61 protein-coding genes and 1 tRNA gene (1 of these 62 only partly in view) are annotated in these 55,146 nt (G+C 46.0%); 41 read left to right on the forward strand and 21 right to left on the reverse strand.

What is annotated here, in order from left to right:
* Positions 1-374: 374 nt before the first annotated feature.
* Both ACP7H9_RS12895 and ACP7H9_RS12900 read left to right on the forward strand, forming a co-directional pair.
* Entirely contained in the window at positions 375-524 is a 150-nt protein-coding gene (locus tag ACP7H9_RS12895; protein WP_439222875.1) for a hypothetical protein, read from the forward strand.
* Between the two features lie 79 nt (positions 525-603).
* Positions 604-1,203: a hypothetical protein gene (locus tag ACP7H9_RS12900; RefSeq protein WP_439222876.1), complete on the forward strand. Its 600-nt coding sequence runs from the start codon at positions 604-606 to the stop codon at positions 1,201-1,203.
* A gap of 207 nt (positions 1,204-1,410) precedes the next feature.
* On the opposite strand, the gene ACP7H9_RS12905 is transcribed toward ACP7H9_RS12900, so the two are convergent.
* The 3 genes from ACP7H9_RS12905 to ACP7H9_RS12915 are packed head-to-tail and all read right to left on the reverse strand — an operon-like array spanning position 1,411 to position 4,134.
* Positions 1,411-2,700, reverse strand: a complete 1,290-nt coding sequence (locus ACP7H9_RS12905; RefSeq protein WP_439222877.1) for an ISL3-like element ISPpu12 family transposase — start codon at positions 2,698-2,700, stop codon at positions 1,411-1,413.
* Positions 2,701-2,721: 21 nt separating this feature from the next.
* Entirely contained in the window at positions 2,722-3,234 is a 513-nt protein-coding gene (lspA, locus tag ACP7H9_RS12910) for a signal peptidase II (protein ID WP_004863699.1), read from the reverse strand.
* Between the two features lie 3 nt (positions 3,235-3,237).
* Complete coding sequence (locus ACP7H9_RS12915; RefSeq protein WP_159178004.1) at positions 3,238-4,134, reverse strand: cation transporter; 897 nt, start codon at positions 4,132-4,134, stop codon at positions 3,238-3,240.
* A 95-nt stretch (positions 4,135-4,229) separates the two neighbouring features.
* Between ACP7H9_RS12915 and cadR the strand changes: the two genes are divergently transcribed.
* Together cadR and ACP7H9_RS12925 are read left to right on the forward strand one after the other, a co-directional pair.
* Positions 4,230-4,637 (forward strand): Cd(II)/Pb(II)-responsive transcriptional regulator, encoded by a 408-nt coding sequence (cadR, locus tag ACP7H9_RS12920; protein ID WP_004364961.1) that lies wholly within the window; start codon positions 4,230-4,232, stop codon positions 4,635-4,637.
* 232 nt (positions 4,638-4,869) lie between these two features.
* Positions 4,870-5,457, forward strand: coding sequence for a DUF2971 domain-containing protein (locus ACP7H9_RS12925; RefSeq protein WP_439222892.1), 588 nt, complete (start codon positions 4,870-4,872; stop codon positions 5,455-5,457).
* Between the two features lie 148 nt (positions 5,458-5,605).
* On the opposite strand, the gene ACP7H9_RS12930 is transcribed toward ACP7H9_RS12925, so the two are convergent.
* Together ACP7H9_RS12930 and ACP7H9_RS12935 are read right to left on the reverse strand one after the other, a co-directional pair.
* Positions 5,606-5,953 (reverse strand): hypothetical protein, encoded by a 348-nt coding sequence (locus ACP7H9_RS12930; RefSeq protein WP_439222878.1) that lies wholly within the window; start codon positions 5,951-5,953, stop codon positions 5,606-5,608.
* 545 nt (positions 5,954-6,498) lie between these two features.
* Positions 6,499-8,262, reverse strand: coding sequence for a TniQ family protein (locus ACP7H9_RS12935; protein ID WP_439222879.1), 1,764 nt, complete (start codon positions 8,260-8,262; stop codon positions 6,499-6,501).
* Between the two features lie 169 nt (positions 8,263-8,431).
* Here ACP7H9_RS12935 and ACP7H9_RS12940 point away from each other — a divergent pair, with 169 nt between their 5' ends.
* The 9 genes from ACP7H9_RS12940 (at position 8,432) to rraB (ending at position 18,320) form a co-directional block, all read left to right on the forward strand.
* A complete protein-coding gene (locus tag ACP7H9_RS12940; RefSeq protein ID WP_439222880.1) occupies positions 8,432-9,283 on the forward strand; it encodes a WYL domain-containing protein in 852 nt (283 codons plus the stop codon).
* A gap of 455 nt (positions 9,284-9,738) precedes the next feature.
* Positions 9,739-10,176, forward strand: a complete 438-nt coding sequence (locus ACP7H9_RS12945; RefSeq protein WP_439222881.1) for a hypothetical protein — start codon at positions 9,739-9,741, stop codon at positions 10,174-10,176.
* A gap of 99 nt (positions 10,177-10,275) precedes the next feature.
* Entirely contained in the window at positions 10,276-10,827 is a 552-nt protein-coding gene (locus ACP7H9_RS12950; protein WP_439222882.1) for a hypothetical protein, read from the forward strand.
* Complete coding sequence (locus ACP7H9_RS12955) at positions 10,820-11,230, forward strand: hypothetical protein (RefSeq protein ID WP_439222883.1); 411 nt, start codon at positions 10,820-10,822, stop codon at positions 11,228-11,230. The genes ACP7H9_RS12950 and ACP7H9_RS12955 overlap by 8 nt, the downstream gene beginning before the upstream one ends.
* A 199-nt stretch (positions 11,231-11,429) precedes the next feature.
* Positions 11,430-13,169, forward strand: a complete 1,740-nt coding sequence (locus ACP7H9_RS12960; protein WP_439222884.1) for an ATP-dependent nuclease — start codon at positions 11,430-11,432, stop codon at positions 13,167-13,169.
* Complete coding sequence (locus tag ACP7H9_RS12965; protein ID WP_439222885.1) at positions 13,169-14,584, forward strand: UvrD-helicase domain-containing protein; 1,416 nt, start codon at positions 13,169-13,171, stop codon at positions 14,582-14,584. The genes ACP7H9_RS12960 and ACP7H9_RS12965 overlap by 1 nt, the downstream gene beginning before the upstream one ends.
* Positions 14,585-14,939: 355 nt before the next feature.
* The gene (gene parC, locus ACP7H9_RS12970) at positions 14,940-17,183 is read left to right on the forward strand and encodes a DNA topoisomerase IV subunit A (RefSeq protein WP_011235181.1); all 2,244 of its coding nucleotides are present in this window, start codon (positions 14,940-14,942) and stop codon (positions 17,181-17,183) included.
* A gap of 13 nt (positions 17,184-17,196) precedes the next feature.
* Positions 17,197-17,937 carry a 1-acylglycerol-3-phosphate O-acyltransferase gene (locus tag ACP7H9_RS12975; RefSeq protein WP_011235180.1) on the forward strand — a complete coding sequence of 247 codons (741 nt, stop codon included), beginning with the start codon at positions 17,197-17,199 and terminating at the stop codon, positions 17,935-17,937.
* Positions 17,934-18,320, forward strand: a complete 387-nt coding sequence (gene rraB / locus ACP7H9_RS12980; protein ID WP_011235179.1) for a ribonuclease E inhibitor RraB — start codon at positions 17,934-17,936, stop codon at positions 18,318-18,320. Before ACP7H9_RS12975 ends, rraB begins: the two co-directional genes overlap by 4 nt.
* Before the next feature lie 120 nt (positions 18,321-18,440).
* On the opposite strand, the gene ACP7H9_RS12985 is transcribed toward rraB, so the two are convergent.
* The 3 genes from ACP7H9_RS12985 to pepA are packed head-to-tail and all read right to left on the reverse strand — an operon-like array spanning position 18,441 to position 23,254.
* Positions 18,441-21,290 carry a valine--tRNA ligase gene (locus ACP7H9_RS12985; RefSeq protein ID WP_011235178.1) on the reverse strand — a complete coding sequence of 950 codons (2,850 nt, stop codon included), beginning with the start codon at positions 21,288-21,290 and terminating at the stop codon, positions 18,441-18,443.
* A gap of 7 nt (positions 21,291-21,297) precedes the next feature.
* Entirely contained in the window at positions 21,298-21,747 is a 450-nt protein-coding gene (locus ACP7H9_RS12990; protein WP_011235177.1) for a DNA polymerase III subunit chi, read from the reverse strand.
* A 1-nt stretch (position 21,748) separates the two neighbouring features.
* Positions 21,749-23,254 (reverse strand): leucyl aminopeptidase, encoded by a 1,506-nt coding sequence (pepA, locus tag ACP7H9_RS12995; RefSeq protein WP_011235176.1) that lies wholly within the window; start codon positions 23,252-23,254, stop codon positions 21,749-21,751.
* A gap of 133 nt (positions 23,255-23,387) precedes the next feature.
* On the opposite strand from pepA, the gene lptF reads away from it, so the two are divergent.
* Together lptF and lptG are read left to right on the forward strand one after the other, a co-directional pair.
* Positions 23,388-24,497 carry an LPS export ABC transporter permease LptF gene (gene lptF / locus ACP7H9_RS13000; RefSeq protein WP_439222886.1) on the forward strand — a complete coding sequence of 370 codons (1,110 nt, stop codon included), beginning with the start codon at positions 23,388-23,390 and terminating at the stop codon, positions 24,495-24,497.
* On the forward strand, positions 24,497-25,567 hold the full coding sequence (gene lptG, locus ACP7H9_RS13005) for an LPS export ABC transporter permease LptG (protein ID WP_011235174.1): 1,071 nt from the start codon (positions 24,497-24,499) through the stop codon (positions 25,565-25,567). Before lptF ends, lptG begins: the two co-directional genes overlap by 1 nt.
* Positions 25,568-25,589: 22 nt before the next feature.
* Here the strand turns inward: lptG and ACP7H9_RS13010 are convergent, their stop codons facing one another.
* Positions 25,590-26,099 (reverse strand): RDD family protein, encoded by a 510-nt coding sequence (locus ACP7H9_RS13010; protein WP_110013986.1) that lies wholly within the window; start codon positions 26,097-26,099, stop codon positions 25,590-25,592.
* A gap of 220 nt (positions 26,100-26,319) precedes the next feature.
* On the opposite strand from ACP7H9_RS13010, the gene ACP7H9_RS13015 reads away from it, so the two are divergent.
* Positions 26,320-26,405, forward strand: a tRNA-Leu gene (locus tag ACP7H9_RS13015).
* A gap of 69 nt (positions 26,406-26,474) precedes the next feature.
* Here ACP7H9_RS13015 and ACP7H9_RS13020 read toward each other — a convergent pair.
* Both ACP7H9_RS13020 and ACP7H9_RS13025 read right to left on the reverse strand, forming a co-directional pair.
* Positions 26,475-27,062: a hypothetical protein gene (locus ACP7H9_RS13020; protein WP_011235172.1), complete on the reverse strand. Its 588-nt coding sequence runs from the start codon at positions 27,060-27,062 to the stop codon at positions 26,475-26,477.
* A gap of 37 nt (positions 27,063-27,099) precedes the next feature.
* The gene (locus tag ACP7H9_RS13025; RefSeq protein WP_439222887.1) at positions 27,100-27,456 is read right to left on the reverse strand and encodes a hypothetical protein; all 357 of its coding nucleotides are present in this window, start codon (positions 27,454-27,456) and stop codon (positions 27,100-27,102) included.
* 194 nt (positions 27,457-27,650) lie between these two features.
* On the opposite strand from ACP7H9_RS13025, the gene rnr reads away from it, so the two are divergent.
* The 9 genes from rnr (at position 27,651) to dnaB (ending at position 35,239) form a co-directional block, all read left to right on the forward strand.
* Positions 27,651-29,960, forward strand: a complete 2,310-nt coding sequence (gene rnr / locus ACP7H9_RS13030; RefSeq protein ID WP_439222888.1) for a ribonuclease R — start codon at positions 27,651-27,653, stop codon at positions 29,958-29,960.
* Entirely contained in the window at positions 29,957-30,703 is a 747-nt protein-coding gene (gene rlmB, locus ACP7H9_RS13035) for a 23S rRNA (guanosine(2251)-2'-O)-methyltransferase RlmB (RefSeq protein WP_011235170.1), read from the forward strand. The genes rnr and rlmB overlap by 4 nt, the downstream gene beginning before the upstream one ends.
* Complete coding sequence (locus tag ACP7H9_RS13040) at positions 30,693-31,124, forward strand: hypothetical protein (RefSeq protein WP_011235169.1); 432 nt, start codon at positions 30,693-30,695, stop codon at positions 31,122-31,124. The genes rlmB and ACP7H9_RS13040 overlap by 11 nt, the downstream gene beginning before the upstream one ends.
* Positions 31,125-31,261: 137 nt before the next feature.
* The gene (rpsF, locus tag ACP7H9_RS13045) at positions 31,262-31,612 is read left to right on the forward strand and encodes a 30S ribosomal protein S6 (RefSeq protein WP_011235168.1); all 351 of its coding nucleotides are present in this window, start codon (positions 31,262-31,264) and stop codon (positions 31,610-31,612) included.
* Between the two features lie 24 nt (positions 31,613-31,636).
* Positions 31,637-31,936 carry a primosomal replication protein N gene (gene priB, locus ACP7H9_RS13050; protein WP_011235167.1) on the forward strand — a complete coding sequence of 100 codons (300 nt, stop codon included), beginning with the start codon at positions 31,637-31,639 and terminating at the stop codon, positions 31,934-31,936.
* Positions 31,937-31,946: 10 nt separating this feature from the next.
* Positions 31,947-32,174: a 30S ribosomal protein S18 gene (gene rpsR, locus ACP7H9_RS13055; RefSeq protein ID WP_011235166.1), complete on the forward strand. Its 228-nt coding sequence runs from the start codon at positions 31,947-31,949 to the stop codon at positions 32,172-32,174.
* Between the two features lie 41 nt (positions 32,175-32,215).
* Positions 32,216-32,668: a 50S ribosomal protein L9 gene (gene rplI, locus ACP7H9_RS13060; protein WP_011235165.1), complete on the forward strand. Its 453-nt coding sequence runs from the start codon at positions 32,216-32,218 to the stop codon at positions 32,666-32,668.
* Between the two features lie 121 nt (positions 32,669-32,789).
* Positions 32,790-33,749, forward strand: a complete 960-nt coding sequence (locus tag ACP7H9_RS13065) for a DUF4097 family beta strand repeat-containing protein (protein WP_110013989.1) — start codon at positions 32,790-32,792, stop codon at positions 33,747-33,749.
* A 95-nt stretch (positions 33,750-33,844) separates the two neighbouring features.
* Positions 33,845-35,239: a replicative DNA helicase gene (gene dnaB / locus ACP7H9_RS13070; protein ID WP_011235161.1), complete on the forward strand. Its 1,395-nt coding sequence runs from the start codon at positions 33,845-33,847 to the stop codon at positions 35,237-35,239.
* Between the two features lie 6 nt (positions 35,240-35,245).
* Here dnaB and ACP7H9_RS13075 read toward each other — a convergent pair whose 3' ends face one another.
* Genes ACP7H9_RS13075 through zur form a run of 4 tightly spaced genes read right to left on the reverse strand, consistent with a single transcriptional unit; the run spans position 35,246 to position 39,026 of the window.
* Positions 35,246-35,716, reverse strand: a complete 471-nt coding sequence (locus ACP7H9_RS13075; protein WP_011235160.1) for a chemotaxis protein CheX — start codon at positions 35,714-35,716, stop codon at positions 35,246-35,248.
* 3 nt (positions 35,717-35,719) lie between these two features.
* On the reverse strand, positions 35,720-36,226 hold the full coding sequence (locus ACP7H9_RS13080) for a DUF6702 family protein (RefSeq protein ID WP_011235159.1): 507 nt from the start codon (positions 36,224-36,226) through the stop codon (positions 35,720-35,722).
* Positions 36,219-38,549: a M1 family metallopeptidase gene (locus ACP7H9_RS13085; RefSeq protein WP_439222889.1), complete on the reverse strand. Its 2,331-nt coding sequence runs from the start codon at positions 38,547-38,549 to the stop codon at positions 36,219-36,221. The genes ACP7H9_RS13080 and ACP7H9_RS13085 overlap by 8 nt, the downstream gene beginning before the upstream one ends.
* 36 nt (positions 38,550-38,585) lie before the next feature.
* Positions 38,586-39,026: a zinc uptake transcriptional repressor Zur gene (zur, locus tag ACP7H9_RS13090; RefSeq protein WP_011235157.1), complete on the reverse strand. Its 441-nt coding sequence runs from the start codon at positions 39,024-39,026 to the stop codon at positions 38,586-38,588.
* A 157-nt stretch (positions 39,027-39,183) separates the two neighbouring features.
* Here zur and dusA point away from each other — a divergent pair, with 157 nt between their 5' ends.
* The 15 genes from dusA (at position 39,184) to ACP7H9_RS13165 (ending at position 48,757) form a co-directional block, all read left to right on the forward strand.
* Complete coding sequence (gene dusA, locus ACP7H9_RS13095; protein WP_011235156.1) at positions 39,184-40,182, forward strand: tRNA dihydrouridine(20/20a) synthase DusA; 999 nt, start codon at positions 39,184-39,186, stop codon at positions 40,180-40,182.
* A gap of 172 nt (positions 40,183-40,354) precedes the next feature.
* Positions 40,355-40,612 carry a hypothetical protein gene (locus tag ACP7H9_RS13100; protein WP_011235155.1) on the forward strand — a complete coding sequence of 86 codons (258 nt, stop codon included), beginning with the start codon at positions 40,355-40,357 and terminating at the stop codon, positions 40,610-40,612.
* A gap of 174 nt (positions 40,613-40,786) precedes the next feature.
* A complete protein-coding gene (locus ACP7H9_RS13105) occupies positions 40,787-42,007 on the forward strand; it encodes a dipeptidase (protein WP_110013999.1) in 1,221 nt (406 codons plus the stop codon).
* Between the two features lie 209 nt (positions 42,008-42,216).
* Positions 42,217-42,528 (forward strand): 30S ribosomal protein S10, encoded by a 312-nt coding sequence (gene rpsJ, locus ACP7H9_RS13110; protein ID WP_053954198.1) that lies wholly within the window; start codon positions 42,217-42,219, stop codon positions 42,526-42,528.
* Between the two features lie 38 nt (positions 42,529-42,566).
* A complete protein-coding gene (gene rplC / locus ACP7H9_RS13115; RefSeq protein WP_110013991.1) occupies positions 42,567-43,205 on the forward strand; it encodes a 50S ribosomal protein L3 in 639 nt (212 codons plus the stop codon).
* An 18-nt stretch (positions 43,206-43,223) separates the two neighbouring features.
* Positions 43,224-43,829, forward strand: a complete 606-nt coding sequence (gene rplD, locus ACP7H9_RS13120) for a 50S ribosomal protein L4 (protein WP_110013992.1) — start codon at positions 43,224-43,226, stop codon at positions 43,827-43,829.
* Complete coding sequence (gene rplW / locus ACP7H9_RS13125) at positions 43,826-44,128, forward strand: 50S ribosomal protein L23 (RefSeq protein ID WP_011235151.1); 303 nt, start codon at positions 43,826-43,828, stop codon at positions 44,126-44,128. Before rplD ends, rplW begins: the two co-directional genes overlap by 4 nt.
* A 14-nt stretch (positions 44,129-44,142) precedes the next feature.
* The gene (gene rplB, locus ACP7H9_RS13130) at positions 44,143-44,967 is read left to right on the forward strand and encodes a 50S ribosomal protein L2 (RefSeq protein WP_011235150.1); all 825 of its coding nucleotides are present in this window, start codon (positions 44,143-44,145) and stop codon (positions 44,965-44,967) included.
* Positions 44,968-44,983: 16 nt separating this feature from the next.
* The gene (gene rpsS / locus ACP7H9_RS13135; protein WP_011235149.1) at positions 44,984-45,262 is read left to right on the forward strand and encodes a 30S ribosomal protein S19; all 279 of its coding nucleotides are present in this window, start codon (positions 44,984-44,986) and stop codon (positions 45,260-45,262) included.
* Between the two features lie 13 nt (positions 45,263-45,275).
* A complete protein-coding gene (gene rplV / locus ACP7H9_RS13140) occupies positions 45,276-45,608 on the forward strand; it encodes a 50S ribosomal protein L22 (RefSeq protein ID WP_417442098.1) in 333 nt (110 codons plus the stop codon).
* Positions 45,609-45,618: 10 nt separating this feature from the next.
* Complete coding sequence (gene rpsC / locus ACP7H9_RS13145; protein ID WP_054489113.1) at positions 45,619-46,299, forward strand: 30S ribosomal protein S3; 681 nt, start codon at positions 45,619-45,621, stop codon at positions 46,297-46,299.
* Positions 46,300-46,310: 11 nt separating this feature from the next.
* Positions 46,311-46,724, forward strand: coding sequence for a 50S ribosomal protein L16 (rplP, locus tag ACP7H9_RS13150; RefSeq protein WP_011235146.1), 414 nt, complete (start codon positions 46,311-46,313; stop codon positions 46,722-46,724).
* Positions 46,724-46,915 carry a 50S ribosomal protein L29 gene (gene rpmC / locus ACP7H9_RS13155; protein WP_011235145.1) on the forward strand — a complete coding sequence of 64 codons (192 nt, stop codon included), beginning with the start codon at positions 46,724-46,726 and terminating at the stop codon, positions 46,913-46,915. The genes rplP and rpmC overlap by 1 nt, the downstream gene beginning before the upstream one ends.
* Positions 46,915-47,178: a 30S ribosomal protein S17 gene (gene rpsQ, locus ACP7H9_RS13160; RefSeq protein WP_417441895.1), complete on the forward strand. Its 264-nt coding sequence runs from the start codon at positions 46,915-46,917 to the stop codon at positions 47,176-47,178. Before rpmC ends, rpsQ begins: the two co-directional genes overlap by 1 nt.
* 166 nt (positions 47,179-47,344) lie before the next feature.
* Positions 47,345-48,757, forward strand: a complete 1,413-nt coding sequence (locus ACP7H9_RS13165) for a carbohydrate porin (protein ID WP_439222890.1) — start codon at positions 47,345-47,347, stop codon at positions 48,755-48,757.
* A 36-nt stretch (positions 48,758-48,793) separates the two neighbouring features.
* On the opposite strand, the gene ACP7H9_RS13170 is transcribed toward ACP7H9_RS13165, so the two are convergent.
* Genes ACP7H9_RS13170 through ACP7H9_RS13195 form a run of 6 tightly spaced genes read right to left on the reverse strand, consistent with a single transcriptional unit; the run spans position 48,794 to position 54,601 of the window.
* Positions 48,794-49,186 carry a Na+/H+ antiporter subunit G gene (locus ACP7H9_RS13170; RefSeq protein ID WP_011235142.1) on the reverse strand — a complete coding sequence of 131 codons (393 nt, stop codon included), beginning with the start codon at positions 49,184-49,186 and terminating at the stop codon, positions 48,794-48,796.
* A 13-nt stretch (positions 49,187-49,199) separates the two neighbouring features.
* Positions 49,200-49,469, reverse strand: coding sequence for a K+/H+ antiporter subunit F (locus ACP7H9_RS13175; protein WP_011235141.1), 270 nt, complete (start codon positions 49,467-49,469; stop codon positions 49,200-49,202).
* Complete coding sequence (locus ACP7H9_RS13180; RefSeq protein ID WP_011235140.1) at positions 49,463-49,951, reverse strand: Na+/H+ antiporter subunit E; 489 nt, start codon at positions 49,949-49,951, stop codon at positions 49,463-49,465. Before ACP7H9_RS13180 ends, ACP7H9_RS13175 begins: the two co-directional genes overlap by 7 nt.
* Before the next feature lie 5 nt (positions 49,952-49,956).
* The gene (locus ACP7H9_RS13185; protein WP_153849570.1) at positions 49,957-51,471 is read right to left on the reverse strand and encodes a monovalent cation/H+ antiporter subunit D; all 1,515 of its coding nucleotides are present in this window, start codon (positions 51,469-51,471) and stop codon (positions 49,957-49,959) included.
* The gene (locus ACP7H9_RS13190; protein WP_011235138.1) at positions 51,471-51,812 is read right to left on the reverse strand and encodes a Na+/H+ antiporter subunit C; all 342 of its coding nucleotides are present in this window, start codon (positions 51,810-51,812) and stop codon (positions 51,471-51,473) included. Before ACP7H9_RS13190 ends, ACP7H9_RS13185 begins: the two co-directional genes overlap by 1 nt.
* Positions 51,812-54,601, reverse strand: coding sequence for a monovalent cation/H+ antiporter subunit A (locus ACP7H9_RS13195; protein WP_439222891.1), 2,790 nt, complete (start codon positions 54,599-54,601; stop codon positions 51,812-51,814). The genes ACP7H9_RS13190 and ACP7H9_RS13195 overlap by 1 nt, the downstream gene beginning before the upstream one ends.
* A 272-nt stretch (positions 54,602-54,873) precedes the next feature.
* Here ACP7H9_RS13195 and rplN point away from each other — a divergent pair, with 272 nt between their 5' ends.
* On the forward strand, positions 54,874-55,146 hold the 5' portion of the coding sequence (rplN, locus tag ACP7H9_RS13200) for a 50S ribosomal protein L14 (protein ID WP_006956444.1). 96 nt of this gene lie beyond the right edge of the window; 273 of the gene's 369 nt are visible here — the first part of the coding sequence; the start codon lies at positions 54,874-54,876; the stop codon falls past the right edge of the window.

A 55,146-nucleotide genomic window follows, 5' to 3' on the forward strand; every position in this document is an offset into this window, starting at 1 on the left:
ACCTCGTTGGTTAGAACGTGGCGATAAATTAGGCTATCTGCAAAGTGGTGACTAGGCGTGGTTTATGTGACGCTTACCTTTCATTAAGGATACTCCTGAAAATATTGATGAACTAATCAAGGATGCCAATCAAAAACATTCTTGGAATACGAGATTGTCCGCTTTGAATGAGTTACGAAAGTATGATTGTCCTCAATCACGAGAGGTAATTATAAGGCTTGCTCTGCATGATAAAGTGTACAGAGTCAAAGAAGAGGCGTTTCGTGCTGCTCAAGCCTTGGATTTAACTAAAAACGGCAAGCCTATACAGTTGCGCAAGAAAAATATCGGATACAAGTCGTCCGATTTCACAAAGCAATTTCAAAGAATTAAGTTTGAAAAAAATGGACGAGTTCGATCTTACTGCTTTTAAGGATACCTTTGAGAGTGTGAACCCTGAAATGTTCGATGTTATGTCGTTTGAAAAAGGCAATAATTTTGATATTTGGATCAAGAACACATTCAATGGGCTGCCTAAGAAATAGGCATTGAATGCAAGCAAAGCTGAGCATTACAAAGTTTTTTGTTGGTGGAGTTAGGCAATACTAAATAGGAGATTCGACATTGGATAACGAGGCATTCGAGCTTATTAAAAGCATATCAGTGATTGCCACTCCATTTCTACTTGCGGTAATTGGTGGGTTCGGTTGGGTAATCAAGCAAAAAGTTGAGAGTAATCAGAGTAGACTAGATTCGCAAAGAGCGCGTATTTCGGAGCTGGAAGATAAGCTAAGGGAGGATCGCATAAAAACTTACAATGCCTTGCTGGAACCCTTTTTCCTGTTGTTTACTTCTGAGGAAGCTTTTTCGTTAGATAAAAAGTTCAAAGGGAAGGATAAGAACAACATGGCAATGTCAAAAATGCTCTCGGTTGAATACAGGAGTGTAGGTTTCAAGTTATCTCTTGTCGCAAATGATGAGGTAGTTCGCTGTTACAACAAGCTCATGCAGTTTTTCTATCACACAGAGGCCGATGCTCGTCCATTGATGATAAAAACATCGCATTGGATAGCATTGATGGGAGAGTTACTTTTGGAAATTAGAAAAAGTATGGGCAATAAAGAAAGCGAGCTTGATTCTTGGGAAATGATCGAATGGTTCATGAGTGATGCAGATAAGTTGAAAACAATGCACTTAACGCAGGAAGAAGTTAGCGAATTGTAGTGAAGGCTGCTAATGGGTTGAACTAGCCCAAATGGGGAAATTCTTAAAAGGGACAGATGCCATGATTTTATACAAATACTATGGGTATGATTCTGGCTTAAAGGCCCTGAAAAGTGGTCAGTTGGGTTTTCGAAAGCCCAAAAATTTTAGGGTATACGGATTTAATGGTTGATGGGGCACCTTCACCCCATCAATCTGATACCACCCTCAGATGGTTGATAGATCGACTCCGTAGTTGAGTTCCTCTGCGAAGTCCGGCAGTCCGTAACCGATGGTTTTCTTGTAGAAAGGAGAGACCTTCGCAGTCGGTGCCTTCTTCTTGTGCTTCGTGGTGTAGAGCATTCGTGCCCGCATCACCTCGAAGGAGTAACCGCGCCCTTCACGGTTCTTGTCCTTGGCCAGTCGGTTGATGGACTCCGTGTAAGCGTTGGTGACGGGCATGTCCGTCTCGAAGTAGGTCATGGTCTCTTCGCGCCAGTTTCCCACTGCCCTGATCAGATCGCTCCAGACTTCCTTTTGGCCCTTCGGGATGGTGGCTATCCACTCGTCCAGGGCGGCTTCTGCCTGGAGCCGTGTGGTGGCGTCCCAGATGCCGTAGAAGCGCTCCTTGTGCTCGTAGGCGGCCAGCAGTTGCGGGAACGCGCCTGTCCAGGTCTCCATGATGAGGCGCTCCCGGTCTGAGACTTCGTGAGCGCGTTTCAGCAGGATTTTCCGGTCTCCCTTGAGAGTCCGGCTCTGGGACGGTTTCAGCTCCTTTCTGAGGCCCTTGCGCACTCTCTCTAGGGCATCGTTGGCCATGCGCACCACATGGAACTTATCGACCACGATACGGGCCTGGGGCAGCACAGCCTTGACCGCTGCCCGGTAGGGGTTCCACATGTCCATGCTGACGATCTCGACCTTCTGCCGGTCTTTCAGCTTCATCAGGTAGTTGGTCACCACGTCCTGGCGGCGGGTGGCCAGAAGGTCGAGCAGGGTTCGCTCCTCAATGTTGGTCAGAATGCAGCGGTAGCGCTTGTTCAGGTATAGCTCGTCAATGCCCAGGATGCGGGGCGTCTCGAAGCGGTGCCAGCGCCCCAGGAACTCGGCGCGGGCGTTGAAGATGTCGCGCACCGTCTTCTCGTCCAGGCCGGTCTGTGCCGCCACAAAGGTGTAGGGGTGGTTGAAGGATTCCTTCTCCACGTACTCATGCAGCCGCAGTGTCATACGGAATCCGTCCACCATCTCCGGTAGCTGGGGCCTGAATGTTGTCTTGCAGGCCCGGCAGGTGTATCGGCGGCGGACCACCCAGAGAGTGACCCGCTTGCCGTGGATGGGCAGATCACGATAGGGAACGTCACGCTTGCCGAACCGTACGAACTCACCCTGCACACCGCATTCCTCGCAGGCGATGGGATCGGGCACGTCCACCTGGAAGTGCATTTCGTCGTCGGTTGATTTGCAGCCCAGTACTTGGTATTGCGGCAGGTGAAGGATGTTGTCGGGAAGTTCGGTCATGGTGTTGTATAGGCGTAGGTGTCAGTCAGATCCATCCGGCTCGGCATTGGTGTTTGCTTTTTTACCCAACAAGCTGCTGGAAACGAAAAGTAAGGCACCGAGGACAATTGCAATATCAGCCAGGTTGAAGGCCGGCCAATGCCAGTCTCGCCAATAGAAATCAAAGGAATCCACAACATAGCCGCGAAAGACCCGGTCAATCAGGTTGCCCATGGCGCCACCGAGGATAAGACTGTAAGCGATGGCTTCTCCTTTATGACGATTTTCAAGGATCAGCTTGATCAGAAAAATCGAGACCACTACCGCGATTCCGATAAAAAAGTAGCGCTGCCAGCCTCCACCATTCGCAAAAAGACTGAATGCGGCACCGGTGTTCCATAGGTGCACCCAGTTAAAGAACGGGGTCACCGAAACATACTCGCCATAGGCCATTGATTGCTGCACCAGCCACTTTACAGCCTGATCAGACGCTGCCAGCAGGCCCGATATGGACAATAGGGCATACGGCGAGAGCTTTTTGCCAATAATGAGCATTATTTAACCCTTCAACGCCAGAATGCGTCTGGCACCGTTAAGTACAATGACCCCCGCGATGGTGCCGATAATCAGATCCGGATAATTGGACCCGGTCCACGCGACCAGGGCGCCGGCGGTGATGACCCCCAGGTTGATCACCACGTCGTTGGCCGAAAATATCCAGCTAGCCTTCATATGAGCTCCGCCCCCTCGATGTTTGGATACCATCAGCAGACAGGCGGTATTGGCAATCAATGCGACGAATGCGATGGCTATCATCACCAGCGATTCAGGCTCACTACCGAATACAAAGCGCCTCACGACCTCTACGAGTACGCCAACAGCCAAAACCAGTTGGACCACACCAGCAACGTGCGCAACACGGACCTGCCTTTTCACGCTATGCCCAACCGCATAAAGAGCGAGTCCGTACACTGCCGCATCAGCAAAATTGTCCAGGGACTCTGCAATGAGGCCAGTTGACTGAGCCATCAGACCGGCAGTCATTTCCACCACGAACAGAAGTGCATTGATGCCGAGCAACCAGCGCAGGGTCCCGGATTCTTGCTTAGCAGAAGCTGCCGAAAACTCGGCGGCCTTGATGGTCTCCGGATTTGCAGCAACGCTTTCCTGAAGCGCGGCTCCTAGCCCCAAGGTCTTCAGTTTCGATGTGACGGGCTCGACCTCGCCGTCATGCACGACCTTCAGCCGGCGGTTCGACAAGTCGAAGGACAGCGCTCGAATCTCCTCAAAGCCGCTCAGGGCTAGGCGAATCATTCGTTCTTCTGATGGACAGTCCATCTTCGGCACGGCATAAACACTGACCCATCTCCCTGGCGCCTCGGAGGAGGCCTGTATATCGGTATCCGCTGCGGACGTTGCATCACCGCCACAGGCGCCACCACAGGATTTGCTCATGATACGACTCCACTTGAACAATGTTGTGGTACCATTTTAAACTATAAAGCTACTATAAGGTCAATAGGGTAAAGAATCCGTTGGGGAGGAGGCTGATGCGCATTGGTCAGTTGGCGCAGTTGGTAGGGGTCGAAACACAGACGATCCGCTTCTATGAACAGCAGGGCTTGTTGCCGCCGCCTGATCGGCAGGACAACGGTTACCGTGTCTATACCGAGAAGCATGGTGAGGGGCTGGCCTTCATCCGTCGCTGCAGAATCCTGGGCCTGTCACTGGCTGAGATTCACGAACTACAGAGCTATCAGGACGACCCTCATCAGCCTTGTACCGCCGTCAACGCCTTGCTCGATGATCACATCTCTCATGTGCGGTCGCAGATAACCGCTCTGCAAGCGCTTGAGAAACAACTCGTTTCACTGAGAGCGAGTTGCAACGATGACCGGGAAGTTGAGGCGTGTGGGGTTCTTGCTGGAATTAGCGAAGGAAACATGCACCAGCAGTAGGTGAAGCATCAACCAGATAATCCGATGAGATGCCGGTCTGTCTCACTCTCATGCAAAGGTAAGATCAACCATTTAATCCGCTTACCCAAATTTTAATGATCCCTTTGAGCTAAGTTTTTTATCTAATAGCAATGGGCCAGACTCCAAAGCGGTGAGCTTGAGAAGAGTTTTGGAGGATCTTCGAGATACAGTTGTAGTCTTATCATTGACGCGAACCCCAGATAACCCTCTTATGTGGGCCCATTACTGTGACGACCACTCTGGGTTCGTAGTTGGCTATGATGTCAGCGATGATTTCTTGTCATCTCAAGAGTACAACCTGATACCTGTGACTGCGGGCGATGTTGTTTATACCAATACCAAAAGCGCTCATATTCTTAATCCGGAGGTTATGGAGCGTATTCAAGGCGTATACCTTTCTGGTTTCGGGGATCTTAGTCAACTTAGGGAGCCAGAGACTAATGCGTTAGCAAGAAAGATATTTCTTACAAAGCATGCCAGTTGGGTTTACGAAGAAGAAGTCCGAGTGGTTAAAATGACACAGTCATTATTTGATGAAACCGAGAAAGCTTGTGAGAATCCAAGGAGGACATATACCTGGTCGACTAGAGACATTGCTCCTGACATAGCGGTTGAGGAAATTCCAGGATTAGCGATTTTTAACTTTCAGGTTCCCATCAAGGAGGTCTATTTAGGCTTGCGCAACAAACTAGTTGAAGCTCAAAACGATTTTACACGAATTGAGGGAGCCGACTACTTTAGGTTCTTGATGGATGACAAGTCGTGGAATTTGAAAGCCGAAAAATTACCTGAAACTTAAAATAGTTAGCTGAATTTATTACCAACTTGGAATTGAATACAAGCGAGCCTTTCAACCAACAGATGTCAAAGTCCTTTTGAGTTGAATTAAAACGGGGCAACCTTCTTATGGACGCCTCAAGCACTCAAGAGTTAATGGAACCAAAAATTTAGGGCGAGTCGATAAGGAAGGTTACACAAGCGCCCAAAAGACCATCAGTTCGAAATATTAACTTTTGCCAGTGGGTAAGGGTTAGCTGGTAACCTAAAGTCTCAATAAGGTCGATAGAGGGCGCTTTTGGGGTCTTTACATCTGATGATCGGAGTAAGATTGTATTACGGCCACAATCTTCGAGCGAAATAGTCCAGATATCCTCTGCTCCAACAGAGATGTGCGTTTTTGCGATTTGGAATCCACCTTGGTAACCGAACCAGCCTTGGAGATGAGCTGGGTCTAGTAAAATTGCTTCACGTCTGTTGGGAATGGTGGTGGACGTTATCGGAATTAGTGAATTCATAACTTTTCTCCCGTTAATTCAGAAAGGCCGGAAAGCCATACCATTTAACCAAATCTCGGCAAATTTAATAACTTTTGGGTCTTGCTGACCTGAGCCCAGGGTTGGCGCTTCTTGGACAACGAAACGCAATATGTCGAGCATCGCGTTAGTTTTAAATATAAAGGCAGCGTCATTTAGAAAGCTGTCATTGGTCTGATTGTTCAATAAGGACTCGACTCCAAGGTACATATATTCGAACGCGTGTATTTGAGATAAAAGCCTTTTGGAACGTGGAGGATATTCGGAGAGACTTAGTCCGAATAGAAGGCAGCTTGGAATACATCCCATGTGAGCTAGGACTTGATAGTATGCTTGCGAAGAAGTGTCAGTTGGTGGCACAAACCCACGTTTAGCAATTGGCGAATGTGGCGAAATAACTTGGGAATCCGATAATTTCGAGTAATTAAAATGCAAGCATATACGCTCGATTTCAATTCTCTCTGATTGAGATAGTAGGTCGCCTAACCAGATCCCCTTGGTGTCCATTACAGAATCGATTTCGCACATTACTCGCGTTCCTCCTGTCGAAGATATATGCATACAACGCCACCATCAATTCTCGGCCCACTGACACAACTGAGGTTTTTACGGTTCTTAGGTTTGAGCTTGTACGCGGCAGTAAATTTTCCCAGAGATTTTGAGTTGATAACCTTGATTGGGCGTGTTTGAGATGGGAGCTTCACTGTTGATGAATCAAGAAACCCTCTTTTAGCCAAGTCGTAAACAGCATTGATATTCACGTCCAGAATTTTCGAGACCTCCCAAGGGTGCAGATACCCTTGCATGGTCGGAGGTGATGTATGCGTTATGATTGGGTGAAACTGCTTCAAAGACAATGCTTTATTTCTGTCCGGAGTAAATGTGTAGCCCAGCCTCCCGAACAGCATATTTTCGATGCATGACGCAATGGTTTTGCCTCTAAATTGCATTGCTTTGATCGAAACGGCGCCTTCTAATTTCTTGTTCTTAGCGCACGACAAGGCTCGTTGCTTAAGTTGTTCAACTAAGTTTTTAATTGTTCGAAGGTCGAAAATCCAGTCTCTGCAATGCTTATCTGGTTTTGCTACAGGCGATATCAAATTGACTTTTACAAGTGACTTTACGACATCGTGACCGACATCTAATTGCCTGCAAAGCTCAGACATCGTTATAAAATAAGGCTTGAGTGTGACAAAGTTCATGACTTCTCTTTTATCCATCAAACTTAAGCCCTTACGCGTTGTTAGCGGCTGCTCAAGCAACCCCGCGTCTATAAGTCGATTTAATCCTCGTTGGCGGATGCCAAGCACTTGCATGACTTTTTTGCATGAAATTCTCGTGACACAATCTTCGGATATTAATCTGTGGTTAGGGTTCCACAAATAAATGGTAGATGAGGTTCCAGATATGAATGTTTCGAACTCTGCCTTTAGAAGATCGTAGGCGCGGCTTTTAGAGTGTTGGCTTGAATAAAGCTCGTCATACAAGCCGGGGAATTTGACTCTGAGTCCCTCTCCCCCATCTACGCACTTGGACTGGCGTTCATAAGATTTGAAGATCCGTGTTACCTCGTTCGGATGTGAACTAAGTCTGCTGTATATATTACCCCATATCTCTCTGGGTGCAGACGCTGGGGAGGAGTATTTCTCATGTTCAGGTGCGAATTTAAAAATAAAGCGAATCAGTAAAAGAGCATCACAAAGAGAAAGTGATCTGAACGTTGAGGAAATGTCGATTAAAGAACTGTTCGAGCATGCTAATGCCAGCGATTTACTTAGTTTAATTGATAATTCGTCGTTGGCTGAGCTGATGTGGAGCTCGTCTTTTACTCTGCTAAAGAAATCGCGGTCCGCCCATTTCAACTTCTGACCAGACATCCAGTGGGTTGATAGAGCGCACCTATGTAAGGGGCAAGAATTTAGAATAGATAATGAACAAAGTGCACTCATGTATCCGAATTCACTAATACACTCATGACATATTTTGGGGTGGGAAAAGTCGAGCATGTCCGCCGGGTAAGACTGTCCAAGCAAGTCAATGATACCGTTCTCAAATCGGGCTGCGTTTGACTTAATAGCTTTTGCATCACAACGGAGAGCTTTGGCAAGCCTTGGAAGCTCAAAATCGCCGTAAACCAACTTGCGATAAGGGATCCTTTGGTTTTTAGTGTCTATTTCGCAAATATGCATCACATCTCGAATGCTGGGACGATGATTGAGCCAGCTAATCCGCATCAGAAACGCCAAAAGGTGCTCATCTTTATGAGGTTTGGGACTAACGAGGAATTGCATTTATTTGACCGTTGCCAAGTAGGATTTCGAAAAGTATAGGATCTTTTTAAAAAGATGCTATTAAATTGATCGTATCATTTAAATATCACTTAAAAGGTCCTATCAAAATATTCGCGGAATTTACGGTAATGCGTTAACTTTGGTCAATAACAACAAAAAAGATGCGCCAATGAGTAAACAAATCCACGAATTTCAGCAGCTACAGTATGCGCAGCGAGAGCGCTTAGCATTTATTGACTATAATTTAGAATATATTGGAAAGGTCAGTAGGAATACGCTAATCGAGTGCTTCGGTGTTGGTCCCGCGAGCTGCTCAAGGGATTTCCGGATCTATAATGCACTGTCACCAGATAACGCCGTTTTGCGGCACCACGATAAGTTTTACTATCGGAAAGATACTTTTAAACCTCTATTTGAGCATGATGCTGGCACAGTTTTAAAATGGCTATCCGAAGGATTTGGCTATGGACTGAGTAACCAGCAACAGAAAACAGATTGGGTAATCAGCCCCCAGTTTCTTTCTGCTCCTGCACCACGATTCCTTGGGCGTTTGTCACGAGCAATTGCTTTAAATAAAGCGCTTTTAATCGTTTATCACTGTGCTGAATCTGGTGTGACTGAAAGAGAAATTGTGCCACACGCGATCGCAAACGTCGGTGAGTATTGGATAGTTAGAGCCTTCGACCGAAGTGCCGGCGAATTTACCGATTATATAGGCTCTCGGATTGAATCTGCTGAAGAACTGGAAAAGGAATTACTGGAATGCGAGAGTGCGTTAGCTGATGAGAAGTGGCAAGGCACTTCCAAATTGGAGTTGATAGCGCATCCAAGTTTGAAGTACAAAAGCCCTGTAGAAATGGACTTTGGTATGACCAACGGCCGAACCGTTATTAATGTAAGAACAGCTTTAGTTCACTATTTCTTGAGATTCATGAGGATAGATACCGGTGGCATTATTCGTTCGTCGGACCAAAACTTTAATCTGCTGCTGGTTAATTCAAAGGATGTATTGAGGAATTGATTATTCGCGATCGGGCGCAGAGCCTCTGTGTGCTTTGAAAATCGGTTGGCGGTGCGCAAGCCAACCCCTAGTGTAATAGTGTATGAGGTATTCAAGAACGATAGAGGCAATGACTTGATGCTGGCTAGCGACCATAATACCTGTTTAATAAAGTTGTTACTTCTAAAGAATAGTGAGGCTTTATGTTGTTCGCCTTGCTCATTAACATCGCGCGATTTGTTCTTGAGTTGTGTATTTAAGTCGTTTATTGTCGATGACATAAAAAAATAACAATTTGATATTATTCGCCTATTAGAGTGAAACTGTGTATGGGTCAATTGCTTTGTAATTCAGGTTTTTTGTTAGGGGTATTGGCTCTATCGATGGTTTAAAAATAAAATAAAGCACCTAAGTCAATCGCCTGATGTGCGAACGGCCATACCCGAAGGTTATACCTTCTCACGCAAGGAGCATCAATGAGTAACTATGAACTTGTAAAAACGGCTCAAATAGACGGCGATTTTGAAGGTTTTGATGACGAAATCCTTTTCAAGCTCATGGATGGTACATATTGGATTCAAGCTCAATATCTCTACTGGTACCACTATGCGTATTGCCCACGAGTTAACATCCTTAGCGCGAATGGAAATTTTTATCTCCAAGTTGAAGGGCAAAATCAAATTGTACCAATTCGACAAATATCCGACGTTGTCGAATCACAAATAAATGGTGAGTTTAAAGGCTGGGAAGGAGAAACGGTATACGAGCTTACTAATGGACAAGTATGGCAACAGTGTACTTACAGTTATGAATACACTTACTCATACATGCCAGAGGCTTTAGTTTACGATGCTGGGGCTGGTTATAAAATGAAAGTGGAGGGTACTTCAGCAGATGTGCGTAGAATTAAATAAGAATAACAAGCGCAGCCACAGCGACGACTATCCTAAGCTGCATCGCTCTCATTATATAGCTGTACCTACTACAGACGTTAGACAGTTAATAAGGAAGCAATGAAAGCTAACTCATTTGGTAATTTGATTTGGTCGTGCGCGATTCGTTCGTGGGGACCAGTAGTGGCTTTTATAGGATTGGCCATAGCCGTTCTAGCATTTTTCTTCGCACCTGAAACGGACACCATCGAGTTGCGTTGGTTTATCGTTATTACGAGTATAGGTTTTATGCTGCTCGTTATTTTCGCTAGGGCTGCTTGGGAAGCGAATGAAAACCAGATAGTTAGACTTCCAAAAGTTATTTATGTTAAAGAACCGCCCAAGGCATTCCCGGAAGCTTTTGCACTTTTTTTGGTTGAACCAACACCACTATTTTCATATGACGCCATTGTATCAATTTACTACCTCGATGATGGTGTAGAGAGATTGGTAGGGGTAGGTAAAGTCATAAATGTGCAAAACGATCTAAAGGTTCAAGTGCTTGTGCTCGATGATTATGACTTTGGGGGGAAATCTGAATCGATTAAGCAAAACTCTAAAGATGAACTAAAGAAGTTAGTCGTTAAATCATCGGTACCCGGTTTTCTGGTGGAGGCCATCATAAATGTCTGAAGAATCTACATTGTCAAAATATCCTGCTTCTGTCGTAAAAGTCATTGATGACTATACAGTGGTGATTAACCGTGGAAGCGAAGATGGGGTGTCGAAAGGCGATCAATTTTTAGTCTACTACGTCGATCAAGAAGAGTTGATCGATCCTGAGACTGGCGAGAGCCTTGGAAATCTTGAGGTTGTTAGGGGGACGGGTTCTGTGACCCATGTCCAACGAAAAATGGCGACTATAAAATCAAATCGTAGTGTTTCGAGAGGAAGAGTTATTCGGAGAACTTCAAACCCTGGCATTGGTGGATTGCTAGTCTCGTTTGCTGCTGAACGTGAGACTATAGAAGAGCCAGAGCGTGAAGCGCTAGCTTTTGAAGATGTTCAAGTGAAGGATAGAGTCAAGCCTGTATAAAGGTGAACAAGCTAATATTTTCGGCTATTTTTCGCTGTGCTCCAGATCAGAAGCAACTGCGGGTGCTTGTAGCGTCCCACGAATGCGTACTTTCGATCTAGTTCGAATCTTGGAACTTTTTTGCTAAAGCCAGATTTGAAAAAATGTGGCTTAGATAAACATCCATAATTGATAACAGAATACTCATAAGGATTATCTCTTGTCTCAAGTAAGACATATTCACGTAAAAAACTTCCGGGTAATAAAAGATCTTGAGTGGCTACCCAAGCCTGGATTGAATTGCCTTATTGGTCCTGGAGATTCCGGAAAGTCCACTGTACTTGATGCGATTGATCTTGCTTTGGGAGCTAGACGGTCCTATCCGTTCACTGACGCAGATTTTTTTAATCTTGATACAACCAATCCCATTGAGATATGGGTAACTCTTGGCGCATTGAGTGATGAGCTAAAAAATATTGATGCTTACGGGATGTTTTTGAGGAGCTTTGACTCAAACTCAGGAGCAATCTCGGACGAACCTCAGGCCGATCAGGAAATTGTACTTACTCTAAAGTTAACTGTCGCGGAAGATTTGGATGCTGATTGGTTACTTTATTCAGAACGAGCGGAAGCGGAGGGAGTTGAGCGAAGACTTCCATGGAAGCATCGGGAATTCGTTGCACCGGCAAGACTTGGTGTCGCATCCAACCATCATTTGGCTTGGGGTGGAAGGTCAGTTTTAAATAAATTTTCAGAAGATGGCATTGATATGTCATCAACACTGGCACAGCTGAGCAGAACCGCTCGGCAAACGTTTTCAGGGCATGAGGTTGAAGGAATTGAGAACGTACTTGGCAAAGTTAAAGTCCTAGCCAACAATCTTGGAGTACCCGTTGGTGATCTAAAAGCATTGCTTGATGTTAATAGCGTTTCTTTATCACATGGAGCTATTAGTCTCCATAATAGTGACAATACTCCATTGCGCCAGCTGGGAACAGGATCGGCGCGACTACTAGTTAGCGGACTTCAAAAGTCCACTAGTACATCAAACATCTTCATTGTAGATGAGGCGGAATACGGACTAGAGCCATATCGAATATCAAGACTGTTAAATGAGCTTGGCTCAAAATCGGTTAATCCTAAACAGCAGGTTTTTATCACAACACACTCGCCGTATGTTTTGAGAGAGCTTCAGGCTGCGCAGCTCCATGTAATACGAAAAGCAACTGCCGCCCCTTTCCCGGTTCCGCATGTGCACTGTTCTCACTTGATATATTCGTTGACTGGTGGTGATGAACAACAAAGTACTTTACGTGTGTGCGCCGAAGCTTTTTTTGCTCGGTCTGTTATTGTTTGTGAGGGTAAAACAGAGATTGGATTGACCCGAGGTCTTGATCTTTATTGTCAAGATACGGATGTTGCGACCATTCAGTCGTGCGGGACTTTCTGTGCTGATGGCGGCGGTGATAGTATGTTTACGCGAGCTAAGATTTTCAGAAGCCTTGGCTATTCAACAGCAATACTAAAAGACTCAGATAAATATGCAGAACACGTAGTCAGCACTGGTGAGGCCCAAGCGCTCGGTATCCAAGTTTTTGAATGGGGAAATAATTCTTCAACCGAAGACGCGTTGTTTGATAATTGTCCAGCAGAGGTTATTCCTGCTCTACTCAATTTGGCTGTTGAGCGGAAAGGTCACGATTCAATAAACTCGAATATACAAGAATTTTCGGGGAATCAAATTTCTCTCGATGACTGCCTCAATAGGTTTGACGATACGATGAGGCCTGTACTCGCTAAATCTGCTAAGAGTAGAAAAGGGGCATGGTATAAAGATATTGAGCCCGCCGAGAATATCGCTCGCTTTATAATTGCCCCACAGTACCCCAATTTTGGTCAACAATTTAAGCAACCTGTAAGCGACTTATTCGCATGGGCAAAGTCGATGGGAGCTCTCTAGTGAGTGTTGAAGCCGTGTTAGGTTCTAGTAGAGGATTGATTGTTGCTCCAGCTGGGTGTGGAAAAACACATTTAATAACCGAAACTTTGGCTGTTAAAGACAACAAACCTTATCTGGTCCTAACGCACACTACGGCTGGTGTAGCTGCGCTGAAGCAACGCTTGAAACGCCTCGGGGTCCCTAATAAAAATTATGTTGTATCTACTATCGACGGGTGGGCACGACAGGTCTCAAATATCTTTCCGACATCCTGTAATGTGGGTGCGACACCCGATAACCCAAGAGTTTTTTATCCAGAGTTGAGAAGGAAGGTTCAAGAGTACCTAGCTCCAGGTCATATATCTGAAATCATTAGGGCATCATACACTCGCCTTCTAGTTGATGAGTATCAGGATTGTGATGCTGACCAACATGCGTTGATATGTTCGCTTTCTGACGTCTTACCAACCACAATCTTTGGAGATCCGATGCAGTGTATCTTCAACTTTGGTGGGCCTATGCCGTCTTGGGATGGTGACGTTAAGTCGAGGTTTCCGGTCATTATGGAGTTAAACACTCCGTGGCGATGGATAAATTCGGGAACGCCTGCTTTAGGACAGTGGATTCTCGATTGCCGGGAGTCTTTATTGCATCGAAGATCTATAGATCTTTTAAGTTGTCCGGATTTCGTACATTGGGTTCAGTTAACTGGCGATCCACAAACTGACAACCAAAAGCAGACGGAAACTCAGTATCACATACGAAATAGTAACGATCCTAGCCATTCACTATTAGTCATCGGGGATTCAAGAAATCCACGTTCGAGACACAACTTCGCAAGTCTATCGCGAGGTATTGATGTTGTTGAGCCGGTTGATTTGGGTGATGTGACGCATATTTCTTCCCAGATCGACAACTTGCGTGGTGAGGAGCTGGCAAATCATGTCCTTACCGCTGCATCATCAATGATGACTGGGGTAGGAAAAGCAAGCGTGCTCAAGCGAATGCCCTCAATATTGGCAGGTCGCAATCGCACGCCTCCTACTCCAGTCGAACAAGCCATGAAAGATGTTATTGAATCCGGTGATAAAGCCTCTATTGGCAATCTATTAGGTTGTCTTGAGGTTAGTCCTGATACAAGGTTATTCCGAAGAGGTGCATTTACGGCACTGAAAAGCGCTGTTTCATTGAGTGCTAGTGAGCCAACTAAAACCACAAAGCAAGCTGCTGAAATAATAAGGGAACAGCGTCGACATAAAGGTGATAGCCGTATACCCTCCCGTGCAATTGGGTCGACTTTGTTGTTAAAGGGGCTGGAGGCAGATCACTGTCTTTTATTGGATGCTGGAAGTTTGAACGCTCAGAACCTGTACGTAGCGCTGTCACGTGGAGCAAAGTCTGTTACCGCATTTTCTAATTCAAACGTTTTACTTTAATTTTTAATCAGATCGCTTAAGTAAAATTAGTTAGGTGTTAACATAGTGGCCTTATAGTTCTCAGGTCAGCTATACGCTCGGCGGGTTAACATTCAAAGGTTTATAGTAGATAGTTAATTACTTACTCTTGCATCAGACTTCAAAAAGATAGACGATGCTACGCTAAAAAGTACGTGACGGTTTAGCGTCTTTTTTTGTCACTTTATGGTTTATTTGTTGCATTTTTTGTCAGCTTATTGTTTTAAGGTGGGGCTGCGACGTGCGAATAAGCTTGGCGTATCGCTAATGAATTTTGTCACTTTATGGCTTACGGTACAGCTGAACTGTAAGCACTTGTGAGCAAGGAGAAGTCAGAATGACGACGGAAGTTACAGAAACCCGCCCACTGAGTCGCTTTACCGAAGAGGCCTACCTTAATTACTCCATGTACGTAATTATGGACAGGGCACTGCCAAATATTGGCGATGGCCTGAAACCGGTACAGCGACGCATTGTTTACGCAATGTCAGAGCTGGGTTTGTCTGCATTAGCAAAATATAAAAAATCGGCTCGTACCGTGGGTGACGTGCTGGGTAAGTTCCACCCGCATGGTGACAGCGCCTGTTATGAAGCAATGGTATTAATGGCGCAGCCCTTTACCTATCGTCATCCTCTGGTGGATGGTCAGGGTAACTGGGGTTCTCCGGATGACCCTAAGTCTTTTGCGGCTATGCGTTATACCGAAGCCCGGTTGTCTAAGTTCAGCGAAGTGCTGCTGAGTGAACTGGGTCAGGGCACAGTTGACTGGATACCGAACTTCGACGGTACCATGAAAGAACCACAGGTTCTGCCCGCGCGGTTACCTCATATATTATTGAACGGCGTTACCGGCATTGCTGTTGGTATGGCGACGGATATTCCTCCGCACAATGCCCGTGAAGTAGCAAATGCTTGTGCGATGTTACTGGAAAAGCCCGGCAGCCAGCTTGAAGATATAATGGAAGTGTTGAAGGGTCCGGATTATCCGACGGATGCAGAAATCATTACGCCGTCGGAAGACATCGTCAAACTGTATGAAACCGGGCGTGGCAGCATTAAAATGCGAGCTTGTTACAGCGTTGAAGACGGCGAAATTGTTATTACGGCGCTGCCACACCAAGCCTCAGGTGCAAGGGTTTTAGAGCAAATAGCGCATCAGATGCAGGCGAAAAAACTTCCTCTGGTATCTGACCTGCGGGATGAGTCTGACCACGAAAATCCGACCCGGTTGGTTGTGGTTCCGCGTTCAAATCGAGTCGATACCGAACAGTTAATGAACCACTTGTTTGCTACCACCGATTTAGAGAAGCAGTATCGGGTTAATCTGAATATTCTCGGCTTAGACGGTCGGCCAAAAGTGAAGCCTTTGGTGGGCATTTTGAAGGAGTGGCTGGAATTCCGTCAGACCACTGTTACCCGCCGTTTGCAGCATCGTTTAGATAAAGTGCTGGCGCGTTTGCATATTCTGGAAGGCTTACTCATTGCTTATCTGAATATTGATGAAGTTATTGAGATTATTCGTACAGAAGACAAGCCGAAAGAAGAACTGATGAGTCGCTTTGCGCTTACCGATAAGCAAGCTGAAGCGATTCTTGAATTGAAATTACGCCACTTAGCTAAATTGGAAGAAATGAAGCTGACTGGCGAACAAGATGAATTGAATAAAGAACGAGAAAAGCTTGAGACCTTGCTGGGCTCTGATCGTCGTCTGAAAACTTTGATTAAGAAAGAATTGCTGGCGGATGCTGAGAATTATGGTGATGAACGTCGTTCGCCTATTGTTGAACGTTCTGAAGCAAAAGCGCTAAGCGAACGAGACTTAACACCTGCTGAAGCGGTCACTGTTGTGCTCTCTAAAAAAGGCTGGGTACGTACAGCCAAAGGTCATGATATCGAGGGTGATAAGCTCAGTTATAAATCGGGCGACAGCTATCTTGCTTCGGCTGAAGGGAAGAGTAACCAACCGGTCGTTTTTCTTGATAGCTCAGGTAAGAGTTTCTCCTGTGAGGCACATCTACTTCCATCGGCACGGAGTCAGGGGGAACCTCTGACCGGACGTTTCAGTCTGGTTGCTGGTGAGAATGTCGAGCATGTTTTAATGGCAAAAGATGAAAGCCATTTGCTGCTGGCGTCTGACGCAGGCTACGGGTTTGTTTGTCAGTTTAGTGATTTAGTCAGCCGTAATAAAAATGGTAAAGCTATTATTACATTACCTACCGGGGCTAAGATCCTGCCGCCGAATAACGTGAATGACCTGCAACACGACAAAGTCATTGTTATTTCCAATGAGGGTCGGATGTTGGTGTTCCCGGTTGCAGACTTACCCCAGTTGAGCAAAGGAAAAGGGAATAAGTTAATCAGTATTCCGGCCTTAAGAGCGCAGTCCCGCGAGGAGTATGTGGTTGCTTTAGCTACCGCCGCGCCGGATGCCGCTATTACCCTGATTGCAGGTAAACGCAAACTGACTCTGAAGCCGGCTGATTTAGAACATTATTACGGAGAACGTGGTCGCCGGGGCAATAAACTGCCGCGCGGGTTACAACGTGTCGACGGAATAGTGGTTGAGGAAAACAAGGATTAATTGGGGAGTTTGAATGTTAGCCTTGTTGCGATGGTTGTTTCTTGGCGGTTTTGTTGTGGTGTTTGGTGTCGTAGGCTGCTTGTTTTGCATTGTCCGCCCTTTTCACCGTAACAATACCTATCGTTTTGCCCATATCTTTGGTTGGGCAATACGGGTTTTGGGGATGCGAATTGAGGTCAGCCGGCACCCGGATATCGAAAAGGGTGGGCCTTATGTCTTTATTTGTAATCATCAAAATAGCTGGGAAATTTTCACCATAGCAGCAATGCTGCCAAAAAATACGGTGACTGTTGGCAAGAAGAGCCTTAGGTGGATCCCCTTTTTCGGCTGGCTCTACTGGTTGGCAGGCAATATCCTTATAGACAGAAAAAATGCCGGTAAAGCCCATGGCACAATCGGGCAGACGGCTGATGTAATAAAGCGGCGCGATATTTCGGTATGGATGTTTCCAGAAGGCACTCGCAGTTACGGGCGTGGTTTGTTGCCATTTAAAAACGGTGCATTTCATACTGCTTTTCGTGCCCAGGTGGATGTCGTGCCGGTCTGCGTGTCTGAATTACACGGTAAGATAAAGATGAACCGCTGGAACAACGGTGTGTTAAAAGTGGCGTTTCTTGAACCGGTGAGAATTGCCAATTATCAGCGAGAGAACCTACGTGAATTAAGTGCTCACTGTCATCAAAAAATGGATGATAAAATTAAGCAGTTAAACGCGAGCATTGAGCAAGAACAGGCTAAAAAGGAAAAAACATGAGTCGAGATCTTAATGATCTACTTACGCAAAGTGAAGAAACTGTACAGGCTTTGATTGCTGATGGTGCAGAAACAGAACTCTTGTATGAAATTGAACATCACTTAGCCAGCCAGGACTTCACCAAATTGGAAAAAGCCGCTGTTGAACTGGTTAAGCAGGGGTATCATGTGGACGATGCCGACGAGTTTGAAGACGAACGTGGCAAGCGTTGGTTTGCGTTTATGGCGGTCACCGACGCTGAGCTTGATAACGATATTCTCAACCGTCAGGTGCGTGAAATAGCCGCTATTGCTGACGAATGCGAAGTTGAATACGACGGCTGGGGCACGCTGATTGAAGACGAAGAACTTGACGATGAAGACTTAGATGATGGAGAGGAATGAGCCTCTCTCAGCCTTTATTGGTAATTAAAGCAATAGTTTTGTTTAGAATAGATAACTTTAGAAAAAAGCCCGAATCTAATGATCCGGGCTTTTTTTGTTCAGCAATGGCGTCGTACAAAATTAGAGAGCTTTAATTTTGTCCTGCTGCTCCTGCAACTGTTTTAGCGTTGTTTCAGCCTCTGAAAGCTTTTCACGTTCTTTGGCAATGACCGCTTCAGGTGCTTTACTGACAAAGTTATCATTGCTTAACTTGCCATTCAGGCGCTGCCACTCTTTATTCGCTTTCTCAATAGACTTTTGCAGACGTTGCAGCTCAGCTTCTTTATCAATTAAACCGGCCATTGGAATGTGTAGCTTCAACGTATCAACCAGCGCAGTCATACTGGCTGGTGCGTCATCGTCGCTTTCAATAAACTCAATAGACTCCAGTTTTGCCAGGCTACTCAGGAAGCTTTCATTGTTTTGAATACGACCTTTTGCCATTGCATCGGCATTTGAGAGTAACAGCGGTAGCGGCTTATTCGGTGATAAGTCCATTTCACCGCGAATATTACGAATAGCCAAAATAACGCGCTTAAGCCACTCCATGTCCTGCATTGCCTGATGGCTGACGTTGTCCTCAACCCGCGGGAACGGCTGCAGCATAATAGTATCATCTGTATTACCAACCAGCGGTTTAACACGTTGCCAGATAGTTTCGGTAATGTAAGGCATAACCGGGTGTAGTAAACGCAGTAACTGCTCTAAAACATTCACCAGTGTGTGGCGGGTACCGCGTTGCTGTGATTCAGTACCATTTTGCAGCACCGGTTTAGTGAGCTCCAGATACCAGTCACAGAATTGGTTCCAGGTAAACTCGTACGCAATAGCCGCAGCCTGATCAAAACGGTAGGTATCCAAAGCCTGACGAAAATCTTTTACTGTGCTGTTAAAACGGGCAATGATCCATTCGTCTGCCAGTGACAGGGTCATATCGTCGTTTTCAAGCCCACAGTCATGTTCTTCGGTGCTCATCAGCACGTAACGGCTGGCGTTCCACAGCTTGTTACAGAAGTTGCGATAACCCTCCAGGCGTTTCATGTCCCAATTGATATCGCGACCTGTTGAGGCAAGCGCAGTTAATGTAAAACGCAGTGCATCGGTTCCGTGAGCGGTGATACCTTCTGGGAATTCCTTGCGGGTGCGCTTTTCAATTTTCTCGCGCATTTTAGGCTGCATCAAATTCGCAGTACGTTTAGCGACCAGCTCGTCAGCACTAATGCCGTCAATCATGTCCAGCGGATCTAATACATTACCTTTAGACTTAGACATCTTCTGGCCTTCCTCGTCACGAATAAGACCGGTCACATAGACCTTCTTAAACGGTACTTGCGGTTGGCCTTCTTCGTCTTTCATAAAGTGCATGGTCATCATGATCATGCGGGCAACCCAGAAGAAAATAATGTCAAAACCGGTAACCAGCACATCGGTCGGATGGAAGGTTTTTAAGTCCTCGGTATTTTTGGGCCACCCTAAAGTCGAAAACGTCCACAACGCCGAAGAGAACCAGGTATCCAGTACGTCTTCGTCCTGCTGTAACGGCGTATCGCCTAAATTATGTTTTTCCCGCACTTCTTCTTCGGTGCGACCAACATAGACATTGCCTTGTTCGTCGTACCATGCCGGAATGCGGTGTCCCCACCATAACTGACGCGAAATACACCAGTCCTGAATGTCGCGCATCCAGCTGAAATACATGTTCTCATACTGCTTGGGCACAAACTCAATGCGGCCATCTTCAACCGCTGCCGTAGCCTGTTTCGCCATAGGTTCAACGCGGACATACCACTGGTCGGTCAAATGCGGTTCAATAGGAACACCACCACGGTCGCCATAAGGTATTTTGTTGGTGTGCTTTTCAATTTTTTCCAGTAAACCAAGCTCGTCAAATTCGGCAACAAGCTGTTTACGAGCCTCGAAACGCTCTTTACCAGCGTACTGTTCAGGTAATATACCGTTAAATCCGTTCAGCTCTTCAAGCGTTTCACCCGTACTGGTGTAAAGGCCGGCTTTTGCCATAACATGAGCCGTGTCATCAAAAATGGAAATCATGCCAGTTTGATGACGCTTGCCAATTTCGTAGTCGTTAAAATCATGTGCCGGGGTTACCTTTACGCAACCGGTACCGAATTCGCTGTCAACGTGATGGTCGGCAACTATCGGAATACGGCGGTTAACAATAGGTAACTCAAGGAATTTACCGACTAAATGAGCGAAACGCTCGTCGTCGGGATGCACGGCAACACAAACATCGCCTAACATGGTTTCCGGGCGGGTGGTCGCGACCACCAAATGGTCTTTACCGTCTTCCGTTTTCTCACCATCGGCGAGCGGATAGCGTAAATACCAGATATAACCTTGTTGTTCTTTGTTCTCGACTTCTAAGTCAGAAATAGCGGTCTGCAGAGCAGGATCCCAGTTTACCAGGCGCTTACCACGGTAAATCAGGTTGTCTTCGTGCAGTTTTACGAACACTTCACGGACCGCATCTGAAAGGCCTTCGTCCATAGTGAAACGTTCGCGATCCCAGTCTACTGAGTCGCCCAGGCGGCGCATTTGTTGGGTAATAGTGCCGCCCGATTGTTCTTTCCACTCCCAGATTTTATCGATGAACGCGTCACGACCGAGCTCCTGACGGGTTTGTCCCTGAGCCGCTAACTGGCGCTCAACAACCATTTGCGTGGCGATACCGGCGTGGTCAGAACCTACTTGCCAAAGGGTATTAAGGCCGTCCATGCGCTGGTAACGGGTAAGCGTATCCATAATCGTGTGTTGGAAGGCATGACCCATATGCAGACTGCCGGTAACATTGGGCGGCGGAATCATAATCGAGTAGGGATCGCCTTTACCTGAAGGCTTAAAATAGCCTTTGTCTTCCCATTGTTGGTAGAGATCTTGTTCTATCGCTGCAGGGGAGTATGTTTTATCCATAATGACCTTACTTCTGTTCGGATGTCAGGGGCTCGGTTTGCATTTGGCAACCGCGCGCCCTGTAATGTTTGTAACGCTCGCGAGCTGTTTTTTTGCCATTGTCATCGGCTGGAACAATGTCATAGAGCTGTTGGCTCTGCTGGGCTTGTACCGGAATCTCTTCCGCCAGGTTAAACAGTGCATAACCCGGACGGTTTTTTACTGCATCCGCCTCAGGCCAGCAAAACTCTACCGGAGCACCAGTGGCCGGGCCTTCGCCGTGTAAGTTATGCGGAATAAAAGCATCACTTGGTTGTTGCCACAAGAGTTCGTCCAAAGCTTCAGCCTGCTGCTGATTACGCGCCCAGACCCGCAACTTTTTATGCTTTCGGTACAGTTGCGCTATCTTATCGCAGATAAGCCGGTTTTGCTCATCTTCAGCTTCGTCCGGCATTAAGAAAAAGGTGGCTGACGACATTTTATTCAGCTGCCTCGGTGTTGCACCGGTTAATTAAGAACTGAGTTAACAGTGGAACCGGGCGCCCCGTTGAACCTTTGTCTTTACCACCTTGCCAGGCAGTACCTGCGATATCCATGTGCGCCCAGTTGTACTTTTTAGTGTAACGCGAGAGGAAACAGGCAGCAGTAATAGTACCAGCTTCACGACCGCCAATATTCGCCATATCCGCGAAAGGACTGTCCAGCATCGACTGATACTCGTCCCAAAGCGGCATGCGCCAGGCTTTATCGCCACTTTGCTGGGCTGCATTCAGAATTTCGTGTGCTAGCGGGTTGTGCTGGCTGAGCACGGCAGAAGCATGACTGCCTAAAGCAATAACGCAGGCGCCTGTGAGAGTCGCTAAGTCAATCACCGATTCAGGTTCAAACCGCTCAATATAAGTGAGGGTATCGCACAATACCAGTCGGCCTTCTGCGTCAGTATTGAGTACTTCAACGGTTTGGCCGCTCATCGTGGTTAATATGTCACCCGGGCGGTATGCTTTGCCATCTGGCATGTTCTCACAACCGGCGACCGTGCCAATAACGTTAATAGGTAGCTGCAATTCGGCCAGAGCCTGCATGGCACCTAAAACACCAGCTGCGCCGCCCATATCGTATTTCATTTCATCCATATTGGCGGAGGGCTTAATTGAAATACCGCCAGAATCAAATGTCAGACCTTTACCAACCAGCACAATGGGAGCTTGATCATCGGCTGCGCCTTTATAATGCATTAATGTGAGTACTGACTCATGCTCGGAACCCCGGCCTACCGCTAAGTATGCATTCATACCCAGCTTTTCCATTTCGGCTTCTTCAACCGTGGCAACCGTTAAATTGTCGTAATTATCAGCCATTAATTTGGCTTGATCGGCCAGATAACGAGGCGTGCAAATGTTAGGCGGCATATTTGCTACGTTGCGGCAAATATCCATTCCGGTTGCCACGGCTAATGCATGCTGCACAGCTTGTTCGCCCAAAGCCAGTTCTTTACGGCTTGGAACGTTAAAAACCAATTTGCGTAACGGGCGGCGAGGCTCTTCTTTTTTACTTTTGAGCTCATTAAAGTTGTACAATGTTGCCCGTGCAGACTCTACCGCCTGGCGAACTTTCCAGTAGGTATCGCGACCTTTAACGTGCAGTTCACTAAGAAAGCACACCGCTTCCATTGAACCTGTTTCGTTCAAAGTGTTCATAGTACGAGCGATAATCTGGCGGTACTGACGCTCATCGAGTTCGCGTTCTTTACCACAGCCGACCAGTAAAACTCGTTCGGCAAGAATATTCGGGACATGATGTAACAGCAAAACCTGACCGGATTTACCTTCGAGGTCTCCGCGGCGTAATAGGTTGCTTAAATAACCATCACTGACTTTGTCTAATTGTTCGGCAACGCCAGACAGACGACGAGGTTCAAATACGCCAACAACGATACAAGCAGAGCGTTGTTTTTCCGGATTACCACTTTTGACGCTGAACTCCATGACAGTGCTCCTGTTTCAGGTGGCTTCAATGCCTGCTATAGTTTCGCTATAAAGACACTTTGTTGTTAAAATAACAAGTTTACTTAAAAATCACAGCTATTCCAGTAAAAACCTAAGTTATGAGTGAACGCCAGTGCGCATATTCCGATATTTGATCAGTGAAACCTTGAAGTCGCAGCTTGCTGTGCTTTTTATCCTGATGACAATTTTTGTCAGTCAGAAATTTGTCCGTGTGTTATCGGATGCGTCAGAAGGGGACATACCGGGCGCTATTATTTTTCAGCTGTTGTCGTTGAACCTGCCGGCATTATTGTCACTTATTTTGCCTCTTAGCCTGTTTTTAGGGATTTTACTGGCTCACGGACGTATCTACGCCGACAATGAAATGACCGTTTTGCACGCTTGTGGCGTCAGTGAGTGGTACGTAACTCGAGTGACTCTGGTGCTCTCACTGATTCTGGCTATTATCACCGCGTCTTTTACTTTGTGGCTGGTGCCATGGTCGCTTGATCAGGAGCAAAAACTAGAAGATAAAGCTCGTTCAGAAAGCGGACTTACCGCGCTTATGCCGGGGCGATTTCAGCAAGCCAGCAACCAGAAGGCGGTTATTTTTGTACAAAGTGTTGGCGATGAGGGTGATTTGGAAGAAGTTTTTGTTGCGCAGCATACGCACAATCAGGGCGAGTTACAGTCTGGTAGTGTGGTGATGGCCAAAACCGGCAAAGTGATTAGTGAAACAACGGGATCGCAGTGGCTGGAACTGGGCCAGGGAAAACGTTATGCCGGCGATGATGACAGCTATCAGATGATGTCGTTCGACAGTTATCAATTGCAAATTAAAGAGCAGCAGGCAAGTGAGCAATTAAGAAAACTTGAGGCCTATCCAACTGTTGAACTGTTATCGCGAAAGGAACCTGCAGCGGTTGCAGAATTGCAGTGGCGTATTGCTATTCCGTTGGCAATGCCACTACTGACACTTATTGCTGTGCCGCTAAGCCGGGTAAACCCGCGTCAGGGCAAATTCGGAAGAATGGCGCCGGCTCTGCTTATTTATCTGGGATACTTTTTATTGCTGATGGCAGCTAAGTCAGCCATTCGGGACGGCGTTATTCCGCCTATTATTGGCTTGTGGTGGATACATTTCATTTTGCTGATTTTTGGGCTGGCTCTGGTAGGTAAGGGGCGTCCGCTCGGATTGAGATTACTGGCAAACTTGCGCTTTGGCGCTGCGCGGGGGCACTGATGTTTAGTATTTTAGATAAGTACATTGGGCTTTCCGTATTACGGACATCGCTTTTAAGTCTGGCCGTATTAACCGGGCTTTCCTCGTTAATCCGCTTTGTCGAGCAGCTTAAAGCGGTGGGTCGCGGCGACTACAATGTTATGGATGCGGCACTCTTTGTGTTTTACAGCCTGCCGCGTGATGTTGAAACTTTCTTTCCAATGGCCGCTTTACTCGGCGGGCTCATTGGCGTGGGGATGCTTGCCAGTAACTCGGAACTGGTGGTCATGATGGCCGCCGGGCGGTCGCGTTTAAATATTATTGGCGCGGTAATGAAGTCAGCTATTATTATGATGGTCGCGGTTATGGCCATTGGAGAGTGGATAGCGCCGCCTATGGAAGCTCAGGGCCGGGCCATACGTTCACAGGCTATTTCCGGCGGTAGCTTAATATCTGCTCAGCAGGGAGTGTGGGCAAAAGATGGCTCGGACTTTATCAATATTGGCGAAGTAGAGGATACCGGACGGCTTAACGACGTATTAATTTACGACTTTAATGACAATCGTGAGTTGCAAAAAGTAACTTACGCCCGGACCGCTAATTTCAGTGGTGACAAATGGCGCATGCAGCAGGTAACTGTAACTCAGCTTGATGATATCCGAATGTTACGTGATGAAAAGCCTAGTATGGTTTGGCAGTCGAGTTTAACGCCGGACAAACTTGGAGTGGTGACTATAAAACCAGAGTCGCTTTCTATTACCGGGCTGTTGGACTACTTAACCTACCTGGAGAGTAATCAGCAATCTGCGGAGCGCTACGAGTTGGCTTTATGGCGGAAACTTTTCGCGCCGATAACGGTAGCGGTTATGCTGTTGGTGGCCTTGTCTTTTATTTTTGGCCCGCTGCGCTCAACAACAATGGGTGCCCGAATATTACTTGGTGTTATTACTGGTTTTGGCTTCCATGTGAGTAATGAAATTTTTGGTCCGTTGGCTCAGGTTTATCAAATTCCGGCTATTCTGGGAGCTTTATTACCCAGTATTTTATTTGCCGGAGTGGCCGTTTACTTTATGCGGGGGCGTACGGCCTGACAATTGGCCGTACTTCTATAGGCTAAAGTTCATTCCAGTAGAACAGCTGATTTGCTTCTTTTGAAAGCGTGACAACTTCGGTGCCGGCAGCGTAATCATGCCAGGCTCGTTTGTTTTTAAAATCTACCAGAACCCAGAGGTTTCCAAGGCCTGCACAACAAGTAATCAGCCTGATAAAAACCTGGCGATTAGTCAGCCTCGAACCATCACGGTTTTGAAGTTTCAGGCGCCACGCGCGCATACCTAAGGTTTGACCCGAACGTTTCCAGAACCAGCCAAAAAATAGCGAAACAACGGAAAGAAGATACAAGCTGTACCAAGGTCCCTGGGCTAACCAGGCGGCGTGATCCATCCCTTCGGGCAGCACTAACCAGTCAAAAGCAGTCAGCAGCGCGGCAAAGAGTAAAGCCAAAGCTGAAGCGAGCATAATAATAGCTACGGCGACTAAAAAGTCATAAACCCAGGAGACAAAACGTCTGGGAAAGCCGGCACTGGGGGAACTGGCGTGTAATTTCTGTGCTGCGGAACTCATGTGAAACTCATTTAACTCAATAGTGCGTTAATCATATCACGAGCAAAGCGGGCTGACAGCTACCTCAGTTTTGTGCTCAGCTGTACTCTAGTTGTATAAGGAATCAGCAGTTAGTTGGATTATAAGGTGTTTTAGTGAATTATTGCTTGATTAGAGAGAGTGGACGAGTATAATTCCGTCCCGTTGCTTTGTTATGCAACGCCTTCACCTTATAAAGCATGGCGCTGTGGTGGAATTGGTAGACACGCCTGATTCAAAATCAGGTTCCTTCTGGGAGTGACGGTTCAAGTCCGTCCAGCGCCACCAAGTTTTTCCCTTCGTAGTTGGTACTGAAGATGCCAGAAGCGCAAAAGCACTTCTGACATATAATTGATTTCAGTCAATGACCTCATGATGATTTATCGCTGAAATAATTTCCGCAAAAGTTGAGGGCAGGTGATAAACGTTTACTGACTCCCCTGTTAATTCAGCTATTCTAAGAGATGACACTACGCCACAGACTTCTCCATCGTTAATCACGAGAAGAAAGTCGCGGCCACTGGCTTTGAGAGTTGCCGCTGCGTCACCGATTTTAGCTTTCTTTAAGTCCTCAAGTCTTACCTGTGGTAATGCCACCAGAGGTAACATCAACTCTTTTACTGCCAATTCCCGCCAGCCAATTTGCTTGACGGTACTTAGCTGAGTTGCTTTGCGTCCGTGAAGCTCACGCAATGCCAGTAAACCTGTCATTTCATCACTTTGATTTTTTATGCAGGCGTAGCGGAGGTTGGCATTACGAAGCTTTTGCTCTGCGTCGCTGACCAGAGTGCTCTCCTTTATTTCTAGAGGAGATACTTTTGTGAAATCATCAACAACATGCGTAGCACTATCGTGCCAGCTAATTAACGGTTGATGCTCATAGTTGTGGTGTATTGCAATTTTATCGGCTGCAGAAGACCATTGAATTTCTTTAAACTCACTCATGACAAACTCCTTTAAAAATTAAAAAAATACAGAATTTTTAAAGGTGAGCGGGTGGCCCCCGGACGAGATGCCAATTCCATTGGGTAAGCTTCGGTTCGCTTTTCTCCTGAGATAGAGGAGCAAGCGCTAAGACGTTTTGAAAAACTCGTGAGGATGCGTCGATTGCTTTATCGAATTCGGGATCTTCTGCCTGGATTTCAGATATAGGCGATGACAGGTCTACAATGAAAACAGCGTTGGAATTTTGCTGTGACGCTAGCTGTTTTTCACTAATTTCGCCAGATGCGGCGTAGCTGGCTGTACTGAAAACGATGAGTAATAAACACAGCAATACCCGATAGCTCCACTGTTGGAGCCCGTTTAATTCGGTTGTAGTTGCTGAATATTTTTGCATTTTTTGATCTTCGTAAATGTTCCAGTTCTCAAATTAGAGTATATAAGACGATTCGACAACTCATTTTTTTACCTATTAAGTAGTACATGGGTACGTTTTGTTCAAAATACAAGCTAAGCACTGACATTATGACTTTCAGCACGTATACTGTTGCCCATCGGTCCTCCTTAACCGTGCAACTACAATAGGATTCTATGTCAGATAATCAACAGAACAACAGTACGCCAGAATATGAAGTTGAAATTCCGGGCCGTGAGCAATTGCTTGAACTTGTAACCTCAAACAGTAAACCGGTTCAGTTTGATGAGTTCATTCGTCACTTTGGTTTAGATGATGAGCGCCAGGCAATTGGTTTGAAACGGCGTTTGCGCGCGATGGAGCGCGACGGACAGCTTATATACAGCAAAGCGAATGCTTATGGTCTGCCCGAGCGTATGGATTTGATCAAAGGTCGTATCATTGGTCATAAAGATGGTTTTGGATTTTGTCAGACTGAAGATGGCGGTAAAGACCTGTTTATCCCGCATCATCAAATGTATTCAGTTTTGCATGGTGATCGCGTACTGGTTAAAACCAGTGGTAAAGATAGCCGAGGTCGCACCGAAGGGCGTATCGTTAGAGTTACAGAGCCCCGCGACAGTAATATTGTTGGCCGTTACTTCGTTGAACATGATCTGGGTATAGTAGTACCGGACGATGGCCGTATTAGTCAGGATATTCTTATTCCTGATGCGGATAAAAATGGCGCACGTCATGGACAGCTTGTGGTCGTTGAAATTACCCGACGTCCAAGTCGCCGAACCAGCCCAATTGGTCGTGTCAGCGAGGTGCTGGGTGAACATATGGCACCAGGCATGGAAATTCAGGTCGCTATTCGTGAGCACGATATTCCTACCGAATGGCCAACTGAAGTTGACGAAGAGCTGAAAAAATATAGCGAAGAAGTGCCAGCCGAGGCTTACGAGGGCCGTAAAGACTTACGTGACCTGCCGCTTATTACTATCGATGGTGAAGACTCTCGCGACTTTGATGATGCCGTTTGCTGCGTGCAGGAAGAAAAAGGCTGGCGCCTTTGGGTAGCAATTGCCGATGTGTCTTACTATGTTCGTCCGGACACCGTTCTTGATAAAGCCGCAACAGAACGCGGTAATTCAGTTTATTTCCCCAGCAATGTTATTCCAATGCTACCGGAAAAACTGTCTAATGGTTTGTGTTCATTAAACCCCGATGTCGACCGTTTGTGCATGGTTGCAGAAATGGAATTGGGACCTCGTGGAAAACTCAAGTCCACAGAGTTTTATCCGGCAGTAATGAAAAGCCATGCGCGACTGACTTACAATAAAGTTAAAAAGCTACTTGATGGCGATGAAGAACTGCAACAGCAGTACCAGCATGTCATGGACAATGTGCAGGAACTGGAGCTACTTTATAACGCATTAAGTGCAGCTCGTAAGCGCCGCTCAGCTATTGAGTTCGATACGCAGGAAACCCGCTTTATTTTTAATGCTCAGCGTAAAATTGAGAGTATCGAACCGGTTAAACGTCATGTTGCTCACAAAATTATTGAAGAGTGCATGATTATGGCAAACGTGGCCTCTGCTCAGCTTATTGAGTCAGATAAAGAAGTTGGCGCGTTGTTCCGCGTGCATGAAACTCCGGCTGATGAACGATTGAACAACTTCCGCAGTTTTCTTGGTGAACTGGGTCTGAACCTGGAAGGCGGTGATGAACCATCTCCGAAAGACTATGCGACTTTGCTTGAGCAAGTGAAAGATCGTCAGGATCATGAACTGATTGAAACCATGTTGTTGCGCTCTATGCAGCAGGCGGTATATCAACCAGAGAATAAAGGGCACTTTGGCTTGGCATTGAAGTCTTACGCGCACTTTACCTCACCTATTCGTCGTTACCCGGATCTTATTTTGCACCGCGCGATAAAAGCAATTTTACGCAAGAAAAAAGGTGAAGAGAAAGGCTTAGTGGGTGCATGGGCATACTCTGATAAGCAATTGGATGAACTGGGTGTACATACCTCAATGACCGAGCGACGTGCAGATGATGCTACCCGCCAGGTTGACGAATGGCTGAAGTGTGAGTTCATGCTAGACCATATTGGTATGGAGTTTGAGGGCGTTATTTCCTCAGTCACCAATTTTGGCTTGTTCGTGCGCTTAAGTGACTACCAAATTGACGGTCTTATTCATATTAGTAACCTCGACAACGACTACTATCACTTTGATCAGCAAAAAGGAATGCTAATCGGAGAGAACAGCAACAGCGTTTTCCGTCTGGGTGATAATGTGAAAGTCAAAGTGAAAGACGTGAATCTGGACGATCGTAAAATTGATTTAACTTTGCTGGAAGCGACGAGTCCGGGTGGCCAGAAACGAAATATGCCAGCTAAAGGTTCAGGCAAAGGTAAGAGAAAAGGACAGTCTCGTGGAAAAGGCGGCCAGCGGAAAAGCGGTAATCGCAGCAGCAATAAGGGACGTAGCAAGTCATGAGTCAAAAAGTGACCGTATTTGGCTTGCACGCGGTGCGGGCCATATTAAAAAATCATCCAGACCGTTTGGTAGAGCTCTACGTTTCTAAAGAGCGTCAGGATGATTCGGTGCGTGACATTGTCAATCAATGCCATGCAACTGGCGTCAGACCTCAATGGGTGCCTAAACAAGCTTTGGAAAAACGAGCGGAAGGCGGTAACCACCAGGGCGTTGTGGCGACCGTTCAGTCGCCGCCTACTTTAACTGAGCACGACTTGCCTAAATTACTGGAACAAAGTCAGCAGGCCGGGTTGTTCTTAATACTCGATGGCGTGACCGACCCGCATAATTTAGGTGCTTGCCTGCGCACGGCCGATGCAGCAGGGGTTACGGGCGTTATTGTACCAAAAGACAAGTCGGCTCAAATTACTCCAACCGTGCGTAAGGTGGCGTCGGGTGCTGCCGAGAACGTTCCTCTTGTTGTGGTCACCAACTTAGCCAGGGCGCTTCGTGACTTACAGGAATTGGGCGTGTGGGCATACGGCACAGCAGGCGAAGCAACTCAATCTGTTTATGATGTTGATTACAGAGGGCCTGTAGCTTTGGTTATGGGTGCCGAAGGTAAAGGTATGAGACGTCTTACCCGCGAAACCTGTGACGATTTAGTCTCCATTCCTTTGTCTGGTAGTGTCAGTAGCTTAAATGTTTCTGTAGCCAGTGGTGTTTGCTTATTTGAGGTTGTCAGACAGCGCAATGGATCTTAAACGTCGCCTTTTGCCTATAGCCATTGCCTTAGCAATGGTCGCAGTATTGTTTGTCAGTTGGACGCCTAACTGGGAATCACCAACCTGGCTGCGTTCAGAGAAACCCTATGTCGCTTTTCATTTTGACGTTGAGGATGACGCAACCCAGTCTGTGCAGAACCTTGCCTTTGATATTAGTAATCGACTGGATGTCAGGCACGAATGGCACAGAGTCGAGGATAGTAATGCTGAATGGCAAGTCACTCTTGTATTCGCTGAACAGCAGGATGCGGTGCAAATTGATGCTACAGCTCGTCGCCAGGGCAAAATCGTAGACAATATTGTGGTTCGTGGCGACAAAGCCGTAGCAAACGAATTGGCCGACCGCGTTGTTGCTTTACTCAGCTCCCGCATTGAAAAAGCCCATAAAAACGCCGATTAATTTGCAATTGGCGTTCATTTTAGTTAGTATCGCGCGGCTTAAATCAGCCATATTTTCATTTTACTGAATGTGTTCCTTGCTTCTATGTTAGTGCGGCTGAGCTAAACTGAGGCTATACGAACCAAAAGGAAACTGTAATGCGTCATTACGAAATCGTATTTATGGTCCACCCGGACCAGAGCGAGCAAGTACCTGGCATGATCGAGCGCTACAGCGAAACGATCAAGCAAGGTGGTGGTCAAATCCATCGTTTAGAAGACTGGGGCCGTCGTCAATTGGCTTACCCAATCAACAAACTGCACAAAGCGCACTATGTTCTGTTGAACATTGAAGCGTCTGCAGAGGTTGTGGAAGAGCTTGAAACTGCATTCCGTTATAACGATGCGGTATTGCGCAATATGATCATGCGCAAAAAAGAATCTATTACTGAGCCTTCGCCGCTGACTAAGCCGAAGGAAGATCGTAAAGGTGACAGTGAAGCAGCGTAAGCTTGCTGACTTTCAATAGCCCTTATGAATCGACTGCATTTAACCGGAACACTTGGCAAAGTACCTAAGCTGGAAACCAGCCCGTCAGGTATTGAGCATTTACAATTAGTGATTGAACATCGGTCTATGCAACCGGAAGCTGGTATGAATCGTCAATCTTATGTGCGTATTCAGGTCGTTTTAAGTGGTGAAGGTTTACAACACTGGTTAGAAAAATTGACGGTGGGTTGTGAAGTTCTGGCAGAAGGTTTTCTGCACCGTCACGAGGATAGCAATGGCTCACCTCGTTTGGTACTTCATGCTCAGCATCTCGAATTGATTTAAGGAGACCATCATGGCTCGTTTTTTTCGTCGCCGCAAATTCTGCCGCTTTAAAGCAGATGGCGTAAAAGAAATTGATTATAAAGATATCGCTACGCTTAAGAACTACATTACTGAAACTGGTAAAATCGTTCCTAGCCGTATTACTGGAACATCCGCTAAGTATCAGCGTCAGTTAGCGCGCGCTATCAAGCGTGCTCGTTATTTGTCACTGCTGCCTTATACTGACTCACATCAGTAAGCTAGCACCGGTTCGATTACCAAAAGTAGAGGTAGCGAGAAATGAATGTCATTTTGTTAGATAAAATTGCTAACTTGGGAAGCCTTGGCGATCAAGTCAGTGTAAAATCTGGTTACGCACGTAACTTCCTTTTCCCTCAGGGAAAAGCAGTACCTGCAACCAAAAGCAACGTTGATCTATTCGAACAACGTCGTGCTGAGTATGAAGCGAAATTAGCGGATCAATTAGCTGCTGCTCAAGCTCGCGCTGAAAAAGTAAATGCTTTAGATGCAGTAACTATTGCTTCTAAAGCTGGTGATGAAGGCAAACTATTTGGCTCTATCGGTACTCGCGACATCGCAGATGCAGTAACAGCTGCTGGCGTTGAAGTGAAGAAGAGCGAAGTATTAATGCCGCATGGTACATTACGTGAAGTCGGTGAGTTTGATATTGAACTGCACTTGCACGCTGATGTATTTGCAAACATTACATTGAAAGTTGTACCGGCTGAATAAGTCGTTACGGTTTTATCAAAAAGCTGCCTCCGGGCAGCTTTTTTTTTGGAAAATTTTCTCCACTAGTGTGATTCTTATGGCAATATGCTGTAACGGCAGAACAAAAGATAGGGAGCGAGAAGTGAATAAAATATTATCCTTAGTTGGACTCATATTACTAGCGATGAGCCCGGTTAGCTTGGCGCAGGAAAAAGTCGATGAGACATTATCTACATCGCCTGGTGCCCGAGTCCTAATTGACAATATGAGAGGAAAGGTCGAGCTAATTACTAATGATAAAGACGAGATACGGGTTGTTGGGACATTGGATGAAAAAGTTGAGCGGTTCATTTTTGAACAGCGGGGAAGTCGCATCCAAATCAAAGTTGAGACGCCACAAGAAAGAGCTTTTAACTTTTCTTCCAATGATAAAGGTTCAGATCTGAAGATATATTTGCCTGATTCTATGGACATAAAAGTGAACGGTGTGTCTATGGAAGTAATTGCTGAAGGATTCAATGGTGGGCTAGAAATTCGACTGGTTAGTGGAAATATAGCCGTTAATCAAATTGCCAATCGCGTATTGTTGAAGACGGTGAGCGGAAATATTGATGCTGAAGAAATAAGCGGCGATGTCCGTTTTGAGACGGTTAGCGGCGATATTAAGGATATAAATAACAGCGCTGACTCCGCGACTTATCAGTCTGTTAGTGGTGATATTGCCAGTCAGTCCGACTCTATTTCTGAATTCACTGCACAGTCAGTTTCTGGTGATATTAGCGCAAAAGTCGGGACACTGACTAAGACCAAAATGACCACGGTTAGTGGCGACGCAATATTAACTGCCGGACTATCCAGGAGTGCGCGTATAGAGGCTAGTTCAGTCAGTGGCGATTTAACTTTTAAGTGGTTAGGTGACATCCACGCAGACTTTAGTATTAAGTCTAATGCTGGAGGTGAAATTACGAACCGTTTAAGCGACAAAAAAGCAACTGAAGCTGAGTGGGGCCCATCCTCTACATTAGAATTCACAGTTGGTGACGGTGGAGCGTCGGTTTCTGCAACAACAGTTAGTGGCGAAATAACACTCGATAAAAATTAAATCGTGCTGTTAGGCGTTGCTTCGCTTTCTAAACAAGAGGGGATTTTGTATAGTAATCCCCTCTTATTATTTCCCTTTGCGAGACAACTTTCCCCATGGCAGAGAAGTCAAAAAAACGCGACGCGTCAATAGAAGCACTGCGCTCGGCACCGCATTCAATTGAAGCTGAACAATCCGTTCTTGGCGGTTTAATGCTCGATAATGATGCCTGGGACAATGTTGCCGGTAGCGTCATCGCTGAAGACTTCTATCATCGTTCGCATAGGCTTATTTTTAAAGCCATGCATGAGCTTGCTCAACGCAGTCAGCCAATGGATTTGGTGACAGTTTCCGAAAACTTGGAAACGGCTGGGGAGCTTGAGCAAATAGGTGGTTTTGCCTACCTTGGAGAAATTGCGAAAAACACCCCCAGCGCGGCAAATATATTAGCCTATGCAAACATTGTCCGCGAACGAGCGGTGTTAAGGGAAATGATTGGTGCGGCAAATGATATTGCTGAGTCAGGTTACGATACTCAGGGGCGAAGCAGCGCCGAATTGCTTGATCTGGCGGAATCAAAAGTCTTTCAAATTGCAGAGAAGCGAGTCAGTTCCAGCGAAGGACCGCAAGGTATCAATTTAATTTTGCAACGCACGGTTAGCCGTATTGAGCAGTTGAGTAAGCTGAAAAACAATAACGGCGTGACCGGTGTTTCTACCGGCTTTACTGACCTCGATCAGATGACTGCAGGCCTTCAGCCTTCTGACCTGGTCATTGTAGCGGCACGTCCGTCTATGGGGAAAACGACCTTTGCCATGAATCTGGCAGAGAATATTGCGCTCAATGATGACCGTCCGGTATTGGTGTTTAGTTTGGAAATGCCCGCAGAGCAGCTAATGATGCGTATGCTGGCGTCACTTAGTCGGGTAGATCAGAATAAAGTACGTACAGGTAAGCTTGAAGATGACGACTGGGCTCGCATCGCGTCTGTCATGAACATGCTAAATGATAAAAATAATATCTACATAGACGACTCATCTGGCTTAACTCCTACCGAAGTGCGCTCCCGTGCTCGCCGGATTCATAGAGAGCATAAGGGAATATCCATGATTATGGTGGATTATCTGCAGCTAATGACGGTTCCGGGCATGTCGGAAAACCGAACGCTGGAAATTGCAGAGATATCTCGTTCTTTGAAGTCGTTAGCGAAAGAGCTGGAAGTGCCTGTGGTGGCGCTGTCTCAGTTAAACCGTTCACTTGAGCAGCGTTCCGATAAAAGACCCGTTAACTCAGACTTGCGTGAGTCTGGCTCTATTGAGCAGGATGCTGATGTTATTATGTTTATTTACCGTGACGAAGTTTACCACCCAGACTCAGCTGAACAGGGCTTAGCTGAAATCATTATCGGCAAACAGCGTAATGGGCCTATTGGTAAAATTGAATTGAAATTCCATGGGCAATTATCGAGGTTTGACAACTATGCCCGCCATGCCAGCGACGAGCGTTATTAGTCGTCGCTATTTGATTTTATCGAAGCATATTTCTATGTAAGCTTTGCCGGCAACGTGGTTGAATGGCATGATTAATTTTGAGCCTTCAGATTTATGAGAAATGGTATGGTCTTTACCTGAAACCACAATTGGAGTAGCCATATCAAAATCGTAACCTTTTTCACCTAGTGTCTTTTTGGCTCCGCCGGTAACCATATTCGTGATTTCGCCGACCATATCACAGACATCTTCGTTAATTGAGTTTGGTAACTCACCTAACATTTTATTCATGATTTCACAGGCCAGATTTTCCTCAAATGAAATTGAGAATGATCCTTTTATCTGTGGGCCCACCATACCGATGACGCCTGATACATCGCCCCGCGCGTACTCATCCTTTTTTAGTTGAGCTTTACCGGGCTTCAATTCCATTTGAGCCATCATCGACAAGACATTTTGCAGTGCTTGAAGAAATGGGTTTACGAACTCGGCATTCATTTTCTATTCCTTTATCTCTTGCTGGCACGTAATTGTGTCAGATGTATTTTCAATGGTCAGAATTAGGCTACGATTGCCATGATCATCGACGACATTGATAGTATTTACCTGGGCAGAAAAGCTATCCATTAATAGCTTATTTGAAACATCCCACCCACACAGGTTATCACGCTTCGGTATCTCCTGATAAACCCAAATTTTCTGGTAGTCAGCTTCAAAACCTACCCAGTTTGGCTCAACTTTATTTCCTTGCGAGTTTACCAGTTGAAACTTTTCAGTTATCCAGTCTCTGATATGTTTTTCAGAACCTTCTTCTTCCAGTCTAAAAGCCTTTCCCAGCCGCTTTTTAAGCACTTGTTGTACGTCATGCAAAGTATACTGATGAATAATTTCTATTGCTTGGGTGTTTTTATTCGCACTTATTTCGGTTAACCCAAAAAAATAGCGATGCGCTGATACAGAAGGTATCAGCGCGAACAAAAAAACAATAGCAGCAACAAGTTTAATCATCGTTGCCCGACTCCAACTCCTCGTTGAAGTCTTCCATCATGCTCTTATTACGGTCTTCACGCTTAAACAGTTCAATCCGGGATGGCACTGCTCTGGCTGGCCAGTAGTTGTTACTGGTATCAACATCTGCCGTCTCCCAGTTAGGGTCAACAACGACTTGAGTCAAAGTTTTATCGCGAATCAATAACTTGCTCACCTTTTCTGGAGAGCGACGCCATACTTCCGCCGGAATGCGAACATGTTCTTTACTGCCATCTTCAAACTGAAGATCTAGTAAAATAGGCATAACTAAGCCGCCTTTATTGGCGAAATCAAGTACGTAGAAGTTGCTGCCGTTCTTCAGCATTTCCCGCTGCTCTTCGTTAAGCCCCTCTATCAGCTCTTGATATTTGTTTCGGTCAGCGTTAGTGACAGTGTAGTCGTCGTTCTCATTATAAAAGTCAGTAAGATCCGGTTGCTGATGAATTTTATAATTAACGTCGGCATTACGCTGAGTTGTCAAAGACTCTGGCTCAGCATTTTCTTGCTGTTCTTGCCATGCTTTTTCGATTTCCGGATCTTGCGTATTAATAGTCAACTGATTGACTTGCTCAAGGGCGATATCGACATGGTCAGTAGAGTAGAACCAGCCTCTCCAGAACCAGTCTAAATCAACGCCGGAAGCATCTTCTATGGTTCTGAATAAGTCTTCTGGTGTAGGACGTTTAAATTTCCAACGCTGCGCATACTGACGGAAAGCGAAATCAAAGAGCTCACGGCCAACGATAGTTTCACGTAATATATTAAGTGCTGTAGCGGGCTTTCCGTAGGCATTATTACCAAATTGCAGAATCGACTCTGAGTTGGTCATAATAGGCATTTGGTTACTGCTGGCCATGTAACTGGTAATGTTACGCGGTTCACCGCGCCACGACGGATAATCTTTTTCCCATTTTTGTTCAGCCAGGAACTGTAGGTAAGTATTGATACCTTCATCCATCCAGGTCCACTGGCGTTCATCAGAGTTAACTACCATAGGAAAGTAAATGTGACCAATTTCGTGGATGATTACAGAAATTAGACCGTATTTGGTGCGTTTAGAGTAGTATTTCTCACCTGAATCCTCATCAACGTAAGGGCGCGGACCATTAAAGGTAATCATCGGGTATTCCATACCACCAACAGGGCCGTTTACCGATATAGCGACAGGATAAGGATAGTCAAAGCTGTAATCGTTATAGTGCTCAATTGTGTGAATAATAGAAGCGGTCGAGTAACGTTCCCATAATGGATTGCCCTCTTCAGGGTAATACGACATAGCCAGCACATTGGTATCGTTCTTTTTGTAACCTTGCGCGTCCCAGATAAACTTGCGCGACGAAGCCCAGGCAAAGTCACGAACTTTATCTGCTTCGAAAATCCAGGTTTTAGTATTGCTGGTGCTTTCCTTCTGATTTTCTAATGCCTCTTCTTCAGTGACAATTTTTACCGGCTTGTCTGAATTACGGGCTTTTTCCAGGCGTTCACGCTGAGTAGAAGTGAGTACTTCATCGGGATTTTGCAAAACACCAGTAGAGGCTACAATATGATCCGCCGGAACCGTTATCTCTACGCGATAATCACCAAACTCTAAAGCGAACTCTCCGTTGCCGATAAACTGTTTATTCTGCCAACCTTCAGCGTCGTAATATGCGGCCATACGAGGGAACCACTGTGCCATCTCATACAGGTAGTTTCCGTCGTCTTCAAAGTACTCATAACCGCCGCGACCACCAAGTACTTCAGCTTCGATAATATTGAACTGCCAGTTGATATTAAAAGTGACACTTTCGCCGCTTTTAAGGGGCTCATCCAGATCCAGCCTTAGCATAGTGTCATTAACGTAATGTGCTAAAGGTTCACCATCTTCGTTACTGATTTCTGTAAGCTCATAACCGGCCGGAAACTCTTCCTGAGTGAGCATGCTTTCCATTCTGGAAAAGCTAACTCGGTCTAAATCTCCGGAGGCTTGACTCTGCGGCCCAATGGAGTCTTTCTTAAAGCGGTTCTGGTCAAGTTGAACCCATAAATAGCGCAAAGTATCGGGGGAGTTATTGGTGTACGTTATGGTGCTTTGTGCCGTAATACTCTGATTCTCATCGTCCAGAGCAACCTCAATTTTGTAGTCCGCTTCCTGTTGCCAGTAAGCATGTCCAGGAGCACCGGACGCGGTACGATAAATGTTCGGACTACGGAATTTATCATCGTTAAGCTGACGGAATTTATCTTCAAAAGCTTGAGCGGTTGCCGCCTGATTAACGGTTAAACAAACCGCTGCAGTGGCAATAAGATGATTGAGCTTCATAGTGTTACCTATTGTTATTATTTAATAGCGCTAATATTAAAGGCATTTAGTGCACAAACCATGTGCTTCTATAGTTTGGCTCTGAACCTTAAACCCTTGATCTTCGGCTTGATGTTTCAATTCGTCATAAACCCCTTCGGACTGAATTTCCTGAACATCGCCGCAGGAACTGCAGATTAACATTTGAACCGGATGTTGATGGTCGAAATGCGAGCAAAGAACAAAACTATTCGACGAAGTGATTTTATGAACGAAGCCTTGTTCTTGTAAAAAGTCTAAAGCGCGGTAGATTGTCGGGGGTTTTGCATTGGGCATGACTTCCCGCAGTTGATCGAGTAAATCATATGCGCCGACGGCTCCTGAATGCTCTGCGAGTATCGCGAAAACTTCGCGGCGGGCATTTGTCAGGCGGGCACCACGTTGTTGGCAGAGTTTTTCAGCTTTTTGTATAAGTCGTTGTGCTTCTTGAGCTTTCATTATTGACTACAATTTATGACCATTTTAGTCATTGTAGAGAGTTTTAGGGGTAAGGAAAAGGGTTTTACGGAAGAGGCTGCTTACTGGTGTATTCTGAGTTAAAATAGTCTGCTAAATATACTGACTTTGTCGGTTAACTTTTTACCGGGTGGATATTTTGACCGAACCATATTCTTATAAGCTTTCTGTAGCCCCGATGCTGGACTGGACCGATCGCCATTGCCGGTATTTTCATCGTCTCCTGACCAGGAGTACCTTGCTTTATACCGAGATGGTAACGACAGGTGCGATTATTTTTGGTCAGCAGGATTTTCTGGCATTCAATGCAGAGGAACATCCGGTTGCTTTGCAGCTTGGAGGTTCGGAGCCCGCGGCTATGGCCGAGTGCGCGCGTTTGGCACAAGAGCGGGGGTACGATGAGGTTAATATTAATGTCGGTTGCCCATCTGACCGAGTGCAAAATGGTAGCTTTGGCGCGTGCTTGATGGCTCAACCGGAAAAGGTTGCAGAATGCGTAAAGGCAATGAAAGCGGTAACCGATATTCCGGTTACCGTAAAAACCCGTTTGGGCATTGATGAGCAGGATTCTGATGACTTTCTATATGAATTAACCGATGCCGTTGTTGCTGCTGGTGTTGATCAACTGACTTTGCATGCCCGTAAAGCCTGGCTGCAAGGCCTTAGCCCGAAAGAAAACCGGGATATTCCTGAATTGCAGTATGAACGGGTTTACCGGGCCCAAAAAAGATACCCTGATGTCCCCGTGGCGATTAACGGCGGAATTGTCGAATTGCATGAGGTTAAGCAGCATTTAAACCAGGTCCATGGGGTGATGATTGGCCGGGCAGCCTACCAAAATCCCTGGTTACTTACTCAGCTTGATTCTTTGAGTGAAACGAAGCCGGCAGAGTTAACTCGTGAGGCTGTAGTTACCGCGATGATACCTTATATAGACAACCATATTCGACAGGGCGGGCGCGCCTGGCATGTGGCCCGCCATATGCTGGGACTGTTTCAGGGAATGACCGGAGGTAAGCGGTGGCGCCAGTATCTTAGTGTGAAAGGCCCCAGAGCCACCAGCGCCGAACAACTGCTTTATGGTGCTCTGGCTTTTCGCGATGATCACAGTCAGCACGTATCATCATTAACGTCATAAATTGACTAAAAGTTGGTGAAAAACACTAACCTGAGAAATCTTCTTTCTCTCAGTTAAAAATAAAAAGTGATTATATAACAAATGGTTAGCAACATTTAAAAAGATGGCACAACCTTTGAATTACATAGTGTGACTTAACTAACGCACTGTCATTTATTCAAAGGAGAAAATCATGAAAGCGTTAATCGTAAGTGTTGTCAGTGGTGTTATGTTGTTCAGTGCATCGGTCTCAGCTGCCGATGAGAATAGAGATTCTATCACTGCTGAGCTTCAAGCTCAGATTGCTGAAATTTCTGAAGAAGCGATGCAAAGTGTCAAACAGTCGGTTTCAGAGTCAATTGAAGAGTGGGTTATAGAGTTTTTGCCTGATTTAAAGCAAGCTGAAACTCAGATTGACCCTTCTGAACAAAAGAATAAGCAGTCTCAGTAAGGGGCACCCGTGATTTTATTAGATCAATGGTGGCTCATTTGGTTGGCGGCACCGGTATTAGGAACCTTGATTGTCGGCGCTGTCATAAGTTTCAGCGTATCAGTAATGCGGCACAGCTAGACTTTTGCTACTCTGCGTATATCTCGTATAAAAATAAAAAGAGGAATACGTATGATGAAGTCTCTGATAGCCGCTTCTGTACTGGCCGTTATTACCGGTTGTGCAACAGCGGGGCAAGCTGCAACCAACGGTTCTGAACAAGCGGAATATACCGCTAGTGACAAAGCTGAAAAATTGGCGAAGCAGTATTTACTAATAGACACACATATTGATGTACCTTATCGAATTCATGATAAGTGGGAAGATGTAACAGAGGCCACTGCAGAAGGGGATTTTGACTACCCGCGTGCAGTAGAAGGTGGCCTCGATGCCCCGTTTATGTCTATTTATATTCCGGCCTCTTATGAAGAGAGTGGCGGCAGTGTTCAGTTGGCTCATGAGCTTATCGACGGTATGGAAGCGCTTGTCGGACGTGCACCAGATAAGTTCGCAATGGCTTATAGCACTGATGATATCCGCGAAAATAAAGAGCAAGGCTTGATGTCAATTGCTTTGGGCATGGAAAACGGCACTCCTATCGAAGGCGATCTTGACAACCTGCGTATGTTCTATGAGCGCGGTATTCGCTACATTACTCTGGCTCACTCATTATCTAATCACATTTCAGACTCTTCTTATGACATTCGCCGTCAATGGGATGGCTTAAGTCCATTTGGTAAAAAATTGGTCAAAGAAATGAATAAGGTCGGGGTTATGGTTGATGTGTCGCACATTTCCGATGAGGCATTTTATCAGGCGGTTGAAATTAGTGACGCTCCGGTCATTGCGTCGCATTCGTCGCTGCGCTCTTACACTCCAGGTTTTGAACGTAATATGAGCGATGACATGCTAAAGGCCTTGGCGAAAAATGAGGGCGTTATCCAAATTAACTTTGGTTCGTCGTTTTTGGCTGAGCAGGCCAACCGTTACCGTGACATGATGAAAAAGCGTATTGCTGCGGTAAAAGAACAGTATGGCGAGGGAAGTGAAGAAGCGAAGCGCCGTATAGAAGAGATTGAAGCAAACAATCCTTATCCGTTCGCTACTTTAGATACCGTTCTGGAGCATATTGATCATGTTCGTGATTTAATCGGTGTGGAGCATATTGGCATTGGCTCAGACTATGATGGGGTTGGTGACTCTTTGCCGGTTGGACTAAAAGATGTATCTACCTATCCAAATCTTGTTCAGGGGTTGATGGACAGAGGATACTCAGATAAAGAAATTGAAATGATTCTGGGCGGTAATTTAATGCGAGTTTGGGAGCAAGTAGAAGACTACGCCAAAACACATTAAGGGCTTGACACCAGGCCGTGAATCAGTATAATTCGCGGCCACGTCTTTTGAAGTTTATCGGCTTTTGCCGTGTAGAAGACGTTCGACAACAGTCCCGATTGGGGACTGAATGCTTGACGTAGAAAAACGCACCCCCGGTATGTGCCAGGGAGGTTGCGATTTTCTGTGCTCTTTTTTAAATGCTCTTTTATTGAGGCTTTGATTTATTTATGGCTAATCAAAGAATTCGGATTCGTTTGAAAGCGTTCGATCACCGTCTGATCGACCAGTCGACTGCAGAGATTGTTGAAACTGCAAAACGCACTGGTGCTCAGGTACGTGGTCCTATCCCACTGCCAACACGGAAAGAACGTTTCACCGTGCTGACTTCACCACACGTAAATAAAGACGCGCGTGACCAGTACGAAATCCGCACCCACAAGCGTCTGATTGATATCATGGACCCTACTGACAAAACGGTTGACGCGCTTATGCGTTTAGATTTGGCAGCTGGCGTTGATGTACAGATCAGCTTGGGTTAAGTGGGCAGTAATAGGATTACACACGAGAGGTTTTAACAATGGCTATAGGTCTAGTCGGTCGTAAAGTAGGAATGACGCGTGTCTTCCAGGAAGACGGCGCTTCTGTTCCTGTTACTGTGATCGAAGTGCTGGCGAACCGTGTGACTCAGATTAAATCTGATGACACTGACGGTTACCGTGCCCTTCAAGTAACCACAGGCGAGAAGAAAGCGAGCCGTGTAACCAAGCCTTTAGCAGGTCATTTTGCTAAAGCTGGTACAGAGGCTGGTCGTGGTCTTTGGGAATTCCGCCTGCAAAATGGCGAAGGCGAAGATTACGCAGTAGGTTCTGAACTGACTGTTGATATTTTTGCAGAAGTTAACAAAGTAGACGTTACTGGTACTTCAAAAGGTAAAGGCTTTGCCGGTACTGTGAAGCGCTGGAACTTCAGCATGCAGGACGCTACTCATGGTAACTCATTATCTCACCGTGCACCGGGTTCAATCGGTCAAAACCAGTCGCCTGGTAAAGTATTCAAAGGCAAGAAAATGGCTGGCCAGATGGGTAATGAGCAAGTCACTACGCAATCACTTGAATTAGTTCGGGTTGATGCAGAGCGCAGCTTGTTGTTGATCAAAGGTGCGGTCCCGGGTGCAACCGGAAGTGATGTGATCGTTAAACCAGCGGTCAAGGCATAACGTCTGAGGAGAATAGTGATGGAATTAACATTGAAAGACGCAAAAGGCGCTCTTGAGGTTTCCGAAGCTACCTTTGGACGTGAGTTTAATGAAGCCCTTGTCCATCAAGTAGTTGTAGCTTACGCTGCAGGTGCTCGTCAGGGCACAAAAGCTCAGAAAACTCGTTCTGAAGTAGCCGGTGGTGGTAAGAAGCCTTGGCGTCAAAAAGGTACTGGTCGTGCTCGTGCAGGTACAATCCGTAGTCCTATCTGGCGTTCTGGTGGTGCGACTTTTGCAGCTAAACCGCAAAATCACAGCCAGAAAGTAAACAAAAAAATGTACCGCGGTGCGATTAAAAGCATTTTGTCGGAACTGATTCGTCAGGAACGTTTGATTGTTGTTGAGAAGTTTGGTGTTGATGAACCAAAAACAAAGCAACTGGCAGCGAAACTGAAAGAAATGGATCTGAACGATGTTTTGGTCGTGACAAAAGAAGTTGATGAGAATCTGTTCTTAGCTTCTCGCAACTTGCATAAAGTCGACGTGCGTGATGTTCAGGGTATTGACCCTGTCAGTCTGATAGCTTTCGAGAAAGTGCTGATGACTGCTGACGCCGTCAAGCAGCTTGAGGAGGTGTTATCATGATGCGCGAAGAACGTTTGCTTAAAGTGATTTTAGCACCTCACGTTTCGGAAAAATCGACTAACACTGCTGAAAATAACAACACGGTTGTTTTTAAAGTAGCTGTTGATGCGACTAAAACCGAAATCAAAGCGGCTGTCGAAAAATTGTTTGAAGTTGAAGTCAAAAACGTACGTACAGTCAACGTGAAGGGTAAAACCAAACGTACTGGTTCTCGTTTTGGGAAACGCAGTGACTGGAAGAAAGCGTATGTTGCCTTGAATGAAGGTGCTGACATTGACTTCTCAGGCGGCGCTGAGTAACAGGAGGAATAAACATGGCTGTAGTTAAAAGTAAGCCTACGTCTCCGGGTCAACGCCACGTCGTTAAAGTCGTCGGTCAGGACCTGTACAAAGGCAAGCCTTACGCACCATTGCTGGAAAAAAACAGCAAGTCTGGTGGTCGTAACAATAACGGTCGTATCACGGTTCGTCACATTGGCGGTGGTCATAAACACCACTACCGTGTAATCGACTTTAAACGTAATAAAGATGGTATCCCTGCAAAGGTTGAGCGTATTGAATACGATCCTAACCGTTCAGCGAATATCGCTTTAGTTTTGTATGCTGACGGTGAACGCCGTTACATTCTGGCTCCGAAAAACCTTTCAGTAGGCGATCGTATCCAGTCTGGTGTTGACGCACCAATCAAACCTGGTAACAGCCTGCCAATGCGCAACATCCCTGTGGGTAGTGTTGTTCACGCGGTAGAGTTACAGCCAGGTAAAGGCGCACAGATGGCTCGTTCAGCGGGTGCTTATTGCCAGATTCTTGCTCGTGACGGTGCTTATGTTACTGTTCGTTTACGTTCAGGTGAGATGCGTCGCGTTCAGTCTGAAGGTCGTGCAACTATCGGTGAAGTAGGCAACGCAGAACACATGCTGCGTCAATTGGGTAAAGCCGGTGCAAACCGCTGGCGTGGTATTCGTCCGACCGTTCGCGGTGTGGCGATGAACCCAGTTGATCACCCTCACGGTGGTGGTGAAGGCCGTACCTCTGGTGGACGTCATCCTGTGACTCCATGGGGCACGCCGACCAAGGGCTACAAAACCCGTAAAAACAAGCGTACTGATAAGTTCATCGTACGCCGTCGCAACAAATAAGAGTTGAGGATAAAACATGCCACGTTCTCTTAAAAAAGGTCCATTTATTGACCTTCACCTGCTAAATAAGGTGGAGAAAGCGTTGGAAGCCGGGGAAAAGAAGCCAATTAAAACTTGGTCCCGTCGTTCAATGATCATCCCAGATATGATCGGCCTGACAATCGCTGTTCACAACGGTCGTCAGCACGTTCCTGTCTACGTGACAGATGAAATGATCGGTCATAAATTAGGCGAATTCGCGCCAACCCGTACTTATCGCGGCCATGCTGCTGATAAGAAAGCGAAGAAACGGTAAGAGGTAGAGAGTGATGGAAGCAATTGCTAAACACCAATTTGCCCGCGTTTCAGCGCAGAAGGGCCGTTTGGTCGCAGACCAAATCCGTGGACTTCCGGTAGATAAAGCACTGGATATCCTGGCATACAGCCCCAAAGCAGCTGCTGGCTTAATCAAGAAAGTTCTTGAGTCAGCAATCGCGAACGCGGAACATAACGAAGGTGCGGATATTGATGAACTTAAAGTAAGCCGAGTCTTTTTAGATGAAGGTCCTACTATGAAGCGCATCAAGCCACGGGCGAAAGGCCGTGCCGATCGTATCTTTAAGCGCACCAGCCACATTACTGTGGTCGTGTCAGATAGCTAGGAGATAAATTATGGGTCAGAAAGTACATCCTAATGGTATTCGCCTAGGTATCTCCAGACCATGGAATGCAACCTGGTATGCGAATACAAATGAGTTCGCTGATAACCTGCACAGTGATTTTCAGGTACGTAAGTTCCTGACTAAAGAACTGCGCAATGCATCAGTCTCTCGTATCGTTATCGATCGCCCCGCTAAGAGCGTTCGTGTGACTATTCACACAGCACGTCCTGGCGTGGTTATCGGTAAGAAAGGCGAAGACGTAGAAAAGCTGCGTAAGCAAGTTTCTAAGTTGACAGGTGCTCCTGCGCAAATCAACATCTCAGAAGTTCGTAAGCCTGAGTTGGATTCGCAGCTGGTAGCTGACAATATTGCTGGTCAGTTGGAACGTCGTGTCATGTTCCGTCGTGCTATGAAACGTGCCGTACAAAACGCCATTCGCTTGGGTGCCAAAGGTATCAAAGTTGAAGTGAGTGGTCGTTTAGGCGGCGCAGAGATTGCACGTACTGAGTGGTATCGTGAAGGCCGTGTACCGCTGCACACATTACGTGCAGACATCGACTACTCGACCTCAGAAGCGAACACCACTTACGGTATCATCGGTGTTAAGGTCTGGATTTTCCGTGGTGAAGTTCTTGGTGGACTTCCAACTGAAGAAAAGCCAGCTCCTAAGCGCGGCAAGAACCGTAAGTAAGGAGAGACGATATGTTACAACCTAAGCGTACAAAATTCCGTAAGGTTCACACAGGCCGCAACCGTGGTCTGGCGCAGTCTGGTAACAAAGTCAGCTTCGGTACTTTTGGTTTAAAAGCTACTGACCGTGGTCGTATGACCGCGCGTCAAATCGAAGCAGGCCGTCGTGCAATGACTCGTCACGTTAAGCGTCAAGGTAAAATCTGGATCCGTGTATTTCCTGACAAGCCTATTACCAAAAAGCCTTTAGAAGTTCGTATGGGTAAAGGTAAAGGTAACGTCGAATACTGGGTTGCTCAGATTCAACCAGGTCGCGTTCTGTATGAAATGGACGGTGTTCCTGAAGAGTTGGCACGTGAAGCGTTCCGCCTGGCGGCACGTAAACTGCCTTTCAAAACCACTTTTGTGACTCGGACGGTAATGTGATGAAAGCAAGTGAACTGAAAGATAAAACCGTTGAGCAGCTGCAAGAAGAGTTGTTAGGCTTGCGTCGTGAGCAGTTTAATCTGCGCATGCAGGCAGCAACTGGTCAGCTGAATCAGACTCACATGATGAAACAAGTGCGTCGTGATATCGCACGTGTTAAAACCATCTTAAATGAGAAGGCAGGTGCGTAATGACTGACGAAAAACGTGTTCGTACTCTGCAAGGCAAAGTTGTCAGCGATAAGATGGATAAAACCATCACTGTAGCTGTTGAACGTCGTGTAAAGCACCCGGTATACGGGAAGTACATCACGCGTACAACTAAAGTACATGCGCATGACGAAGAAAACCAGGTTAAAGTTGGCGATACCGTGATTGTTCGCGAATGTCGTCCGCTGTCTAAGAATAAATCTTGGGCTCTGGAAGAAATCGTTGAGCGCGCTACTGTTGTCTAAACGCAGATAGCGATAAGAAATTAAAAGGCCTCCCTTGCGGAGGCTTTTTTTTTGATCTAAACCTTAATAGGTTTAGTACAAATATCTGAAATTAAATAAATTTCTTTTTAACATAAGAAATAATAAATACGCACACCAATGCGTAGTTCTCAGAGGGAGACAATTCATGTCAAAAAGTTTATTTTTTGCAGCTACTGTGCTTGTGGCAAGTCCGGTCATTGCTGCTCCTCAAGATAGTAATTCGGTTGAACAGGAAATACAGGCGTTAAAAGAACGCTTAGCTCAATTGGAAAAACGGCTTGAAGAAAAAGAAGAGCGAGAGAAAGAAGAAGTCGTTGTTGTAAAAGAACGAGAAGTAAAAAAAGGCAATGAAACTGCCAGCAAAGAAAGCAGTTCGAACCGCAGAGTTGTCTACGACTCCGGAGTTCATGCGCGTTTAGACGAGCTGGAAAAGAAAACGGAAGAGAACGAAAATTGGCCAATAAAGGTTCATGGCGCGGTTCGCTTTCAGTATGAATACAATAATTATGACTCAGATAATGAAAACCGCGGTGGCGATTTGGACTTCGATATTTTCCGTCTGAACTTTGATGGAGAAATGGGGGGGGTGATCCTTTCTGCTGAGTATCGTTGGTTTAATTATCAGGACGTTGTCAAACACGCCTGGTTTGGTTATGACTTCACCGATAAACTTCAAGGGCAGGTTGGTGTCGTAAAAATTCCATTTGGTAACATGCCTTACAACTCTCACAGCTATTTCTTTAATAGTACTTTCTATGTTGGCCTGGAAGATGAACATGATAACGGTATTCGGTTTAAATACCGTGGCGATGAGTGGGATTTTGATTTAGCTTACCTGAAATCAGACGAGCAGGGCGGTATTGATGGCTCAACTTCTGATCGTACAGCGCGCTATAACTATGACACCGTGGGTATTCGGTTACCAGGTCAGGGCGCTTATGACGAACCGGGTTTACCTGTAGGTGAGAGCAATAGTTATGCTTTCAGAACCGCACGTAAGTTTACCTTCAGCGATGATGAGAACTTAGAGCTTGGTGTGTCTTTGCAAGGCGGGAATTTGTATTCAGGAACGGCCGCTGAAGGCTTCACAGATGCACAGGCGTATGAGAATCAGAATGTTGGTAATCGTATGGCCTGGGCCGCTCATGGTGTCTACAATAACGGCCCCTGGAACGTACAGTTACAGTATTCAGACTATGACTACGATATAAAACTAGAAAACCGTGGTGTTTACATGGCTGCTTACGCTTATTACGACGCAATTCCTACTGAAGCGAAACTGTATACAGCTAATGTTGCTTATACTTTGCCAGTAGATATTGGTCCTCTGACAAGCTTAACTTTCTATAATGACCACAGCTTAATGACCGATAAAATGGGTTATCAAGATGATACTTGGATGAACGTTCTAGGGGTTGCTGTTGCAGCCGGCGGCGGTTTTTATACTTATGTTGATTACGTAAGAGCAAAAAACCAACCATTTATTGGTGGTAATACCGCAACTGATGGTGGCGAGGTCAATGACCGCTTTAACATTAACTTTGGTTACTATTTTTAAAGCGATTTAAGTTTTTACTGCGAAAGACATGGAACCTTATGGTTCCATGTCTTTTTTATTAGGCAATATATGCTCGTAAGAATCCCCTTCCTGACGAAAGTCTTTTGTTCGATTAAACATCTTCAGTTCTGTATGTAATGCGGCTTTAGCCATAATGTGGGCGCTGATAGGTGCCGTCAAAAACAGGAATATGGCAATCAGAAGTTCGTTCAGGTTAATCGACCCTTGTACCGAAGTAATAAGAATAGAAGCTATGACTATGCCTCCAATGCCTATTGTGGTGTTTTTCGTGGGGGCGTGTAAACGAGTAAAAAAGTCGGGGAGTATTGCTAACCCCAAAGAGCCAATAAAGGCAAATATAGCGCCTAATAAGATAAAGAAGGCCGCTAGCCACTGTGACCATGCTGGTAATTGGTTCAATGCATCCATAAGGTTTTCCTTTTTATTCTATTAGGTCGCCACGCAGTAAAAATTTACCTGCCGCGATGGTACCGACAAAACCGAACATGGCAATGAGTAATGCTGCTTCAAAATAGGTTTGCGTGTTTTGGTACATACCCAGCAACAGCAGTAAAGCCAGCGAATTAATGTAAATTGTATCCAGAGCCAGTATTCTGTCCGGTAGATCGGGTCCTTTAATAAGGCGCCAGAAATTCATTAATACCGATAGACTGAATAACAAGAAGGCAATGTGTAGTACCGTCGTTAACATTGGAATATCTCCTTCAGGCGACGCTCATAACGGTTTCGAATCGTTTTTATGACTTCTTCCGGGCTTTCTTCTGAGAATGCGTGAATAAGAATGCCTTTGCGCCCACGAGTAATTTCGCAGGATACCGTTCCCGGCGTCAGTGTTATGGTACTTGCAAGAAGAGTAACCGGAAGCTCCTCTTTCATATCCAGTGGAAAAACAAACAACGCGGGTTTTATCGAGCGAGGTTTCCCAAGAATCATACCGGCAACCTTAAAGTTAGCCACGACAATGTCATTCAGCAGAATGAAAAAGTAAACGACTGCCAGGTCGGGGCGCTTAACTTTTGCAAAATTAGGCCAGGCGTCACGGAATAAAAATGGAATAAACCAGGAAAATAAAGCGCCCAGTATGATCACCCCGGGCGAAACTGAGTTAAATAATAGAACCCATAGCGTCAATAAGAAAAAAGATAACAAAGGTGTCGGAAATAGTTTTTTCATAGTAATTATTCCACTCCTTTTGTCAGCACGCGGGATGGGTACTGGTCTATGTCGTAAAGCTGTTCAGCGACATCATCGGTATAGTTGCGTATTGGGCTGGCAAATAACGTCATAACAACCGATAACGACAGAAGCATAACAACAGCAGCTCTTTTTCCTAAAGGAGCGGATTGTTCATTCGCTTTACCCGACAGTGTGTGCCAGAGCATTTTACTTCCCGCCCGGGTGACTGAAATTAGCATAATAAGAGTTGCGCCTAACATGGCTCCCCACAGCCAAAAACTGGCCCCGGTTGGGCTTGCCGATTCCATAATCATAAGTTTTCCGACAAAACCTGACAGAGGTGGTAAACCAATTATTGCTATTGCAGCAATTAAAAACATGACTGAATAAGCAGAGTGATTGGCCATTTTCTTGCCCGATACGATGCGTGATGCGGTTTTACCACGTTCGAACGCAATAAGGTCGGCCAGTAAAAATAATGCGCCAGTGATAAAGGTTGAGTGGATTAAATAAAACAGCATGGCTCCGGTTGTCGCAATTCCATTCAAGCTGTAGGTTGCGATAAGTGTGCCAATTGAAATGACGACTAAATAAGCCACAAGCAAGCGCAAGTCGCGAGCCCCGATAATTCCGATAGCGCCGGCTAGCATGGTAACGAGACCCATAACCCAAAGCCAGTCATGTGCAATGAGTGCAAGCTCATTAGCTTCAGGACCGAAAATGAGTGTGTAGACCCGAACTATGGCGTAAACCCCAACTTTTGTCATTATTGCGAATAGAGCGGCAACAACTCCGGTTGTTGTGGAATAGGCCTGAGGCAGCCAGAAGTGCAACGGCAGGATAGCGGCTTTAATGCCGAATACTATCAATAGCATCATACCACCGGCTTTAGCTAAGGCGGCCTGGTCTCCGCTTAACTGTTGAACTTGGGTAGCAAGGTCAGCCATATTCAAAGTGCCTGTAACACCATATAGAGTACCGACACTAATTAGGAAAAGTGCTGAACCTAAAAGGTTGAGTAATACGTAGTGTAAGGTTGTGCGTAGGCGAAATTTTCCTCCACCGTGCATTAATAGTGCGTAGGAGGAAATCAGAAGAACTTCGAAGAAGACGAATAAGTTGAAAATATCGCCGGTAGCAAAAGCCCCCATAATACCCATTATCTGAAACTGAAATAATGCCTGAAAGTGTGAGCCAAGATTATCTTCGGCATAACAACCGTAGATGAGCACTGGTAATGCCAATATTGCCGTTACCAGCATCATCAGAGCACTAAGCTTGTCCACCATCAGGACAATTCCAAATGGCGCAGACCAATTGCCTAAGGCATAAACAATCATCTGATCCTGATTAACCTGAACGAGCAGGGCAATAGTCAGTATTAAAGTTAATATACTGGACAGCAGGCCTATGGCTCTGCGTTTTGGCTGAGGTCTGTCTCCCCAGGGAAGAAGCTGTAGCAGCGCCGCCAGTAACGGCACCAAAATAGGAAGTATCGCCAAATGTTGTTGCCACATTAGCGGTTGCCCTCCGTGCTGTTATCTTGTTGGTTAACTTCATCCGTCCCTATCTCGCCTCGGGCGCGCACAGCCAGAATAATTGAATACGCTGTCATGGCGAAGCCGATAACGATAGCGGTGAGAACTAGTGCCTGAGGTAAAGGGTCGGCATAGGTTTCCTGCGTGCCATAAATTGGTGCGCCGTCTATTGTCAGACGACCGGTTGAAAATAGAAATAAGTTAACGGCATAAGACAGCATGGTAATGCCGACGACCACAGGAAATGAACGGCCGCGCAGAATTAGAAAAACACTGCATGCGGTTAAAATACCAACGGTAACTGAGTATAAAGTTTCCATTAATGACCCTCATGCGTTGGGCGATGACGTGTCGTCATCTTCCCGAAGTTACTTAAAATCATCATAGTAGCGCCAACAACCGTTAGGAAAACGCCAAGATCGAAGAGTAAAGCCGTTGCAAATTCAAATTTACCAACCACTGGCCAGTTTAAATAGGTAAACCAGGAAGTCAGGAAAGGCTTGCCAAACAGCCAGCTACCAAGCCCGGTAAGCGCGGCAATCAAAACGCCAAATGACATTAGAGATTGATAATTAACGCTAAAGCGTTCTTTCATCCAGTCGACACCATTGGCAATGTATTGCAGGATCATCGCCGAGGCGACTATCAGGCCTGCGATGAAACCACCACCCGGTAAGTTGTGGCCTCTTAGGAATATATAGGCAGCAACTACCATCGCCATGGGTAAAATAATGTTGGCAACAGTTGTTAACATCAACGGGTGTCTAATTCTATGCCAGGGGCGTCCGTCAATATCACTGGAAGGCATAAATGGTTTTAGCTTATTAAGCAGCTTATGAATACCTGCGGCAGCTATTGCCAGAACGGTAATTTCTCCTAAGGTATCGAAACCACGAAAGTCCACCAGAATGACGTTTACTACGTTGGTTCCACCACCACCGGATTTTGCATTCGCAAGGAAAAAGTCCGAGATGCTTTCAAACGGTGAGGTCAGTATTGCGAAATTTAAGGTAGCGACAATACCACCAATAAAGCTGGCAATGATTATGTCACGAAAAACTCGGTGGCCAGAAGAGGCCCGACTGGTTTTTTGTGGCATAAAGAACAACGCCAGTATCATTAAGATAATACTGACCACTTCGACAACCAACTGAGTCATGGCAAGATCCGGGGCCGAAAAGTGCGCGAAAGCTAACGACACAACCAGTCCAACCACGGATAGCATCATCAACATCACAAAACGATTACGATGTAATGTAGCGGTGGCAAATGCTGCGGATATCAGGACGATAGCACCAACCATGCTCACCATATCAACAGGCAACTGAGGTTTGCCACCAGTTACCACGCTTAGGTCGCTTAACGAAGGAAGCAACACGACAATAACGCTGATAAGAACAAAAGCAATGTAGCGCTGCAAGGAACCTGTGTCTAAGCGGTCGTAAAAATTTGCTGCTGCATCAGAGGCTTTTTGCACGAGGCGTTCAAAATTGTGTTTAGCGTCCTGCCCGTCAAATTGGCGATTAAATGTAAACAGTTGATCGCGGGAAAGGTATATCAGAATACCGCCAACCACTGCGACTGCGCTCATTAACAAAGGCATGTTAAAGCCGTGCCAAAGCGATAGTTTTACTTCAACAGGAGAGCCGGTAACAGCGGCGGCGGCCTGATCGAGTATACCGGAGACCATAGTCATTGGTGCGACGCCGATAGCGATACAAAGGAACCCTAACACAGCAACCGGTGCAGACATCATGCGAGGAGGATCATGTGGTTTTTTTGGCAGTTCTTTATAGTCGCCGTTAAAGAAAACATCGTGAATAAAGCGAATAGAGTAAGCCACCGACAGCATGGCTCCCACAGTCGCCAAAATAGGAATAAACCATGACAGCCCACCGAACAAATGTTGCTGCAGAGCTTGATCCAGGAATAGCTCTTTAGACATAAACCCGTTAAACGGTGGTATTCCTGCCATTGAGGCCGCTACAATCATGGCAAGAGTAGCCGTTATAGGCATCAGGCTCATAAGCCCTTGCAGTTTACGCATATCACGAGTGCCGGACTCATGGTCAATAATGCCTGCGGTCATAAACAGCGCGGCTTTAAATAGAGCATGGTTAATAATGTGAAATAGTGCCGCTATCACAGCCGCCTGGGTGCCTATCCCCAGTAACATACAAATGAGACCCAGATGGCTTACCGTAGAGAAAGCCAGCAAACCTTTAAGGTCGTGCTTTAACAGAGCAAAGTAAGCACCGACTAACATGGTAATTAAACCGGTTAATGTAACCAGGGTAAACCACAGTTCAGTCTCGGCTAATACCGGATGAAAACGTGCTAATAGAAAGATACCGGCTTTTACCATGGTCGCAGAGTGTAAGTACGCACTTACGGGAGTTGGCGCCGCCATGGCATGTGGTAGCCAAAATTGAAATGGAAACTGGGCTGACTTAGTAAAGGCTCCTAATAAAACGAGTATTAAAGCGGGTACATAGTAAGCGTGCGCTTTTATCTGGTCTGCTGCGGCGAATACAGTATCCAGTTGATAGCCACCGGCTATGTGCCCAATTATTAGTAATCCGGCTAACAGTGCCAGACCTCCGGCGCCGGTGGTTGCCAATGCCATGCGAGCACCGCGACGTGCATCACTGCTATGGAACCAATAACCAATAAGTAAAAAGGAAGAGATGCTGGTCAGTTCCCAGAAAACCCACATTAGTAATATATTATCTGCCATAACGATGCCCAGCATCGATGACATAAATAACAGCAGGCAGGCATAAAAACGGGATTCATCGTCGTCGCTGCTTAAATAGTAGTGAGCATAGCCAATAATCAGTACGCCTATGCCTAATATGAGCCCCACGAAAAGAAGTGACAAGCCGTCCAGACGCACGGCAAAATCAAGCCCTATACCCGGTAGCCATTCCACCATTTGCTTAGGTACTTCACCGGCAAGCGTAGCGGGTACGTACTGAAACAAAACAATTAAGCAGAAAATAGGAACAAGTAATGTAATCCCGGTCTTTATCGGTCGCGACGCTTGCTTAAATAATAGCGGTAAGAGCGCACCAAAGAATGGGGCAAAAATAATGAATAGCAGATTCATACCATAGAAGTCCCAAGTCAGCCTGTGCTCTTATAATAAGGTATAATTAACTGAGCAACGTAAAGTATTGAATTTACCATTGGTTCTGCTGCAATCCAACTAAACTAAACCCTTAAGATAGTGAATTCATCTTACGCCTACGAAATTTTCTGAGATTACCCTACCACTTACAAATTTTATCTGTTACACTTCGCGACCCTTTTTATAAGGGAAAAACCAAAGGCAGCACGACCCGAGAGGGTCTGTTTTTTTAACCTAAGCGGGGCACTGAAATGATCCAAATGCAAACTACCCTGGACGTTGCCGATAACTCCGGCGCGCGCAGCGTACAATGTATTAAGGTTCTAGGTGGTTCGCACCGTCGCTACGCAAACATCGGCGATATCATCAAAGTTACTGTCAAGGAAGCAATTCCGCGCGGTAAGGTGAAGAAAGGCGATGTAGTGAATGCGGTGGTCGTTCGCACCAGAAAAGGCGTCCGTCGACAAGACGGGTCGGTCATCCGTTTTGACCGCAACGCGGCTGTGTTGTTGAATAACAACCAA

The sequence above is a fragment of the Idiomarina sp. ST20R2A10 genome, assembly GCF_051842345.1.
GTDB lineage: Bacteria > Pseudomonadota > Gammaproteobacteria > Enterobacterales > Alteromonadaceae > Idiomarina > Idiomarina loihiensis.

What these genes read in the sequence shown, in the direction of transcription:
- rpmC (WP_011235145.1), top strand. Translation starts at nt 46,724, where the DNA reads ATGAAAGCAAGTGAACTGAAAGATAAAACCGTTGAGCAGCTGCAAGAA.
- ACP7H9_RS13040 (WP_011235169.1), top strand. Translation starts at nt 30,693, where the DNA reads ATGGATCTTAAACGTCGCCTTTTGCCTATAGCCATTGCCTTAGCAATG.
- ACP7H9_RS12940 (WP_439222880.1), top strand. Translation starts at nt 8,432, where the DNA reads ATGAGTAAACAAATCCACGAATTTCAGCAGCTACAGTATGCGCAGCGA.
- ACP7H9_RS12985 (WP_011235178.1), bottom strand. Translation starts at nt 21,290, where the DNA reads ATGGATAAAACATACTCCCCTGCAGCGATAGAACAAGATCTCTACCAA.
- dnaB (WP_011235161.1), top strand. Translation starts at nt 33,845, where the DNA reads ATGGCAGAGAAGTCAAAAAAACGCGACGCGTCAATAGAAGCACTGCGC.
- ACP7H9_RS12990 (WP_011235177.1), bottom strand. Translation starts at nt 21,747, where the DNA reads ATGTCGTCAGCCACCTTTTTCTTAATGCCGGACGAAGCTGAAGATGAG.
- ACP7H9_RS13170 (WP_011235142.1), bottom strand. Translation starts at nt 49,186, where the DNA reads ATGGATGCATTGAACCAATTACCAGCATGGTCACAGTGGCTAGCGGCC.
- zur (WP_011235157.1), bottom strand. Translation starts at nt 39,026, where the DNA reads ATGAAAGCTCAAGAAGCACAACGACTTATACAAAAAGCTGAAAAACTC.
- rplV (WP_417442098.1), top strand. Translation starts at nt 45,276, where the DNA reads ATGGAAGCAATTGCTAAACACCAATTTGCCCGCGTTTCAGCGCAGAAG.
- rpsQ (WP_417441895.1), top strand. Translation starts at nt 46,915, where the DNA reads ATGACTGACGAAAAACGTGTTCGTACTCTGCAAGGCAAAGTTGTCAGC.
- ACP7H9_RS13185 (WP_153849570.1), bottom strand. Translation starts at nt 51,471, where the DNA reads ATGTGGCAACAACATTTGGCGATACTTCCTATTTTGGTGCCGTTACTG.
- ACP7H9_RS12905 (WP_439222877.1), bottom strand. Translation starts at nt 2,700, where the DNA reads ATGACCGAACTTCCCGACAACATCCTTCACCTGCCGCAATACCAAGTA.
- ACP7H9_RS12945 (WP_439222881.1), top strand. Translation starts at nt 9,739, where the DNA reads ATGAGTAACTATGAACTTGTAAAAACGGCTCAAATAGACGGCGATTTT.
- rpsC (WP_054489113.1), top strand. Translation starts at nt 45,619, where the DNA reads ATGGGTCAGAAAGTACATCCTAATGGTATTCGCCTAGGTATCTCCAGA.
- ACP7H9_RS13180 (WP_011235140.1), bottom strand. Translation starts at nt 49,951, where the DNA reads ATGAAAAAACTATTTCCGACACCTTTGTTATCTTTTTTCTTATTGACG.
- parC (WP_011235181.1), top strand. Translation starts at nt 14,940, where the DNA reads ATGACGACGGAAGTTACAGAAACCCGCCCACTGAGTCGCTTTACCGAA.
- rplP (WP_011235146.1), top strand. Translation starts at nt 46,311, where the DNA reads ATGTTACAACCTAAGCGTACAAAATTCCGTAAGGTTCACACAGGCCGC.
- priB (WP_011235167.1), top strand. Translation starts at nt 31,637, where the DNA reads ATGAATCGACTGCATTTAACCGGAACACTTGGCAAAGTACCTAAGCTG.
- lspA (WP_004863699.1), bottom strand. Translation starts at nt 3,234, where the DNA reads ATGCTCATTATTGGCAAAAAGCTCTCGCCGTATGCCCTATTGTCCATA.
- ACP7H9_RS12915 (WP_159178004.1), bottom strand. Translation starts at nt 4,134, where the DNA reads ATGAGCAAATCCTGTGGTGGCGCCTGTGGCGGTGATGCAACGTCCGCA.
- rplD (WP_110013992.1), top strand. Translation starts at nt 43,224, where the DNA reads ATGGAATTAACATTGAAAGACGCAAAAGGCGCTCTTGAGGTTTCCGAA.
- rlmB (WP_011235170.1), top strand. Translation starts at nt 29,957, where the DNA reads ATGAGTCAAAAAGTGACCGTATTTGGCTTGCACGCGGTGCGGGCCATA.
- ACP7H9_RS12975 (WP_011235180.1), top strand. Translation starts at nt 17,197, where the DNA reads ATGTTAGCCTTGTTGCGATGGTTGTTTCTTGGCGGTTTTGTTGTGGTG.
- rplW (WP_011235151.1), top strand. Translation starts at nt 43,826, where the DNA reads ATGATGCGCGAAGAACGTTTGCTTAAAGTGATTTTAGCACCTCACGTT.
- ACP7H9_RS12935 (WP_439222879.1), bottom strand. Translation starts at nt 8,262, where the DNA reads ATGCAATTCCTCGTTAGTCCCAAACCTCATAAAGATGAGCACCTTTTG.
- rpsR (WP_011235166.1), top strand. Translation starts at nt 31,947, where the DNA reads ATGGCTCGTTTTTTTCGTCGCCGCAAATTCTGCCGCTTTAAAGCAGAT.
- pepA (WP_011235176.1), bottom strand. Translation starts at nt 23,254, where the DNA reads ATGGAGTTCAGCGTCAAAAGTGGTAATCCGGAAAAACAACGCTCTGCT.
- ACP7H9_RS13165 (WP_439222890.1), top strand. Translation starts at nt 47,345, where the DNA reads ATGTCAAAAAGTTTATTTTTTGCAGCTACTGTGCTTGTGGCAAGTCCG.
- ACP7H9_RS13080 (WP_011235159.1), bottom strand. Translation starts at nt 36,226, where the DNA reads ATGATTAAACTTGTTGCTGCTATTGTTTTTTTGTTCGCGCTGATACCT.
- rpsJ (WP_053954198.1), top strand. Translation starts at nt 42,217, where the DNA reads ATGGCTAATCAAAGAATTCGGATTCGTTTGAAAGCGTTCGATCACCGT.
- ACP7H9_RS13195 (WP_439222891.1), bottom strand. Translation starts at nt 54,601, where the DNA reads ATGAATCTGCTATTCATTATTTTTGCCCCATTCTTTGGTGCGCTCTTA.
- ACP7H9_RS12955 (WP_439222883.1), top strand. Translation starts at nt 10,820, where the DNA reads ATGTCTGAAGAATCTACATTGTCAAAATATCCTGCTTCTGTCGTAAAA.
- rpsF (WP_011235168.1), top strand. Translation starts at nt 31,262, where the DNA reads ATGCGTCATTACGAAATCGTATTTATGGTCCACCCGGACCAGAGCGAG.
- ACP7H9_RS13190 (WP_011235138.1), bottom strand. Translation starts at nt 51,812, where the DNA reads ATGGAAACTTTATACTCAGTTACCGTTGGTATTTTAACCGCATGCAGT.
- ACP7H9_RS13100 (WP_011235155.1), top strand. Translation starts at nt 40,355, where the DNA reads ATGAAAGCGTTAATCGTAAGTGTTGTCAGTGGTGTTATGTTGTTCAGT.
- lptG (WP_011235174.1), top strand. Translation starts at nt 24,497, where the DNA reads ATGTTTAGTATTTTAGATAAGTACATTGGGCTTTCCGTATTACGGACA.
- rplC (WP_110013991.1), top strand. Translation starts at nt 42,567, where the DNA reads ATGGCTATAGGTCTAGTCGGTCGTAAAGTAGGAATGACGCGTGTCTTC.
- rpsS (WP_011235149.1), top strand. Translation starts at nt 44,984, where the DNA reads ATGCCACGTTCTCTTAAAAAAGGTCCATTTATTGACCTTCACCTGCTA.
- cadR (WP_004364961.1), top strand. Translation starts at nt 4,230, where the DNA reads ATGCGCATTGGTCAGTTGGCGCAGTTGGTAGGGGTCGAAACACAGACG.
- ACP7H9_RS12950 (WP_439222882.1), top strand. Translation starts at nt 10,276, where the DNA reads ATGAAAGCTAACTCATTTGGTAATTTGATTTGGTCGTGCGCGATTCGT.
- rplI (WP_011235165.1), top strand. Translation starts at nt 32,216, where the DNA reads ATGAATGTCATTTTGTTAGATAAAATTGCTAACTTGGGAAGCCTTGGC.
- ACP7H9_RS13175 (WP_011235141.1), bottom strand. Translation starts at nt 49,469, where the DNA reads ATGTTAACGACGGTACTACACATTGCCTTCTTGTTATTCAGTCTATCG.
- rraB (WP_011235179.1), top strand. Translation starts at nt 17,934, where the DNA reads ATGAGTCGAGATCTTAATGATCTACTTACGCAAAGTGAAGAAACTGTA.
- ACP7H9_RS13010 (WP_110013986.1), bottom strand. Translation starts at nt 26,099, where the DNA reads ATGAGTTCCGCAGCACAGAAATTACACGCCAGTTCCCCCAGTGCCGGC.
- ACP7H9_RS13075 (WP_011235160.1), bottom strand. Translation starts at nt 35,716, where the DNA reads ATGAATGCCGAGTTCGTAAACCCATTTCTTCAAGCACTGCAAAATGTC.
- ACP7H9_RS12925 (WP_439222892.1), top strand. Translation starts at nt 4,870, where the DNA reads ATGTGGGCCCATTACTGTGACGACCACTCTGGGTTCGTAGTTGGCTAT.
- ACP7H9_RS13025 (WP_439222887.1), bottom strand. Translation starts at nt 27,456, where the DNA reads ATGCAAAAATATTCAGCAACTACAACCGAATTAAACGGGCTCCAACAG.
- ACP7H9_RS13085 (WP_439222889.1), bottom strand. Translation starts at nt 38,549, where the DNA reads ATGAAGCTCAATCATCTTATTGCCACTGCAGCGGTTTGTTTAACCGTT.
- ACP7H9_RS13020 (WP_011235172.1), bottom strand. Translation starts at nt 27,062, where the DNA reads ATGAGTGAGTTTAAAGAAATTCAATGGTCTTCTGCAGCCGATAAAATT.
- rnr (WP_439222888.1), top strand. Translation starts at nt 27,651, where the DNA reads ATGTCAGATAATCAACAGAACAACAGTACGCCAGAATATGAAGTTGAA.
- ACP7H9_RS13105 (WP_110013999.1), top strand. Translation starts at nt 40,787, where the DNA reads ATGAAGTCTCTGATAGCCGCTTCTGTACTGGCCGTTATTACCGGTTGT.
- rplB (WP_011235150.1), top strand. Translation starts at nt 44,143, where the DNA reads ATGGCTGTAGTTAAAAGTAAGCCTACGTCTCCGGGTCAACGCCACGTC.
- ACP7H9_RS12930 (WP_439222878.1), bottom strand. Translation starts at nt 5,953, where the DNA reads ATGAATTCACTAATTCCGATAACGTCCACCACCATTCCCAACAGACGT.